This window comes from Ancylobacter sp. VNQ12 (genome assembly GCF_049445835.1).
Lineage (GTDB): Bacteria > Pseudomonadota > Alphaproteobacteria > Rhizobiales > Xanthobacteraceae > Ancylobacter.
Genome location: NZ_JBMSDU010000014.1, coordinates 57,419 through 113,458, shown reverse-complemented (window position 1 = coordinate 113,458; position 56,040 = coordinate 57,419). Strand labels below are relative to the sequence as shown.

Here is a 56,040-nt window from a genome sequence, read left to right as displayed (position 1 = left end):
CCTGGCAGCGCGGTCGCCAGCAGGAGGACGATGACGGCGAGCAGGCCGACGGCGACCGGCCATTGCCGGAGCACGCCGTCCGTCCGCTCGACCGCCGCGCCGAGCCGGGCAATGGCGGGCCGCGCCGCCTCGAGAACGACCACCACATCGCCCTCGGGGATGATGGGCAGCCTGTTGCCCCAGCGGCGCAGGACCAGGAACAGCAACCCGCCGAGCAGCAGCGGCCATGTCGCCTTCCACAGCGCCGCGGCGCCCAGCATGGTGGCCGGCGACAGGCCGGTGACGGGGGCGAACAGCGCCCAGGGCAGTGCGAGCGAGGCGAGGGCGATGCCGGCCCAAGGAAGCGTCAACCGCAGCACGAGCCCGGCCGGCGGCGTCTCGCCGGCCTTCGCCTCGGCGATGCGGGGCAGCAGGCGCAGGAAGTGCAGCATCAACAGCGCGCTGCCAGCCGCCGAGAGCGTCGCCAGCAGCGCCACCGTGCCGTCGCCCATCAGCTCCTTGGCGGCATATTTCGCCAGCATGCCGCTGGTGAAGGGCAGGCCGGCGAGGCTCAGCGCCAGCACGGCCATTACCATCATGACGCTGCGCATGCGCCGCCCCTCTGCCGCGACGATGCCGACGCCGAGGAACAGCGCGCCTTTCACCAGCATGTGGTGCAGCGCGTAGAAGGCGGCGACGGCCCCGGTCAGCGGCGCGGCGCTGGCAAGCCCGGCACCGATCAGCGCAGCGACCACGCCCATCTGGCTCACCGTGGAATAGGCCAGCACGGTCTTGGGGTGGGTCTGGGTGATGCCGACCAGCACCGCATAGAACGCCGTCACGAGGCCCAGTGCGACGAGCACGGTGCCGGCGCCCGGCAACCCGACCTCCAGCGGCAGGAAGCGGATGAGACCGATCACACCGGCCTTGACAATAACGCCGCTCAACACCGCCGAAGCCGGCATCGGCGCGACGGGATGCGCGAGCGGCATCCAGACGTGCAGCGGCACCAGCCCCATCTTCAGTCCGAAGCCGATGACCAGCAGCGTCACGGTGAGGCCGGCATGGGGCGAGGCGGCGAGCCGGGCCACCGCGTCGCGGATCAGCGGGTTGCCCTCCCCGCCCATGGCGATCAGCACGAAGCCGAGCAGCAGCACCGCCTCGGCGAGCATCGCCAGTGCCATGTACCAGAAGCCGGCGCGCTCGGCCCGCCGGGTTTTCTCATGCGCCACCAGTCCGAAGGCGGGCAGGCTCGCCAGCGCGAAGACGAGATAGAAGCTGGCGACATCGGCCACGATGAACACGCCGAGGCTCCCGGCGAGCGTCAGCAGCCACCAGATGGCGAAGCTGCCGGCCCTCGGATCCTCGCGCATATAGGTGCGCGCATAGAGCCCGGCGCCCAGCCACAGAAGCGAAGCCCCGCCGAGCAGCACCGTCCCCGGCGTGTCGAGGGCAAGCACCATGCGCATGGGATCGGGCGCCACGAGCAGCCGCTCGCCCGGCGCCAGCAGCGCCGCCAGCAGGCCCGGCAGCGGTGCAACGGGCAGGAGATCCAGCGCGCGGCGGCGGATGACGGGCTTCAGCGCGGCGCCCGCCAGCAGCAGCGGCAGAAACAGCGTCGCCGCGAGCAGCAGCCCGCCGCCGGTCAGCGTGCCGCCGAACGGCGCGTTCATGGCAGCACCCCGGTTTCGTGGCCGATGGCGAGGAAGGCGAAGGGTTGCAGCGGGATGAAGCCGAGCGCCAGCGCACACAAAGCGAGCAGCAGCGGGGCGATCTCGCGAAGGCCCGGCACGGGTGTCAGGACAGTGCCCTCCTCCTCATCCGCCATCGCCCGGCCGATGACCCGGAACACATAGCCGCCCGCCAGCACCCCACCGGCGAGGATGGTGAGCGCGATCCACCACTGCCCCGCTGCCACCGCGCTCGTCAGCAGCATCACCTTGGCGTTGAAGCCGCCGCTCGGCGGCAGGCCGACCAGCGACAGCCCGGCCAATGCGAAGGCGAAGACGCTGATCGGCGCCGCCTTCGCCGCCCCGTTGAGCCCGTCGATGCGGTCATGGCCGAGCGCCTCAGTGATGCGCCCGGCGGCGACAAACATTGCCGCCTTGGCGAAGGCATGCGCGGCGAGTTGCAGCAGGCCGCCGCTCCAGGCCAGCGTCTCCCACGGCGCCGGCCCGGCCGCCAGCGGGAAGACGAGGAAGAGGTAGCCGACCTGCGCCACCGTCGAATAGGCGATCATCAGCTTCAACCGCGCCTGGCGCAGCGCCATTACGGAGCAGAACAGGATGGAGGCGGCGCCGCAACCGGCGAGCAGCCCCGCCGCCGCGCCGGGCGCCGGCACCAGCTCGAACCATAGCCGCACGATGAGGACGAACGGTGCCTTGATGACGAGGGCGGACAGCACCGCGCTGGCTGGCGCCGGCGCTCCGGCATGGGCCGGCGGCAACCACAGATGCAGCGGGAACACCGCGGTCTTCGCCATAAGCCCGCCGGTCATCAGCGCGATGGCGATGAGAGTGGGCGCGTCCGGCTGCACGAGGTCGCGCAGCGTCGGGATGTCGAGCGCACCGTAGCGCGCATAGAGCAGCCCGGTGCCGAGCAGGTAGAACACCGAGCCGGTCAGCGCGAACAGGAGGTAGTGCAGCGCCGCCCGCAGCGTCTCGGCCGTGCCCGACAGGCTGACCAGCGGCACGGCGGCGAAGGTCAGGAGTTCCAGCGCCACGAACAGGGTGAACAGGTCCTGCGCCAGGAAGGCGAGGTTGAGCGCGCTCCACAGCGCCAGCAGCAGCGCCCAGAAGGCGAAGGACGTGCGCCCCGTCCCGAAGCTGCCCAGCGCCGAGAAGCCGACGAGCCCCAGCACGAGCGCCGTCATCACCATCAGCGCCGCCGCGGTGCCGTCGGCCCGCAAGGCGAGCCCGAGTGGCGGCTCCCAGCCGCCCAGCCCGTAGGTGAGCGCCTCGCCGCTGCCGACGACCGCATAGGCGGTGGCCAGAATGCTGACGAGGCCGAAGGGATAGACGAGATAGGCGAGACGTTCGGGCGCGCGCAGCGGCACGACGAACATCGCCACCAGCGCGATGGCCGGCAGCATCAGCGCCAGCACGAGGAGAAAGCCGGCCCCGCCGCTCATGGTTCGCGCTCATTCTCGGACATCTCGGCCAGCCGGCCGATCAGCGCCGCCGCCAGTGCCGAGGCGGCGAAGGCGACGACGAGGCCGGTGATGACCATGGCCTGCGGCACCGGATCGCCCGACAGCCCCACGGCCGCGCCGCGCTGCGCCGCCACGCCGAAGACGAGGAACACGCCGGCGCCGATGAGATTGAACGACAGCAGCCGGCGCAGGCCACCGCGATGGCGGATCAAGCCGAACAGGCCGATGCCGATCAGGCCGGCGGCGAGAACGGCGTAAATGAAAGCCGGGCTCATCGCGGCACCCTCGCGGCCCGGCCGGCGATCATCAAGCCGACGATGGCGGCGATGGAGAGTGCCAGCGCCAGCTCGACCACGACGATGATCGGCTTGGCGAAGCCTTCGGGATAGGCGAGGAACCCCTCGCCGACCAGGCATCCGGCGAAGCCGGCGAGCAGGAACAGGGCCGGCCCGGCGACCAGCGCGGCGCGCAGTCCGCGCGCGGCGAGCGGCGGCGGCGCGGCAAGCCCCGCCATCATCGGCAGCAGCCACATCGCCGCCAGTACCACGCCGCCGGGGAAGGTGCCGCCGGGATGGTCCGCCCCGGTCCAGACGAGGTAGATTCCGGCGAGCAGGCCGATCGGCGGCAGCACGCGGGCCAGCAATACGAGCGGCCCGTCGGGCGCCGGGGCGGCGAGAGGCGCCGGCGCGCCGCCCCACAGAGCATCCGGCGCCAGCGACCAGATCGCCAGCAGCCCGACCAGCAACACGATCTTTTCCAACAACGTGTCGAGCGCGCGGAACCCGAGCAGCACCGCCGTCACCGCATTGCCGAGACCGAGCGCCGGCATGTTCAGCACCGCCGCCGAAGCGAGGCTGGGCGGCGGCTCCGGCAGCGCATTCAGCGCGAGCACCAGCGCGCCGGCAAGCGCGCCGCCCGCCAGCGCCGGCAGCACGAGCGTGGCGGGCCGCCAGCCGTGGCGGCGCTCCCGCGCACCCAGCCGGGCGGACAGCTTCAGCAGCAGCACGCCCATGGCGCCCCCGCCGATCGCCGCCTCGGTCAGTGCGACATCGATGGCGCCGAGCCGCGCCCAGACCAGCGCCAGCGCAAGTCCCAGCGCCATGAAGCCGAACACCGCATCGCGCGCCTCCCGCGCGCCGACGACCAGCAGGCCCGCGCCCAGCACCATCACCACCAGCACGAGGTCGACGAGCACCATCATGAGGACCGCCCGCCGCGCGCGGCATCGCGCAGGGCCGCGCGGGCCAGCAGCCGGCCCGCCGAGGCGCTGGCGAACTGCACCAGCAGCCAGACGAGGATGAGCTTCAAGGCGCCGGCGACGCTGTCCGCCTGCGCCAGCAGGCCGAGCACGATCAGCCCCAGGCCCGGATTGTCCGCCTTGGTGAGGCCGTGCAGCCGGCTCAGCGCATCGGGAAAGCGCAGCAGCGCGACGCTGCCGGCGAGGAAGAAGAAGAGGCCGGCGGTGACCGTGAGAAGGGTGAAGGCGTCGAGCAGCATTCTCATGGCTCCTGCTCCTCCGCCCCGGCGACCGGCGGCACGGCGAAACAGCGCAGCGCCGCCGCCGCCAGCGCGGCGAGCAAGGCGAGGGTCAGCGCGATATCGGCCGTCGCGCCGCTGCTGCTGGCCGCGCCGAGCAGCAGCGCGACGCCGGCGCAGCCGGTGCCCGCGAGCTGGATCGCCATCATCCGGTCGACCGCGGCGGGACCACGCAGCAGCCGGAACAGGCCGAGAGCCACCACGGCGAGAAGGACAAGCGCAGCGAACCCGAGGAAATCAGCCATCCGCGCTGTCTCCACCAGTGCCCGGTCGCAGCGCCACGGCGAAGCGCCGCTGCTCCTGCGCGAAAGCGCCGGCAATGTCGTCGCGCGCGTCGATGACCTGCACCAGCGCCGTGCCGCCCTCCCTTTCCTCGACCGGGAGCGAGCCGGGTTGCAGGCTGGCGAGCGCCAGGAAGGTCTCGCGCGCCACGCCCGGCGGCAGCTCCAGCGGGCAGGCGACGATGCCCGCATGCTCCAGCCGGCCCGAGCCGAGCGCGAGGCGCGCCACCTTGATGCCGGCAATCAGCGAGCGGACGGGCAGGCCGAGCGAGAGCCGCAACAGCGCGCCCGGCGCCAGCCCGGCCATCCCCGGTGGAAGCAGCTTCAGGCTGACATAGGTAGCAAGCGCCGCCGCCGGCACGCCGATCGCCAGATCGGCCACTGCCGTGCCGGCCATGGCGACCCATACGAGGTAAAGCACCGCCGCGCGCCCGAGAATGGCGGCTCCGCGAAAGCGCGCGGGAGGCATTTCGGCGGAGTTCGGCGGCTGGACCGTCATGGCTTTCTCCCGGCGGTGCCGATCCATCGGCGACAGGTCCCCATGCGCGCGGACGGCCTTTCCCGTTTCTTATGCGGCGGCGCCCGGCGGCGCGCAACGCTGGCGACGATTGAAATGAACCAGTATCCTGCCGCCAGCCGTCAAGTTGTTGCAGCGATGGCCGCCGAATAACGCAGCGTTCCGCATAAGTATTTCGTCTATGTGGTCGACCTTCACCCCGTCCGCCGTAGCACCGGAGCGATAGTGCTGGCACGGAATGCACGAAGGTGGGATTTTATGCGGATAGCGACGCCGGTACGGCGTTATATACTGATAGGACGCTTCGGACGGGAAAGCGGGGTTTGCAGTCCCTATACCCCTGGGAATTGCAAATACCACCGGAACCGGCACCGTGCATTTCCGGCCGACGGCGTGTCGCGGTGATTCGCCCCCTCCTATGACAACGCGAGACATGAACCGGCATCCTGGCATGACACACATGGCTCCCCGCCTTTCCTCCCGTTCCATGACGGTCCGCATGGCGGGGCTGGCCTTCGCTCTCGGTGCCGCGCTGTTTACCGCGGGCTGTTCCGGCGAGGATGACGGCGACGAGCCGGCGCCGATCCGCCCCGTGCGGGCGGTGACGGTCGAGGCTGGCCAGTCCGGCCAGGTGGTGACGCTTACCGGCGACATCCAGGCCGAGGACGAGGTCTCGCTCGCCTTCCGCGTCAGCGGCCGCATGACCGAGCGTCTGGTCAATGTCGGCGACGCCGTGAAGGCAGGGCAGGTCATCGCCCGCCTCGACCCGCAGAACGCGCTGAACACGCTGCGCTCGGCACAGGCCGCGCTGGCGGCGGCGGAAGGCCGCCTGGTGCAGGCGCAGAACCATTATGAGCGGCAGGAACGCCTGCTCGGCAATGGCTTCACCACCCGCGCGCTCTATGACGACGCGCAGCAGGGCCTGCGCTCCGCGCAGTCCTCGGTGGACGATGCGCAGGCGCAGCTGAAGATCGCCGAAGACAATGTCAGCTATACCGAGCTGACCGCCGACGCGCCGGGCGTCGTGACCGCGCGCGGCGCCGAGCCGGGCGAGGTGGTGCAGGCCGGCCGCATGATCGTGCAACTCGCCCGCCAGGGCGGACGCGACGCGGTGTTCGACGTGCCGGCCCAGCTGCTGCGCTCCGTGCCGGCCAATCCGGTGATCGACATTTCACTTGTCGACGATTCTTCCGTCACCGCGCTGGGCCGGGTGCGCGAAGTGGCGCCGCAGGCCGATCCGGTGACCCGCACCTTCCGCGTCCGCATCGGGCTGGAGAATCCGCCCGCGGCCATGCGGCTCGGCTCCTCGGTGAATGGCAGCGTGCGGCTCGACAGCGCGGCGACCATCGAGATTCCGGCCTCGGCGCTGACCGCCTTCAACAGCCAGCCGGCGGTGTGGCTGGTCGACCCGGCAACGCTGACCGTGGCGCTGCGCAATATCGAGGTGGCCCGCTTCAACCCGGCGACGGTCGCGGTTTCCTCGGGTCTCGGCGTCGGCGACATCGTGGTAACGGCCGGGGTGCAGGCGCTGCATCCGGGCCAGGCGGTGCGTCTGCTCGGGTCGGGGTCGTGATGGGCTTCAATCTCTCCGCCTGGGCCATTCGCCAGCGCTCGCTCGTCATCTACTTCATGCTCATCGTGGTGGCGGCGGGGCTGTTCTCCTATTTCCGCCTCGGCCGCAGCGAGGACCCGTCCTTCATCATCAAGACCATGGTCGTGCAGGCCGCCTGGCCCGGCGCGAGCATGGAGGACACGCTCCAGCAAGTCACCGAGCGGCTGGAGCGCACGCTGCAGGAGACATCGCATCTCGACAATCTGCGCAGCTACACCCGCCCCGGCGTCACCACCATCTTCGTCGCGCTCGACGGCGCGAGCACGGCCGCCGAGGTGAAGGACACCTGGTACCAGGTGAGGAAGCGCGTCGCCGATATGCGCCACACCCTGCCGGCCGGCGTGGTCGGACCGGGCTTCAACGACGAATTCGGCGACACCTTCGGGCTGATCTACGGCTTCACTGCCGACGGCTTCAGTCATCGCGAGCTGCGCGACTATGTCGAGGCGGCGCGCTCGAAGCTGCTGCAGGTGCCCGACGTCTCGCAGATCCAGATCCTCGGCGCGCAGGACGAGCGCATCTTCGTCGAATTCTCCGTGCAGCAGCTCGCCGCGCTCGGCATCGACCGCTCCGCGCTGGTGAACGCCCTGCGCAGCCAGAACGTGGTGCAGCCTTCCGGCACCATCCAGACCGGCGACGAGAAGCTCGCCTTGCAGGTGTCCGGCGCCTTCGGCTCCGAGCAGGACATCGCCAACATCAATTTCGCGGTGAACGGGCGCATGCTGCGCCTTTCCGACATCGCCACGGTGCGGCGCGGCTTCGTCGATCCGCCCCAGCCCATGTTCCGGGTGAATGGCGAGCCGGCCATCGGCCTCGCCATCGCCATGAAGGAAGGCGGCGACATACTGGCGCTCGGCGCCAATATCGACCGGGCGATGAAGGCGATCACCGCCGAGCTGCCGATCGGCATCGAGGCCCAGCTGGTGGCCGACCAGGCGGTGACGGTGAAGAGTGCCATTGCCGAGTTCATGGAATCGCTCTGGCAGGCCATCGCCATCATCCTGGTGGTGAGCTTCCTCGCGCTCGGCGTGCGGCCCGGCCTCATCGTCGCGCTGTCGATCCCGCTCACGCTGGCGGCGGTGTTCGCCATCATGCAGCTCGCCGGCATCGACATGCAGCGCATCTCGCTCGGCGCGCTGATCATCGCGCTCGCGCTGATGGTCGACGACGCCATGACGACGACCGACGCCACCATCAACCGGCTGGCATTGGGCGAGCCGAAGGAAGTGGCGGCGGTCTTCGCTTTCAAGGCCTATGCCTTCGCCATGCTGGCGGGCACGCTGGTCACCATCGCCGGCTTCGTGCCGGTCGGCTTCGCCGCGAGTTCGGCGGGCGAGTACACCTTCTCGCTGTTCGCCGTCGTCACCATCGCGCTCCTGGTGTCGTGGGTGGTGGCGGTGCTGTTCGCACCGCTGATGGGGCTTGCCATCCTGAAAGCCCCCGCACCCGGCGCTTCCACCGAGCCCGGCCGCGTCATGAAGCTCTATCGCGGCTTCCTGTCCGCCGCGATCACCGCGCGCTGGATCACCATTCCCGCCACGCTCGCCATCTTCGTGGTGGCGCTGCTGCTGGTGCCGCTGATCCCCTCGCAGTTCTTCCCCTCCTCCGACCGGCCGGAACTGCTGGTCGACATCAGCCTGCCGCAGAACGCCTCGATCTACGCCACCGAGGACGCGGTGAAGCGCTTCGACGCGGCGCTGAAGGGCGACCCGGACGTCGAGCGCTGGAGCACCTATGTCGGCGAGGGCGCGATCCGCTTCTACCTGCCGCTGAACGCGCAGCTGCCCAACGACTTCTTCGCCCAGGCCGTGGTGGTGGCGAAGGACGTCGCGTCACGCGAAAGGCTGCAGGACCGGCTGGAGAAGCGCCTCGCCGAGGAGTTTCCCGGCGTCATCGGCCGCGTCTACCCGCTGGAACTCGGGCCCCCGGTCGGCTGGCCGATCCAGTACCGGGTGATCGGCCCCGATCTCGGCCAGGTGCGCGACATCGCCTACAAGCTCGCCGCCGTCATGGCGTCCGAGCCCACCGCCCGGCTGGTCAATTACGACTGGATCGAGCCCGCGCGCGAGATCCGCATCCGCGTCAACCAGGACGAGGCCCGCCGGCTGGGGCTCAGCACCGAGGCCATCGGCCAGGTGCTCAACACCATGATCTCCGGCGCGCCGGTGACGCAGGTGCGCGACGACATCTATCTCGTCGACGTGGTGCTGCGCGCCACAGATGAGCAGCGCGTCTCGCTGGAGACGCTGCGCACGGTGCAGGTGCCGATCGCCGGCGGACGCACCGTGCCGCTGTCCCAGTTCGCCACCTTCGACTATGAGCAGACCTACCCGCTGGTGTGGCGCCGCGACCGGGTGCCGAGCCTGACCGTGCAGGCCGACGTGGCCGAGGGCGTGTTGCCCGACGAGGTGGTGAGCGTGCTCCAGCCGAAGGTCGATGAACTGGCGAAGACGCTGCCCGCCGGCTACCGCATCGAGACCGGCGGCACGGTGGAGGAAAGCGCCAAGTCGCTCGCCTCCGTCATCGCCGTGGTGCCGGTGATGCTCCTGATCATGCTCACCGTGCTCATGTTCCAGCTCCGGCGCTTCACGCTGGTGGGCATGGTGCTCAGTGTCGCCCCGCTCGGGCTGATCGGCGTGGTGCTGGCGCTGCTGCTGTTCAACCGACCGCTGGGCTTCGTCGCCATCCTCGGCATCCTCGCGCTCATCGGCATGATCATCAAGAACGCGGTGATCCTGATCGGCCAGATCGAGGCCGAGCGGGCCGAGGGCCGCAACGTGCGCGAGGCGGTGATCGAGGCGAGCGCGGCGCGCTTCCGGCCTATCATGCTGACCGCGGTCTCCACCGTGCTCGGCATGATCCCGATCGCGCCGACCGTGTTCTGGGGCCCCATGGCCTTTGCCATCATGGGCGGCCTGCTGGTCGCCACCGTGCTGACACTTATTTTCCTGCCGGCGCTCTATGTTACCATCGTGCGCGATGCGCCGGGGCCGGCAAAGGCCTCGTCGTAAATGGATTTGTGATTCCATGGCCGGGAGAGGTTCCCGGCCATGCTGAAGGGGAGCATGACTATGTCGAAGTCCATCGCCGTCAAGATCGCCGCCTTTTCCGTCCTTGCGCTGGCGGTTGCCGGCTGCACCACGACCGAGAAGCGCGCCGGCACCGGCGCTCTGATCGGCGGCGGCGCCGGCGCCATCATCGGCGGCATTGCCGGCGGCGGCACCGGCGCGGCGATTGGTGCCGGCGTCGGCGCCGCGACGGGCGCCGTGGTCGGCGCGGCGACCTCGCCGAACTGACATTCGCGTCGCGAACGGCAAGAGGCCGCGCCGCCGAGGGGTAGCGCGGCCTTTCGCTTGTCCGGACGACGCGCCGCCGCTTCAGGCGGCGGCCGGCGCCGGGCTTCCTGAAAGTTCCTCTTCCTCGGCGGCCTGTGCCGCGCGCTGGCGCAGGGCCGCGGCCGCGTCGCTGCGGCGCTTCCACAGCTCATAGGCGATGGCGCCCAGGAGCGTGGCCGCGACGATGATCACCGCCAGCGCCGAGATGGCGGGCGTCGAGCCCTGCCGGACGCGGCCGGCAAGCACCGTGGTCAGCGTCTTGTCGGAGAGGATGGAGAAGGTGGTGGTGTTGTAGTTCTCGAAGGAGGACAGGAACGCCAGCACCCCGGCCGAAAACAGTGCGGGTTTGAGGAACGGCAGCAATATGTGGAAGAACACCTGGGGGTAGCTGGCCCCGAGGTCGAGCGCCGCTTCCTCCTGCGCCCGGTCGAAGCGTTGCAGCCGGGCCAGGATGATGAGCATGCAATAGGCCGAGATGAAGCTCGCCTGCCCGAGCACGGTGAGAATGACGCCGTCATACAGGAAGCGCGTGCCGGTCTGCCCGGTGAACTGGCGCCAGAACACCACGGTCGAGATGCCGATGATGATGCCCGGCGTGAGCACCGGCGAGACGACGACGAGGTAATAGGTCGAGCGGAGGCGCGGCTGGATCTGCGTCATCACGATCGCCCCGGCAAGGCCGATCGGCACCGAGATCGCCACCACCAAGAGGCCGATCCAGATACTCATCTGCAGGCCATACATCATGTCCTGGTCGGCAAAGAGCAGGCTGAACCAGTCGAGGGTGAAGCCCTCCAACGGCCAGACCTGCGGGTATTGCGGCGTGTTGAACGCGGTGACCCCCATCACCGCCAGCGGCCCGAGCAGATAGACGAAGAAGATCGCGATATAGACCGCGAACATCACGCGCTGGAACGGCCCCACGGTCATCGTGTGATCTCCATCATCGCGTGATCTCTCCGAGACTGAGCTTGAACGCCTTGAGCACCACGAGCACGAAGACGATGCAGGTCATCAGCAGGATGAAGGCATAGGCCGCGCCCTGCGGCCAGTTGAACGCCTGGTAGAAGCGGTCATAGACGATGGGCGTGAACCACAGCGTGCGCGGCCCGCCGAGCACCAGCGGCGCGGCCAGCGCGCCCGCCGTCAGCATGAACACCAGCGTGCAGCCCGAGGCGATGCCCGGCTTGGCATGCGGCATGACGATGAAGGCGTGGATGTGCCACCACGGCGCGCCGAGATCCCGCGCCGCCTCGACCTGATTCTTGTCGAGGCTCTCGATCGCGTTGTAGAGCGGGAAGATCATCATCAAGAGATAGGCGTAGCTCAGCCCCATATAGAGCCCGACATCGGCGCCGAGGAAATCTACCGGCTCCGAGGTGACGCCAATCCCCATCAGCAGCTGGTTGATGACGCCGCCGGAGGACAGCAGCACGCGGAAGGCGAAGGCGCGCAGGATCTCGTTGACCCAATAGGGGATGATGAGCAGCAGCAGCAGCACGCGCAGCCGCGCCATCGAGGCCGACTGCGCCATGTGGAACGCCAGCGGATAGCAGATGACGAAGTTCATCAGCGTGATCGCCACGCTGGCGCCGATGGTCAGGAAGAAGGCCTTGATGTGCAGCCAGTTCCAGCTCGCGGTCGAGGTGGTCGAGCCGAACAGGAAGTAGCGGTAGTTCTCCAGCGTGTAGAGATCCTTCGGCCCGCCCATCTGCGCCGGCGGCAGCTTCGGGCGGAACGACATGTCCACCATGGCGAGCTGCGGCAGCAGGATGATGAAGAAGGCCCAGAAGCCGACGGCGAGGACGAGATAGAGCCCGATCGCCAGCCCGTTGCGCTGGAAGAAGCCCGGCCCGTTTTGCAGGCCGGCGCGGCGCTCATAGGCGGCGAGCGCGAAGAAGACGAGGGTTACCGCGAGCGGCAGCCCGAAGACCAGGGTGAGGCCGCCGGCGCCGCTCATGGGCGCACCGGCCGCTTGAGCAGCAGGCCGTCCTCGGCATGGAAGCCGAGGCGCAGATGTTCGCCCGACGCCGGCAGCGCCGTGCCGGAGGCGCCGCTGACCGTGGCGATGACCTTCTGCCCGGTCTTCACCCGCAGCGTCACATGGGTAACGCTGCCCTCATAGGCGACGTCCAGCGTCTCGGCGTCGAAGCCGACCGTGGAGCCGTTGGCCCGCAGCTTCAGCGCCTCCGGCCGGACGAAGAGCAGCGCTTCCTCTCCGGCGGAAAGCCCGACGGGGTTGCGCCCCTTCAGCGTGCCGAGCGGCGTCTCCAGCGTGGCGGTGCCGTTCTCCACCGCGCTGATGCGGCCGCGGATCTGGTTGTTCTCGCCGACGAAGGAGGCCACGAAGGGCGTGCGCGGCTCGGCATAGACCGCCTTGCCGTCGCCCACCTGCTCGATCACCCCGGCATTCATCACCGCGATGCGGTCCGACATGGTCAGCGCCTCGCCCTGGTCGTGGGTGATGTAGATGAAGGTGATGCCGACCTTCTTCTGGATGGCGCGCAATTCGGTGCGCATGTGCTGCCTGAGCTTCAGGTCGAGCGCCGAGAGCGGCTCGTCCAGCAGCAGCACGGAGGGCTCCACCGCCAGCGCGCGGGCGATGGCGACGCGCTGCTTCTGGCCGCCCGAGAGTTCGGAGACGCGCTTGTGGCCGTGCTCGGTGAGCGCGACCTGGATCAGGAGGTTCTTCACCTTCTCGTCGCGCTCGTGGCGCGGCACGCCGCGCACCCGGAGGCCGTAGCCGATATTCTCGGCCACCGTCATCATCGGGAACAGCGCGAGGTTCTGGAAGATCAGCGCGGTCGGGCGCTTGTTGGGACCGATGCCCTTCATGTCCTGCCCGCCGATGCGCACGCTGCCCCGCGTCGGCTCGATGAAGCCGGAAATGGTGCGCAGGAGCGTGGTCTTGCCGCAGCCGGAGGGGCCGAGGAAGGAGAAGAACTCGCCCGGCTCGATGGTGAGGTTCGCCTCCTTCACGGCGACGAAATCCCCGAAGGTGACGTTCACGCCTTCAAGCTCAACGGCGGCAGCCATGCGGTCTCCTCGTTACGCGACACATTGATCCACGGCGGCGCGGCCAGGCGTGACCCGGCCGCGCCGATCTTGGAACGAGGCTCACGCCGCCTTGAACTTCTCGGCGTACTGGGTGCGCAGCTCGGCGTACCACGACGGCTCCGGCGGACGGCTCCACAGATTGTCCAGCGCATTGCCGGGATAGGCCTCGGCGAAGTTCTTCTTGGCGACCTCGGAGAGGAACTTGTCCGCGCCCTTCACCACCGGGTTGTAGCCCGAGCCGTCGGCCACCAGCGCGGAGGCTTCCGGGGTGTGGATGTAGTTGAGGAACTCGTAGGCCTGCGGAATGTTCTTGGCGCCCTTGGTCAGCGCCCAGCCGTCGAGCCAGGAGATCGCGCCTTCCTGCGGCGCCATGTAGGTGACGGGCTTGCCCTGCTTCTTCAGCGAGAGCGGCGGGCCATCCCAGGTCTGGCCGATGACGCAGCCATTCTCCATGAAGCCGGACTTGGTGTTGTCGGCCGAATCCCAGAACTGCTTGACCTGCGCCTTGTTCTCGATGGCGAAGGCGAGGATCGGGTCGTAGATCTTCTTCATCGACTCCTCGTCCTTGAACGCATCGAGCATGCGGTTGGACGGGAGCTTGCCGGTCTTGTCCCACCACAGGCCGATGCCGAGGAGCAGCGAGTGCGGGCGGCCCTGCATCTTGCCCTTGAACTCGGGCGCCCACAGCGTGCCGTAGCTCAGCTTGTCATAGGTCAGGCCGGGGGCGAGGTCGGTGCGCCAGGCGATGGCTTCCGAGCCCCAGCAGTGCGGCACATGGTAGAGCTTGCCGTCCCAGGTCCACACGCTGGTGGAGGCTTCCAGCATGGCCGGCAGCAGGTTGTCGAGCTTGAGCTTGGAGGTGTCGTAGGGCGCCAGCACGCCCAGCTCCTTGAACTGCGGGGCGCGGTCGCGCGTGGGGGCGCAGAGGTCGAAGCCCTCGCCGTCGGTCGCTTGCAACTTGTTGATCTGCTCCTCGTTCTGCGAGAACGGGGTGGTCTTCACCTTGATGCCGGTCTTCTTCTCGAAATTCGGGATCACCGGGGCCGGCAGTTCGTCGTCCCAGTTGAGCAGGCTCAGTTCGCCAGAAGAGGAGAAGGCGTCGCGCACCAGATAGGGGCCGGCCGCGGCCATGGTGCCGGCGGCGAGCGCGCCCTTGAACAGGACGCGGCGCGTGAAGGTGCGCGCCGCGAGCAGCGTTTCGATGGACGAGTTGGGAGCCTCTAGCTTCTTCGTCACGTCACATTTCCCCAAGAGAAGGCCGCCCCGGCGGTTCGAACTACGGGCGACCGGACCGGGAGACGTTCAGCACGAAGCGTGCCAGCGGCGCGTGCGCTGCACATAAGCGACGGACGGGTTGCACGAAGGCGACACGAAGAGCGCAACGCGCTGTGCTAGCAGGTCAATCACGCGCTCTGGTGCCATGCCCCCTACCATTCATGGCGCGGTTTTCATCACCCTGCCCCGCATTGCAGCATGCGCATCGAGCGCGGAATGCCGCCCGCGCGAAAGCGCGGGGCTTTCGTTTCAGCCCTGATCGCAAGCGATGTGAATCCGGCCGTCACTCCGGCGCGGCGTCAGGCGAGGCCGGAGGCGCGCCCTGTGCGAAGGAGCGGTGTGGGGTCAGCAGCAGGAGCGGAGCGGCAAGCAGGGAGCGGCGGTGCATGAAGGGGAGGATAGGGCGGGGGAATGTGTGCGTTGTGTAACTTCTCGTTGAGCCAGCATAATGCTCCGTTTGCATCCCAACCCACAATCATGGACACTTCAAGCTCAGGCAACCGATTCCAGTCCGATGACATTTCTCCTGCCACCCAAACTCGACGGACACTTGCGACGTCTTTCAATCGAATACAGATTGCGTGGTAGAACCCTCGATCTTTCAGTTGTTGAAAACGCTCGCATTCATGTCGAAGAGAACACATATTTCGACAATTGGGATGGCGGCACTTATAGCCATGACCTGATATTCTACCTTGATCTCGAATTTTTCAATGGTATTAGCCTTGCGGAGCAAGCAGAATCTGCCACACGCATTTGCGGCGACTTAAACAGCATGGCCGAAGGGGTAGATAGAGAGAATTGGAGACGTGTTAATATTGAGGTTAGCGATCCGTCGGACGTAAATTTCACTTTCTCCAGACCACCTCTACGCCGCCGCCCCACGGCAGTAACCTCAGAAACAATGTGGGAGAGCGGCAAAATACGGTTATTCATAAGCCACCGAGACCTTCACAAAAGAAAGGCGTCCGATCTGGCTAGATCATTGAACCATCTTGGTATATCGTCCTTCGTGGCGCACGATTCCATAGAGGCTACAAAGGAGTGGCGATCAGAAATTATTAGCGGCCTAGCTACGATGGATGCTTTGTTAGCATTTGTGACCGATGATTTTCATGAAAGCACCTTTACAAATCAAGAAATAGGCTACGCCCTTGGAAAGGGAATACCAATTATTTCGTTCAAACTGGGCGCAAAGGACCCGCCTGGGTTTATAAGCCATGAGCAGGCGGAGCGAGGGCAGCTTAATTCCGCTGAGAACGCAGCAATTAAGATAGCAAAACATGTATACCGAAAACTTGGCCGCGAAAACGAATTGAGCCGCACCGCTCTTGAGGCGCTTTGCCATTCACCAAATTTCAATGAAACTATAGAACGATTTAATACTTTTTCTGCTATATCAACTGTGCCACGCATTGATGATATCGAACTAATTGTGAGCGCCTTTAACCAAAATGATCAATTATATAGATGCGCTTACTTGACTAATTACAATAGAATTCTGACATACATAAACAAGAACGAATCCAGAAAATATTCATTTGATAGATCGAATAAGAATAAAATAGCTATTGTCGATGACAAAATACATGATGATATCGCATTTTAAGACTGAATAAGTCGACATATTTAAACATTACCACCCGCACACCTCGTCACGGCACACCGTCAACCCCCATGACGCTCGCGATCTCATCCGCCGCGCGCCCTGACGCGCACCCTCCCCTCGCCTCCCCATCAGCGCCCCGCTTGCGCTCACAATGCTGGTATCCAGCAAATTCACGCTGCCGGCGGGGTTCACCTTCTGGTCGGAGATCGGCTGGCCGGTGGCGAGTTGCTGGCCGATGAGGCGGATGACCTCCGGCCTCTCGGCGAACTTGCCATGGTTCATGCCGTCCTCGGTCTTCAGCCCGGTCATGTTCACCACATGGATGCGGTGCGCGTGCATGAAATCCATGTAGCGCCTGTCGGCCGGGTCGATGTCGCCGCGCCGGACCGCGGCGCGCGCGACCCCGGCCGTGTACAGACCGGATGGCCGCGATGACCAGGCGTCAGTGATGGGTCACCCACCCCCACCCGCGATCACCAGATCATCCCGGTGCACCATCGCGGCGCGGCCTTCGAAGCCGATGATCTCGGCGATCTCGTCGGACGACTTGCCCTTGATGCGGTCGGCGTAGTCGTGGTCATAGGCGACGAGGCCGCGCCCAATCTCGGCGCCGTCGGGCCCGCGCAGCACCACGGCGTCGCCGCGCTGGAATTCGCCTTCCACTCGGCTAACTCCCGCCGGTAGCAAGGACGAGCCCCGGCGCAGCGCCGCCACCGCGCCGGCGTCGAGATGCAGCACGCCGCGCGGCTCCAGCGAGCCGGCGATCCAGCGCTTGCGCGACGCCACCGGGTTGGCGGGGGCGAGGAACCAGGTGCAGCGCGCGCCATCCATAATCGCCCGCAGCGGGTTCTTCACCTTGCCGGAGGCGATCACCATATGCGCGCCCGCCGTGGTGGCGATCTTGCCGGCCTCGATCTTGGTCTTCATGCCACCGCGCGACAATTCCGTGCCCGCCCCGCCCGCCATCGCCTCGATCTCGGCGGTGATGCGCGGCACCACCGGGATGAGCGCGGCATTCGGGTCGTCATTGGGCGGGGCGGTGTAGAGGCCGTCAATGTCGGAGAGCAGCACCAGGAGGTCCGCGCTCGCCATGCCGGCGACGCGGGCGGCGAGGCGGTCATTGTCGCCGTAGCGGATCTCGGACGTGGCGACCGTGTCGTTCTCGTTGATGACCGGCACGACCTTGAGGTCGAGCAGTTTTGCCAGCGTCGAGCGGGCATTGAGGTAGCGGCGGCGCTCCTCGGTGTCGCCCAGCGTGATGAGGATCTGCCCGGCGTTGACCCCCTCATGCGCCAGCGCTTCCGACCAGGCCCGCGCCAGCGCGATCTGCCCGACGGCGGCGGCGGCCTGGCTTTCCTCCAGCTTCAGCGGCCTGCGGGGGAGTTTCAGCACATTGCGGCCGAGCGCGATGGCGCCGGAGGACACCACCAGCACCTCCTTGCCCTCGCGGTGGAGATGGGCGACATCCTCGGCCAGCGCCGCCAGCCAGGCATGGCGCAGCGCCCCGCGCGCGCTGTCGACCAGCAGCGCCGAGCCGACCTTCACCACGATGCGGCGGAAGGCGGCGAGCTGCGGCAGGCCGGCGCCGTTCGCAGGGGTGGCGGCGGAAAGGGGCGAGGCGGGACGGTTCATCGGCGGCGCTTCACGGCTGGTGAGGGTTCACCGCGTCATACCCCGATTTGCGCCGGCGGGCGCGGGGTTTTTCACGGCCGCCAGGGCGCCGCGACCTCCTTGGCCTTCACCTCGGCGCGGCCTTCGTCGATCACATAGGCCAGCGCCCGCAGCGCCTCGCGCACGCCCTGCCCCGACTGGGCGGAAAGCGCCAGCGGCTTCTTCTTCGCCGCGCGCTGCAACCGGGCGAGCTGGGTTTTCAGCGTCTCGGGATCGAGCGAATCGATCTTCGACAGCGCCACGATCTCCGGCTTGTCCTCCAGCCCGTTGCCATAGGCTTCCAGTTCGGCGCGCACGGTCTTGTAGGCCTTGCCGGCATGCTCGCAGGTGGCGTCGACCAGATGCAGCAGCACGCGGCAGCGCTCGATATGGGCGAGGAAGCGGTCGCCCAGCCCGACGCCCTCATGCGCGCCCTCGATCAGGCCGGGAATGTCGGCGAGCACGAATTCGCGGCCATCCACCTTCACCACGCCGAGCCCAGGATGCAGCGTGGTGAAGGGATAGTCCGCGACCTTCGGCTTCGCCGCCGTGGTGGCCGCGAGGAAGGTCGACTTGCCGGCATTGGGCAGGCCGACGAGACCGGCATCGGCGATCAGCTTCAGCCGCAGCCAGATCCAGCGCTCCTCGCCCTCCAGCCCCGGATTGGCGCGGCGCGGGGCCTGGTTGGTCGAGGTCTTGAACTGGGCGTTGCCGAAGCCGCCATTGCCGCCTTTCAGCAGCCGCACCTTCTGGCCGATTTCGGTGACGTCGAGCAGCACGGTCTCGCCGTCCTCGTCCAGCACCTCGGTGCCGGCGGGAACCCTCAGCACCACGTCGTCGCCCTTGGCGCCGGTGCGGTTGGCGCCCATGCCATAGCCGCCCTTCTTGGCCTTGAAGTGCTGCTGGTAGCGGTAGTCGATCAGCGTGTTGAGCCCGTCGACGCACTCGATCCACACATCGCCGCCGCGCCCGCCATCGCCGCCATCGGGCCCGCCGAACTCGATGAACTTCTCGCGCCGGAACGAGAGACAGCCCGCCCCGCCATCGCCGGAGCGGACATAGATCTTGGCCTGGTCGAGAAATTTCATCGGAAGGCTCAGCGTTGCGGGACCCCCGCCGCTGCGGGAGCCCTGTCAGGATAGCAAAATCGGCGGCTCAATGCCGCGTGTCGATGTCGTGCCGCGTGGGATGCGCCGAGGCCCCCCAGGCCCGCAGCGAACTCCACAGCCGGCGCTCCAGCCGGAAGCGGTCGACCGGCACCGAGGCGCCGAGCGCACGCACCCGCGTCAGGCCGACGCCGGTCCACTGGAAGCCGCACTTCTCCAGCACGCGCCGCGAGTCCGGATTGACCACCCGCGCCGAAGCGTTGAGCGCCGGCAGGCCACGGTCGCCGAACGCGTAGTCGATCAGCGCCCGCACCGCCTCGGTGGCGATGCCGCGATCCCAATAGGGCTCGCCGAGCCAGTAGCCAATCTCCGGCACGTCGTCGTCGCGGCGGTTGAACCCGCACATGCCGACCGGGATCGGCGGGCCGAAGGTCGCCGCCTCCTCGCCCCGCAGCGCCGCCTCATTCTTGAGGAAGATGGCGTAGGTCGCAGCCTCGCGGCCACCCGGCAGGTTGGCGACGAAGGCGGCGGCGTCCGCCATGCCGTAGGGATGGGGGATGTTCGCCGTCATCTCCGCAACCCTGCGGTTGTCGGCGAGTTCGGCGATCCATGCCATGTCCTCGATCCGCGGACCGCGCAGCAGCAGGCGGCCGGTCTCGAGGACGGGGGTACTGCTCTCGACGAGGGGGGAGCCGTCAGCGGCTTCGGCGAGTGTCATCACGAGGTCTCCTGGGGGCCTGAACGACGAAGGGGAGGCGGTCTCCTCGCCTCCCCTGTCGGGTACCCGGGATGTCCTCGAGGGACGTTCCTGGAAATCCTACCGGTCGGGCGAGACCGGTGGGATTTCTGGAAATCTCACCGGTATTATTCGGCGGCCTCAGCGGCCGGAATGACGCTTACGTAGGTTCGCGAATTGGCTTTAGCGCGGAATTCGACACGTCCATCAATAAGCGCAAACAGGGTATGGTCCTTGCCCATGCCGACATTGGTGCCGGGATGCCAGGTCGTACCGCGCTGACGCACGATGATGTTGCCGGCGATGACCGCCTCGCTGCCGAACTTCTTCACGCCGAGACGACGACCAGCCGAATCGCGACCGTTGCGGGAGGAACCGCCTGCCTTTTTATGAGCCATTGTTGCTCTCCTTCTTCTCTACTGGCGGTCTCAGCCGGCGATCGAGGTGACGCGCACGACGGTGAAGTCCTGGCGATGACCGATCTTGCGGCGGGAATTCTGACGACGACGCTTCTTGAACGCAATGATCTTGGCGCCGCGGGTGTGCTTGACCACCTCGATGGTGACGGAAGCGCCATCCACCAGGGGAGCGCCAACCTTCGGGCTGTCGCCGCCGAGCATGAGCACCGGCAGGGTCACGGAAGACCCGGCCTCGGCGTCGATCTTGCCGACGGTGACGAGCTGGTCGGGGGCAACGCGGTACTGCTTGCCACCCGTCTTGATGACCGCGAACATGTTATGTCCTTTCGTTCGAGCCCGACCTCCGCGCCTTTCGGCATGGGGTCGGCTTCTTCCGGTCGGTTGCGGGATGCGTGAGGATACATTGGCCCATCACGCGCATGCGGCGCTCTTAGCCGCCGGACCGCCCGCTGTCAAGGAAAGCCCGGCACTTCCCGCCGCGTTTTCGCACCCGTCGCTGCGGGTGAACCATAAGCGCGCGGCCGCGTTGATGGATGGAAGGCGCCGCCATGCGGGCGGCAGACAGCGTGTGAGGACATCATGGATACGGAACGCATCACCGGCGCGGCGCGCCATCTCGGCGGCAGGCTGCGCAAGGTCGCCGACGGCGCCGGCCACGAGGCGGCGCTGCGCGCGGAAAGCGCCTATGACGAAGCACGCGGCCTGGTCGGGCAGGCGCGCGGGCGCGCGGTGCATCTGGCCGACGACGCCTATGAAACCGGCCATGAGCTTTACGACCGCGGCCTGCGTGCGCTCTCGCGCCAGACCAGCGCGCACCCGCTGGCGGTGATCGTGGCCGCGGGCCTCGCCGGCGCGGCGGTGGCCTGGTTCCTCAGTAGCAGCAACAACCGCCGCTGATCGCCCATATCTTCCTGCATAGGCACGCGCTCGGCGCGAGGCGCTCCCTTGGGACCGCTCCAACGCGGCAGCTGGGGATGGCTCACGCAATGGCCTTGGAGAGGAAGCTGCGGGACAGGCGGCATCCTCCCTTGCGCGCGCGCCGCGCCTCGGCTATTGAGCGCCCCACTCCAAGGCGCGGTCCACCCGCGCCTCGCGCGCGGAGAGGTGCCGGAGTGGTCGATCGGGACGGTCTCGAAAACCGTTGTGCGTGCAAGCGTACCGTGGGTTCGAATCCCACCCTCTCCGCCATTTCGATCCCAAATTGGGCACGCCGAGTGCGGCTGATCTTCCTGCGAGAGGACGGTCCGCGCCCGAAAACGAGTCTCCCGTCGCTCCGGTGATGCCGGCGCCTATGGCTACGGCCGATGCGACCGCCCGGCGGCTCGGATCTGCACGAGCCACCGGGCGGGTACGTCACTTTGCCGGCTGCAGGTCGCCCATGCCGGTTTCGGCGATCTGCGCCATGCCGTCCGACTGGCGCTCGAACAGCCGCCGGTAGCGACCGCCCGGACGGGCGAGCAGTTCCTCGTGCCGGCCATCCTCGAGGATGCGGCCATGCTCGAAGACCAGGATGCGGTCCATCGCCCGCACCGTGGAAAGCCGGTGCGCGATGACGATCGCCGTGCGCCCCTGCATCAGCCGCTCCATCGCCTGCTGGATCGCGCCTTCCGATTCCGAATCGAGGCTGGAGGTCGCCTCGTCCAGAATGAGGATCGGCGCGTCGGCGAGGAAGGCGCGGGCGATCGCCACGCGCTGGCGCTCGCCGCCGGAGAGCTTCACTCCCCGCTCGCCGACCAGCGTGCGATAGCCCTTCGGCAGGCGCTCGATGAAGTCGTGCGCATTGGCCAGCCGTGCCGCGCGCTCGATCTCCGCCTCGCTGGCGCCGGGACGGGCATAGGCGATGTTCTCCGCCAGCGTGCGGTGGAACAGGATCGGTTCCTGCTGCACGATGGCGATCTGCTGGCGCAGAGAAGCCTGCGCCACCTCGCGCACATCGTGCCCGTCGATCAGCACCCGGCCGTCGCTGACGTCGTAGAGCCGCTGCAGCAGCTTCACGAAGGTGGTCTTGCCGGAGCCGGACGGCCCGACCAGGCCGACGCGCTGCCCGGCCGGGATCACCACGTCGAGCCGGTCGAACAGCGGCGCGGCATGGCGGCCATAGTGGAAGGTGACGTGTTCGAAGCGCACCTCGCCGCCGCGCACCGCCAGAGGCTGGGCTGCGTCGCGGTCGGCGACGCCGGCAGTGAGGCCGTGCAGGTCGACCATCTCCTCCATGTCGTTCACCGCGCGCTGGAGGTTGTGCACATGCTGGCCGATCTCGCGCAGATAGCCGTGCAGCACGAAATAGGTGGTCAGCACATAGGTGACGTCGCCCGGCGTGGCGCGCCCCTGCCACCACAGCCACAGCGCGGTGGCGGTGACCGCGGTGCGGATCACCCAGAGCAGCGCGAATTCGCCGCTGGCGCTGGTCGTCGCCAGCATCCAGGTGCGCCGCACCCGCCGCCGCCAGCGCGTCACCACCGCGGCGAGGCGCTCGTCCTCGCGCGCCTCCGCGCCGAACGCCTTCACCACCTGATTGGCGCCGAGCGTGTCGGAGAGGATGCCGCCGATGCGGGTGTCCCACGCATTGGACAGCCGCGCCGCCGGTGCCACGACGCGGGTGGCGAGCATGACGGTGAGCACGCCATAGGCGAGCGAGCCGACCGCCATGACCAGCCCCATCACCGGCCAGTGCAGCATGAGGAGCAGCACCGTGCCGGCCAGCACCACCACCGAGGGTAGCAGCGAGAGCAGCAGCACGTCGTTGATGACGTCGAGCGCCCACATGCCGCGGGTGATCTTGCGCACGGTGGAACCGGCGAAGCTGTTGGCGTGCCAGTCGCTGGAAAAGCGCTGCACGCGGTGGAACGCCTCGCGCACGACGTCCGACATGATGGCAAGGGTGAGCGGCACCACGCCCCACCAGGCGAGATGGCGCAGCACCACCATGACGAGGCCGAGGCCCGCCATCATGACGAAGGCGTCCAGTGCGGCGGGAGCCTCGCTCTTGCCGGCGGTGAGCGCGTCGATCAGCCGGCCGGCATAGAGCGGCACGAAGATCTCGGTCAGCGTCGCAGCAATGATGGCCGCGCCGATACCGACCGCCATCGGCCAGCGGCGCGCCCAGTGACGGAAAGTGAAGGCGAGAACGTTGCGCAGCGCGTCGCTGCCGCGTTTGGACGAAGGAAGCATGGGGAACACAGGCGCGAAAGGCGCGCCTCTCCTGCGAAGGAAGTCAGCTCAGCGTGGGGATATGAAGAGATGGAGGCGGGGGAGCGCGGCTCCGCGGCCTGCCGAACTAGCCGTGCCGGATCACAGCCGGGACGGGCTGACGAAACAGAATAGTCATTCGCGCCCCTCCCTGGTTCGCAGTGTTGATCTTCAATCTATACCACGGTCCGCCCGCACGGACAATCGCGCCGGACCATGGCGGAGACGATCGCCGCATGAGCCGAGCGCCGCGATGCGCGGGCGCGTAGGTCGGGGCTCAGGAAAACGAGGCTTCCACGGACCTCAGATAGCGCTGCGACACCGGCGCGCGCACTCCGTTGCTGAGGACGACCGCCCCGACACGCCCGACCCGCTCGAAGCCCTCGACCGCCTCGTCGCTGACCCACCAGGAGCGATGCACCTGCTGCCCCCGCGCCGGGCACACCTCGGCGATCGCATCGCTCAGCCGCAGCAGCACCAGCGCCGAACCGCGATCGGTATGCACACGCACATAATGGTCTTCCATCTCCAGGCAGACGATCCGTCCGCGCACCGCAGCCGGCAGTCGCGCAACCAGAGGACTGGGCACGGCCGGCGAATCGATGACCGCCGGCTCCGGACGCGTCATCTCTGCCGGACGCATCGCCTCTGCCTGCGGCACGGGTTCGGCGCCGTGCGGCAGCACCGCCTTCGCAAGCAGGGCAACGATGGAGCCGAGGACGACGATCTGCCCGTAGAGTTCGGTGACCTCGGAGACACTGGCCTGCCAACCCGTGAGCGCATGGGTCGCCGCCCCGGCGATGACGAGCATCGGCACGGCGGCCAGCCCGATCACCACTACAAGGCGCGCGGCCGGAGCGAGGCCCCGGAAGAAGCGCATATTGGCCAGCAGCGATTCCGCCACCGCCATCGCCATGAACCAGCACACCAGCACCCCTCCCCAATAGCCCAACCGGGCAAGGAAGGTCTGCTCGTCGACGCCGAAGGGGCGGACCCAGGCGAAAGCGGGACTGAGGGCAAGCGCCAGGCACGCTTCCATCGCGCGACGCTGCATCCAGCGCCCATCCGGCGCGATCGCTCCCAGCCGATCATCGGTTTGCAAACTGGCGAAATCACGCATCGCGAACGGCCCCCAAGCATCCGGGACGCACGTTCAGCGAAGAGTTTGGCGCAATTGCGAAGTCAAACTGGCCGTCAGAAGACAAGCATCGGACTTGTCGGCGGAACCCGAGGAATGTCCCGGGAAACGCTGCGGGCTAGTGAATGAGACAAAGCAGGGTGGCCGATATCGGCCTGCACTTCATCGCGCTTTTTATTCCGGTCTCACCGGCGTTCGGCGCCGACACTTCAGGCAGCACGCTCGACCGTCTTGCCTTCGTCAGTCAGAAATTGGCCGAATGGAAAGTGGTGCTCGGCGGCGGCGCGTTGATCGCGCCGAAATACGAAGGCTCGGACGAATTCGACATCCAACCCATACCGTTCGTCACCGCCACCTTCGGCGAGAGGGTGAAGATCGACCCGCGCGGCATATCAGTGAATGTCTACAGCCTCGGCAATTTGAACTTCAGCGGACAGATCGGCTACGACACCGGCCGCAACGAGGATGATTCCGCCCATCTGCGGGGTCTCGGCGACGTCGACATGGGGGCCGTGGTCGGCGGGATGGTGGCCTACGAGATGGGCCCTGCCGAGTTCTATGCCGCGTTCAGCCGCACGATCGGCGGCAGCGAGGGACTGGAGGCCAGGTTCGGCGTCGATCTCGCACACGATATCGATCAGTTCCGGTTCTCCGCCGGCGTGTCGGCGACATGGGCCGACGAGAACTACATGGCGACCTATTTCGGCGTCACCGCCGCCCAATCCGCCACATCGGGGCTACCGCAATACGACATCGGCGCCGGCTTCAAACGCGTCGATCTGGATCTCGCCGTCACCTATAGGGCAACCGACCACTGGCTGGTGCGTGGACAGGTCGGCATCGGCTATCTGCTGGGCGATGCCGCCGACAGCCCGATCGTGCAGGAGGCGTTTCAGCCGTCCGGCATGGTGACGCTCGGCTATCGGTTCTGAGGACGAGCAATGTCCTGGAATATCGAGCCACGCGCCGGCTATGTCAGCCAGATACGCCGCATCGCGATCATCAGGCTGGTTGCGCTGGCTATGATCGCGCTGATCCTTGTCTCGCACGATCCGTGGACGGCGCATTCGTTCGCCGGCGCCACCATCAGGGCTGCCGGCCTCTGCCTCATCATGGCGGCCATCATCGGGCGGTTATGGTCGACGCTCTATATAGGCGGGCGCAAGAACACCCGTCTGGTTACCACCGGCCCTTACTCCATCACCCGCAACCCGCTCTACTGCTTTTCGATCCTCGGCGCCGCCGGCATCGGCCTGATGTTCGGCAGCCTTGTCATCGCCGCGATTCTCGGTGGCTCGACCGCCTCCGTGCTGCATGCCGCCGCGCGCTCCGAGGCGGCCCTGCTCGGCAGACACTTCGGCGCCCGCTACGGAGCCTATGCGGCACGGGTACCGCTGCTGTGGCCGCGGCCCTCGCTCTATCAGGACGGCGACGCGCCGAGTTTCCAGCCGCAGGCATTGCGCCGCACCTTGCGCGACGGCCTGCTGTTCCTGCTCGCCGTGCCGGCCGCCGAGTTGGTGGGCCAGGCCAAGGAAGCGGGTCTGCTGCCGCAGTTCATCGCGCTGTTCTGAACGGCGCGGCAGTTTCCCGGCATGATCGAAACCTTTTGCCGGCGAAACAGTTGGGTGGCGGATCAGGCCAGCCGGCGGGTGAACGCCACCGCGATGACGGCCACCAGCAGCAGGGCGCCCAGCGCCGCGAAGGTGTCCGAGAACCCCATGATCAGGGATTGCTGCGCCACCTGCTTGCCGAGCAGGATCTCGGCCTGATGATAGGCACGCGCCGGATCGGGCACGCCGTGCTGCATGAAATAATGCTGCATCCGGCCGAGGAATTCGCGCACCGTCTCGCCATAGGGCGTGACAGACTGGCCGATGATGTTCGAGTGGAACTGCTCGCGCTTGGTGATCAGTGTCGCCAGCGCCGCCGTGCCGACGGCGCCGCCAAGGCTGCGCATCATGTTGAACAGCCCGGACGCCTGCCCCGACAGGGCGGGCGGCATGCCGATCATGGTGATGCTGGCCAGCGGCGACAGCACGATCGCCTGCCCCAGGGCGCGCACGATATTGGTCATCATCAGCTGGTCGCCGCCGACATTGAAACTGAGATGGGTGTTCAGGAAGCAGCTGAGCGCGAAGACGGCGAGGCCCGTGACGACCAGGATGCGCGCGTCGATGTGCTTCATCATCAGCGGCACGAACGGAATGACCAGAAGCTGCGGCAGGCCGACCCAGGCGAGCACCGAGCCGATCTGCTGCGCGTCATAGCCCTGCACCTCGGCGAGATAGGTCGGCAGCACATAGACCGAGCCGAACAGCGCGAAGCCGACAACCACATTGGCGAAGGTGCCGAGCGCGAAATTGCGCCGGCTGAACAGGCGCAGATTGACCGCCGGCTTATCCACCTTCAGCTCGATGGCGACGAAGACGGCGAGGCAGGCTGCCGCCACGACCGACAGCTTCACGATGAACGGCGAGCCGAACCAGTCGTCCTTGTTGCCCTCGTCGAGCACCGTCTGCAGGCAGGCGAGGCCGATGGCCATGAAGCCGATGCCCCACCAGTCCCCCTCCTTCAGAAGATGCAGATTCAGCGGGCTCTTCTCCAGCGTCGGGATAAGCATGCCCAGCATCACCGCGCCGGGGATCAGGTTGATGAAGAAGACATAGGGCCAGCCGAACTGGTCGGTGAGCCAGCCGCCTATGGTCGGGCCGATCGCCGGACCGAAGGTCGCGGTCATGGCGAAGATGGCGATGCCGATCGGCTGCTGGCGGCGCGGCAGCTTGGTCAGCACCATGGTGAAGGCCAGCGGGATGAGGCAGCCGCCGAAGAAGCCCTGCAGCCCGCGCGTCGCGATCATCTGCGTCAGGCTGGTGGCGAAGGCGCAGCCCATCGAGAAGACGAGGAACAGCACCACGGAGCTCAGAATGAAGCGGCGAAAGCCGAAGACGCGGCTGAGATAGTCCGTCAGCGGGATCATGATGATCTCGCCGATCAGGTAGGAGGTGGAAATCCAGGTGCCGTTGTCCGAGCCGGTGCCGATGCCGCCCTCGATATAAGGCAGCGAGGCATTGGTGATCTGGATGTCGAGCACGGCGATCAGCGCGCCGAGCATGCAGCCGATGACGGCAACCCAGGTGGTGAGGCTCGCCCCTGGCTCGGCTGCCGGGGAGAGCGTGCCCGAAGCGGTGGCCATGACACGCCTCACTCGCTCGGCGGGATGTAGGCGTTCTGCCTCACGCCATCGGCAATGGTGGCATCCGTGCGGATCGTCGTCTCCACCGACATGCCCGGCCGCAATTCGCCGGCAAGCGGATCGGTGCGGTCGATGTCGATGCGCACCGGGATGCGCTGGACGATCTTGGTGAAGTTGCCCGTCGCATTGTCGGGCGGCAGCAGCGCGAATTCCTGCCCGCTGGCGGGAGCGAGGCTGGAGACGAAACCGCGCACATTCATGCCGGGGAACGTATCGACCGAGATGGTCACCGGCTGGTTCGGCTTCACATCGGTGAGCTGGGTCTCCTTGTAATTGGCGACGACATAGGTCGCCTGCAGCGGCACCACGGCGAGCAGCGCCGTGCCGGGCTCGACATATTGGCCGACCCGCAAGGTCCGCGCGCCGACGACGCCGTCGACCGGCGCACGCAGCTGCGTATAGCCGAGGTTGAGCCTTGCGGTGTCGAGAGCGGCTTCGTTGTGTGCGAGCGTGGCCTTCGCCTCGGCCAGCTGGGCATTCAGGGTAGCGACCTGCTTCTGCGCGGCATCGAGCGCCGCCGTGTCGCGCGCCACCTGCGCGCGCGCCTGGGCGATCTGGGACGTCGCCTGTTCGGCGGTCTCCACCGGGCCGTAGCCGTCCTGCGCCAGCTTGGTGAAGCGCTGGCTGTTCTGCTCGGCGAAGGTCTCGGCGGCCCGGTCGGCGGTGATCTGCGCCTTGGCCTCGTCGATCAGCGCCTGCTGCTCGTCGAGCTGGGCCTGATGATCGTCGATCTGCGCCTTCGCCTCGGCGACATCCGCCTCGGCCTGGTCGACGGCCGCCCGATAGGGGCGCGGGTCGATGACGGCGAGCAGGTCGCCCTTGCTGACCGGCTGGTTGTCGGTGACGTTCACCGTGACGAGATAGCCGGCAACCTGCGGCGCGAGGGTGACGATGTCGGCCTGCACATAGGCGTCGTCGGTGCTCTCCTCGAAGCGCCACACGGTCCAGTATTCGAGACCGGCATAGCCGAGGCCCGCAATCGCCGCCAGCGAAGCCGCCAGCAGCAGTGCGATCCTCAGCCGGTGCCGCGACGGCGGAACGGCGGCGGCCTGAACCGTCTGGCTCGCCGGCCGGGAAATCGGCTCGATCTGTATCGGCTCGGACCGTAGCGCGTCGGGTTTCGTGGCCATGTTCATCGCGGCCTCCTGGGAGAATGACGGCCCGACGGTGCCACGATTCAGGTGCGGGATATTTCCGATACAAGCCCCGGTTGCCGATTGGCATGCCTGAGAGCGCAGGGCCCGATCGAGCCGGTGCGTCAGAGGCCGAGGTCGGAAAGACCGGGATGATCGGCCGGGCGCGGGCCGGAACGGTCCCAGTGGAACTTGCGCTCGCTCTCCTTGATCGGCAGATCGTTGATGCACGCGAAGCGCTGCGTCATCAGCCCGTTCTCGGCAAACACCCAGTTCTCGTTGCCGTAGGAACGGAACCAGTTGCCGGAATCGTCGTGCCATTCATAGGCGAAGCGCACGGCGATGTGGTTGTCCGTGAAAGCGAACAATTCCTTGATCAGCCGGTAGTCGAGTTCCTTTTCCCATTTGCGGGTGAGGAACGCGACGATCTCCTCCCGTCCGTTGACGAACTGCGAACGGTTGCGCCAGCGGCTGTCCGGCGAATAGGCGAGCGACACACGCTGCGGGTCGCGGGAATTCCAGCCATCCTCGGCGCCGCGCACCTTCTGGACGGCGGTCTCACGGCTGAACGGGGGAAACGGCGGACGGCTTTCTGTCATGGTCTGCTCCTGTGCGCGAGCGAGCCGCGGCTCCTCGGTCAGGTAGCAATGCGCCGGTCCGCCGGTCGCGTCTTGCATGTGCGGCGTCCGATTTCCGCTTCGAACGCCTGCGTCGGCGCTCAGTCGGATCTCAGAGCGTGCGAACGGGCGCGTCCATCCTGCGAACCGTGGCCACGAGGCAGTCGCGGGGACCGAGGCTGCACGCCATCTCGAAGGCATCGATAAGCGGGCTCTGACCTTCGATCGCCAGGTCGATGCGATCGTCCCGGCACGCGCCGAGCGTCAGCCGCAGATCGAGGCGCGCGGCACGATGGCGCGCGAAGCCGATGAAGCTGTCGCGATGGATCGCGCCTTCGAATACAAATGTCACGGCCTCGGTCGCGAGCATGGCGGCACTCTTTCACGATGGGGGAAGGAGAAGGCAGGTTTCGCACCGGGCGCTTCCCTCAATGTCGCCAGACTAGCGACGGGAAAGCGGCGAGTGCAAGCCCGCTCGCTCCGGTATGGGCTTGCCGGCGTGCTACAGTGAACCATCAGGTTGCCCCTCTCTTGCATCCAGACCCCCATCATGACGCGCGTGCCCGCAGTCCCCCTCGGCTATTCCTTCGGCAGCATGCTGTATCCGAACGGCGGCTATTACGGTCCGCTGAAGGCGGCCTATGCGACACTTCTGGTGCTGCATGAGGGCGATGCATCGATCGAGCTGGATGGCGGCGAGCGCCAGCCGCTCGGCGCGGGGCAGGTCGGCTGCTATTTCAGCCAGCGCGAATTCGGCATTCACTATCCGCGCGGGCGGCCGACCCGCGTGTCCTGGTGCGAGATGCCGCTGCCCGCCGGCAAGCGTCCTCTCGGCCTCGCCGGCATACCCGCCTCGACCGTGACGGGGCTGACCCGGCGGGTCGAGCAGCTGATCGGCTTCGGCCTCGACCTCGGCTTCGGCGAGACGGCGCTGGCCAACCAGCTGCGCAACGCGCTGGGCGAGGCGCTGTTCTATGCCCATGCGATCGAGGCCGGTCTCGGGGAGAAGTCCACGCTCTCGGCCAGTGTGCTGAAGGCGCGCAACCATGCGGAGCGCCATTATGTCGGCCCGTGCGACCTGGCCGATCTCGCCTCTGCCGCCGGGGTGACGCCGGAATATCTGGTGACGGCGTTTCGCCGCCAGCTCGGCATCACGCCGATGCGCTATGTCTGGGAGCTGCGCACCCGCAAGGCGATCGACCTCGTTCAGCGCTCCAGCCTGGGGCTGGCGGAGGTGGCCGACCAGTGCGGCTACAAGTCCGCCTACCACCTGTCGCGGGCGATCAAGGAACTCAGCGGGCTCACCCCGCGCGAATTGCGCAAGGCGCGCGGCTTCCTGCAATCCACGCTCGAGTCGGGGTTGGCCGAGGACGTGCAATTTTAGGCACATTCGCGAATGGTCGCTGAAATAATGACTACACGCCGGCGCCCCACCTCCCTTCAGCTAATGCAACGCATTGATTTTCCGTGCGTCACCCGCCTTGGAGTGCCTCCAAAGACGGCAGATTAATTTCAGATATGTTTTTCCCATTCGCGAGCATTCCGGTCCATGCGGATTTGATTAATGTCAAACAACAGGCCGGCTGAAGCGGCCGCATGGACGCAAACATCATGTTCCTCGCGACTGATAGTTCGAGGGCAGCCTCCCCGCTGCCCCGTGGCTGCACGTTCCGGGAAAGCGACTGGCACATTCTCGCCGGCTTCTGGCATCCCGTGGCGTTCCTCCACGAAGTCACCCCCGACAAGCCGCACGCCGCGCGCCTGCTGGACGTCGATCTGGTGCTCTATCGCACCGGCGACGGCATCACCGTGGCACGCGACCTATGCCCGCATCGCGGCACGCGGCTGTCGCGCGGATTCATCAAGGGCGACGAGATCGTCTGCCCGATGCATGGCCTGTCGTTCAATGGCGAAGGCCGCTGCACCCGCATTCCCTCGGTCGCCAACCCCGTTGCGCCCATCCCGCCGCGCCTGAAGCTGCAGACCGTGCTCTCGCAGGAGCGCTACGGGCTGATCTGGGTCTGCCTCTCCGGCGAGCCGATCTGGCCGCTGCCGGAATGGCCGGGAATCGGCAATCCGGCCTTCTCCAAGCTGTTCATGCCGGTCGACACCTGGATGGCGGCGGCCAGCCGGCATGTCGAGAATTTCAACGACATCGCCCATTTTCCCTGGGTGCACACGCAGAGCTTCGGCGGCGACACCGACTGGGCCGCGCCGCATTACGAGGTGACGCACACCGCCCACGGCCTGTCCTTCTGGATTCCCTATCTCGAAGGCGGCAACCGCTTCCCGGACGGGATCGAGGCGGAGCGGCGGCAGGTGGTCTATCGCTACGATCTGACCTTTCCGTTCTCCACCATCATCGCGGTCGAGCCGCAGGATTCCGACTTCGTGCACTATTTCGCCGACACGGTCTGTCCGGTCTCGGCGCACGAGACGCGGATCTTCCAGGTGGTGACGGACACCAGCGGCAATCCCGATCCGGAGCTGTGGACGCGCGACGCGCACATCATCAATGCCGAAGACAAACCGATGGTGGAGGAGCAGCGACCGGAAGACCTGCCGCTCGACCTGCGCGACGAGATCCATATCCCGGCCGATCGCCTGTCGATCGAATATCGCCGTGCGCTGGTCGGCAAGTTCGGCCTCGGCGCGCCGCTGACGAGCTGAGCGATGACGGCGCGCGATTTCCTTTCCGTCCGCGTGGAGCGGCGCCATGACGTCGCCGAGCGCGTGGCGAGCTTCGATCTCGTCGCGCTCGACGGCGCCGCCCTGCCCGGCTTCACCGCCGGCGCGCATGTCGAACTGGAAGTGGAGCCGGGCAAGACGCGCTGCTACTCGCTCTTTGGCGACCCGGCGGACCGGGCGCGCTACCGCATCGCGGTGCTGCGCGAAGAGGCCGGACGCGGCGGCTCGCGCGCCGTGCACGATACGCTTCACCCCGGCGCCATCGCGCGGATCGGCCTGCCGCGCAACGCCTTCGCGCTGGACGAGGACGCCCCGCACAGCCTGCTCCTCGCCGGCGGCATCGGCGTGACGCCGCTCTTGTCGATGGCGGCGCGGCTCAAAGCGCTCGGCCGTTCCTTCGAACTGCATCTGTGCTGCCGCACGCGCGCCGCCGCGCCCTTGCTGGCGGAGATCGAGGCGGCGGCGGGAGACCGCGCACGGCTTCACCTCGACGACGGACCGGCCGATCAGCGGCTCGATTTCACGGCCCTGGCCGCCGGCCTTCCCGCCGGCACGCATGCCTATGTCTGCGGACCGGCGGGCTTCATGAATGCGGCCACCGGCGCGCTCGCGGCCGGCCTGCCGCCCGCGGCCATCCACACGGAGAGCTTCGCGCCGGCCGCGGCCCGCAGCGGTGACGACGCTTTCACCGTCCGCCTCGCCCGCAGCGGGCTCGACGTCGAGGTCCCGGCCGGCGCCTCCCTGCTCGACGCCCTCGCGCAGGTAGGTGTGGTCCCCGAGACCTCCTGCGAACAGGGCATGTGCGGCGTCTGCCTCACACGCGTGCTCGGCGGCGTTCCCGATCATCGCGACAGCTATCTGTCGCCGCAGGAACGCCAGCGCGGCGACCTTATGACACCCTGCTGCTCCCGCTCGCTTTCCGACCTGCTCGTCCTGGACCTCTGACGCCCCTCTTTCACCCCCAAGGAGAAGACGCATGCCGAAGACGCTTCCCGCGATCACGCGTCGCGATTTCACGCTCGGTGCCAGCATGATCGCTGCGTCCCTCATCGCCGGCATGCCGGCCGCCCGCGCGGCCGACCCGACCCAGCTGCGGATCAGCCTGATCCTCGTCTCGGGCGTGGAAAATGGGTGGGAGGCGACGCTCATCGCCGCGCTTGAGCGCCTGAAGGCGGAAAAGCCGCACGGGCTCGAGGTGAGCTGGAAGGCCAGCGATCCGCTATGGGGCGACGAGGCTGGCGAGGCGATGCGGCTCTATGCCGAAAGCGGTGCCTTCGACGTCATCTGGGCGCACTCCACCTATTCCGACCAGGTGAAGAAGCTGAAGGACGCCTATCCCGAAATCCTCTTCGTCGTCTCCGGCTCCGGCAATGAGGGTCTCGGCGGCAACCAGTACTGGGCCTATAAGCGCGTTCATGAATCGGCATATCTGCTCGGCGTCATCGCCGGCCTGTCCAGCAAGACCGGCGTGATCGGCGCGGTCGGCACCTTTCCCGCCGACGACGTCAATGACAGCCTGAACGCCTATTTCGCCGGCGCCCGCTCGGTGCGCCCGGACATCAAGACCAAGGTCGCCTTCGTGCAGTCCTGGTACGACCCGCCGAAGGCGGCCCAGCTGGCCAATGCGCAGATGGCGGAGGGCGCCGATTTCATCTACCAGCTCGCCGCCAACTTCCAGCCCTGCGTCGAGAAGAACATTCTTTGCTTCGGCAACTTCTCTGACGAGAACGCGGCAGCGCCGGAAGTCGTGGTCAGCTCCTCCGTCGCGGTGTGGGACCCCGACGTGCGCCGCATCGTGAACGCCTGGTGGGCGCACAAGGCGGAAGGCAAGCCCTATGACGGCAACAAGGAGCCGGTATGGTTCCCGCTCGCCCAGGGAGGCACCGCCCTCGCGCCCTATCACGGCCTTGACGCCCGCCTGCCGCCCGGCACGGCGCAGAAGATCGAGGAACTGAAGGCGAAGATCATCGACGGCAGCCTCAAGGTGCCGCTCGACGTTTCCGAGCCGAAGGCAGGCTGAACCGCGGAAGGCCGCTCCATGAAGCTCCTCGAAGTCTGCCAGCTGTCGAAGAGATTCGGCGCGACGGTGGCCAACGACCAGCTGACGTTCGACGTCCGCGCGGGCGAGCTTCACTGCCTGTTCGGCGAGAACGGGGCGGGCAAGTCGACCTTGTCCGCCTGCCTCACCGGCTTTCACCGGCCTGATTCCGGCGCCATCGTCTTCGATGGCCGCGAGGTGGAGTTCGCCACGCCCGCCGATGCGCTCGACGCCGGCATCGGCATCTGCCGCCAGCATTTCTCGCTGGTCGAGCGCTTCACCGTGCTGGAAAACCTGCTGCTCGGCACCGAGCGCGGCGCGCTGCGCTTCGACATGGGCAAGGCTCGCGCGCGCTTCGACGAGCTCTGTCGCCGGCTGGGATTGTCCATCGGCGCGGACACGCCCGTCGCCCAGCTGGCGATCGGCGAGCGGCAATGGGTGGAGATCCTCAAGGCGCTGTATCGCGACGTCCGGCTGCTCATCCTCGACGAGCCGACCGCCGTGCTCACGCCGGCTGAATCGCAGCGCCTCTTCACCGCGATCGATCGCCTGCGCGGCGACGGGCTGACGGTGATCCTGATCTCGCACAAGCTCAGCGAAGTCATGGCCGCCGACCGCATCACCGTGCTGCGCCGCGGCCGGGCGGTGGCGACGGTGCGGCCGGACGAGGTCACACCGACCCGGTTGACCGCGCTGATGATGGGAGCCGAGCCGCCCCCGCCTCCCGCCCGCGCGGCCCGCCGGAAGGGCGAGGTGATGCTGGAGGTCGAGGGGCTGGCCGTGCCCGGCCCCCGACACGATTTCCGGCTCGAAGGGCCGCCGCTGCGCGTGCAGGCCGGCGAGGTGCTGGGCATTGCCGGGGTGGCCGGCAACGGGCAGCGTGAATTCCTCGATTCCCTGGTCGGTCTTGCCCGGCCGATGGCCGGCCGGGTGATGATCGCCGGCGCCGACATGACCCATGCCTCGCCCGCCGCGCGCATGCGCGCCGGTGTCGGCTCCATCCCCGAGGATCGCTATGGGGATGCGCTGGTGGGCGACTTCTCCATCGCCGAGAACATGGCGCTCGGCTGGCACCGCACCGGTCGGCTGGGGCGCGGCCCGCTGCTGTCGCGCCGGCGCATGGCGGCCTTCGCCCGCAGCGCGATCGAGCACTTCGCCATCCGGCAGGCCGGGCCCGACACGCCGGCGCGGGCGCTGTCCGGCGGCAATGCGCAGCGCGTCGTCGCCGCGCGGGAGATCGAGCGTGGGCGCTGCCTGCTCATCGCCAACCAGCCGGCGCGCGGGCTCGACGTCGGCGCCGTCGCCTTCCTCTATGAGCGGCTGACCGAGGCGGCCGAGCGCGGCGCCGCCGTCATCCTCGCCTCGGAGGAGGCGGAGGACCTCATCGGCCTGTGCGACCGCATCGCCGTGTTCTTCAAGGGCCGTGTCGTCGGTGTGGTCGAGGCTTCCACGACCAGCCTTGCCGAGGTCGGGGCGATGATGGCGGGGAAACCCGCATGAAGCTCACTCCCCGCAATGAACGCGCCGCCCTGTGGACGCTTGCCTGCTACGCCGCGGCCGTGCTGGCCTTTCTCGGCCTGAGCGGCCTGCTCGTGCTCTCGGTCGGCGGCTCGCCACAGGCCGCTTTCGCGGCGCTGCTGACCGGCGCGCTCGGGAGCAAGGCCGCCATCGGCAACACGCTCGCCAAGGCGACCCCGCTCGTCTTCACCGGGCTCGCCGCGGCCATCGCCTTCCGCGCCCGCATCTGGAGCATCGGCCAGGAAGGCCAGATGGTGTCCGGCGCCATTGCCGGCTATGGCGCGGTGCTGTGGTTCGGCCTGTCGGGACCTGCGGGCATCCTCGTCGCGCTGCTGGCCGGCATGGCCGGCGGGGCGCTGCTCGGGCTGATCTCCGGCGTGCTCGACGTGCGCTTCCGCGTCAACGTCATCATCTCGACGGTGCTGCTCAATTACTGCGTCGGTTACCTGCTGTCCTGGCTGTTGCAGCCAGGGATATGGGGCGATGTCGGACAGACCGTCTCCTACCAGCAATCCACCACGCTCGCCGACGGCCTGTTCCTGCCGCTGCTGCCGGGCTTGACCAAGGTGCATATGGGCGCTGTGCTCGCGCTCATCCTCACCATCCTCATCGGCATCACGCTGCGCTGGACCCGCCTCGGCTTCGAGATCCGCGGCTTCGGCCTCAATCCCCGCGCCATGGTGGCGCGCGGGGTGGATGCGGGGCGGCTGGTGCTGGTGGTGATGGCGGGAAGCGGCGCGCTGGCAGGGCTTGCCGGCATCGGCCAGATTCTCGGCGAAGCCCACCGGCTGCGGCCCGATGCGCTGGCGGGCCTCGGCTATACCGGCATCGTCATCGCCCTGATCGGCCGCAATTCGGCGCCCGGCACGCTGGTCGCGGCGCTGTTCTTCGGCGGGCTGGCCGCCGGCGGGCTGACGATGCGCGTGGTCGCCGACATCCCCTCCTCCCTCGTCACGGCGATGCAGGGCATCGCGCTGATCGCCTTCCTGCTCGCCGAGATCGCCAGCGGCTACCAACTGGTCCGCGCCCGCCGCGAAAAGGAGATGCCGGCATGAGCGACCTCCTCAGCGGGACGATCCTCCTCGCCATGCTGATCGCGGCGCTGAAGATGGCGACGCCGCTGCTGATTTCCGCCATGGGCGAGCTGGTGGCCCAGCGCGCCGGCATCTGGAACATGGCGGTCGAGGGCACCATGCTGATCGCCGCCTATATCGCCTATGTCGTGATGGTGCTGACCCAGTCGCCGGGGCTGGCGTTGGCGGCCGCCGTCGCGGCGGCGCTGCTGACGGGGGCGCTCAACGGCGTGCTCTGCGTGCTGTTCCGGCTCGACCAGTTCGTCACCGGGCTGGCGCTCAACCTGCTCGCCTCCGGCGTCACGCTGTTCTGGTTCCGCGCCGGCCTGCAGGGCAAGGGCGTGCCGACCTTCCGCAGCCTGCCGGCTATCACCGAAGGTCCGTTTGCCGGCCTCCACTGGATGACGTTCCTCGCCTTCCTGGCCGTCCCGCTGGTCTGGTGGTTCCTCGAGCGGACCCGGCCGGGGCTGGAACTGCGCTGCCTCGGGGAGAACCCGGAAGCGCTGGATCTGCGCGGAGTCAATGTGCAGCGCGGGCAGATCGGCGCGTTGCTGTTCGCCAGCGCGATGACCGGGCTAGCCGGCGGCTTCCTCATGCTCGCCTTCTCCGACCGCTTCGTGCCCGACTTCACCGGCGGGCGCGGCTGGCTGGTGGTGGTGGCGCTGATCGCCGGCAATTGGCGGCCCGGCCGGGTGCTGATCGCCGTGCTGTTCTTCGCCGCCCTGGAGGCGCTCGCCATCCAGAGTCGCGTCAGCGGCAGCTTCCTGCCCGAGCAATTGCTGCTGGCCGCCCCCTATCTCGTCTCCCTCGCCCTGATGGCGGCGTTCCGCTCCACCTCACTGGAACCCGCCGCTCTCGGCATTGCCTATCGCCGCCGCTGATGGAACCGCGTCATGACGACAGAAACCTATAGCGATCACCCCGTAACGCCGCTGCGCGAAGGCTGGCATGCGGTCGCGCTGTCGCGCGACGTGCCGGTCGGGCAGCCCCTGCCCGTCATCCTCGGCGGCCGCGAGATCGTGGTCTGGCGCGGGGAAAGCGGCGCCGTGCGGGCCTGGGTCGACCGTTGCCCGCATCGCGGCATGCGGCTTTCCTTCGGCTTCGTGCGCGGCGACACGCTGTCGTGCCTGTATCATGGCTGGCGCTACCGGCTGGACGGCGGCTGCGAGCATATTCCCGCCCATCCCGACCTCGTGCCGCCCAAGACCATCACCACGGATGCCTACCCGACCGCGGAAGCGGCCGGTCTTGTCTGGCTGCGGATCGGTGCCGGCACGGAGACGCCCGAAGCCCCGGCGGGCGACTGGCAGGGCGCCGCGAGCGTCACCATCGACGTCGCCGCCGACGCCCTCTGCGCCGGGCTGGCGCTGCCGACCGGCTTCCATGCCGAGGTGCAGCCGGTGGTCGAGAACCGCTGCCGGGTGCATGTGATCGCCCCCTATGGCCGACTGAAGGAAGCCGCCGCCTTCGCCGCGCAGCTGCGCCATCAGGTCGAAACCCAATCCCTTCTCGCTGCGGAGTGACGCTCGTGACCCTGACGACCGACCAAGCCGCCCTCAATGACTGGTACGTCGTCGGCATCGGTGCCGACGTGACGCCGCAGGCCCCCCGTGCGACGCGCCTGCTCGGGCAGGATATCGCGATCACGCGGGCGCCGGACGGAACCGCCCTCGTGAAGATGGTCGGCGGCGCCGATGACGGGCGCCTCTGCCGCGTCCGCGAGTGCTACGGCTTCATCTGGACCAGTTTCGGCGCCCCCAACCGCGACATCTTCCCGCTCGACGAGGCGCTGGAGCCGGATCGCCGCCTCGTCACCTGCGGCATGGTGGAAGTCGCCGCCTCCGGCCTGCGGCTGGTCGAGAACTTCCTCGACATGGCGCATTTTCCCTTCGTCCATACCGACATTCTCGGCGCGCTCGACAAGCCCGAGGTCGAACAGTACCAGGCCGAGATCCGCACCGAGGTGGACGAGGTGTGGGCGACCAACTGCCGATTCTGGCAGCCGCTCGCGGCCGCCACCTCCACCGGCGGGCAGACCAGCCATTACGTCTACCGCGTGGTGACGCCGTTCAACGTGCTGCTCTACAAGACCTGCCCCGAAGCGCCGGAGCGGTTCGACGCCATCGCGCTGTTCATCCAGCCGGTCGAGGCCGACCGCTCCATCGCCTATCCGCTGATGGTGGTGATCGACCAGGTGAACACCGACAAGGACATCATCATGTTCCAGCAGAAGATCTTCCTGCAGGACCGGATGATCCTGGAGAACCAGCGCCCCCGGAAGCTGCCGCTCGATCCCCGCGCGGAAATCCCCACCCGCGCCGACCTCTCTTCCGTCGCCTATCGACGCTGGCTGAAGGCCAAGTCGCTGCGTTACGGCTCCTATGAATATGCGGAGGCGTGAAGGCGATGAGCCTCGTCCTGTACAATCACGACCTGCTGGCGGACGCCTACAAGGTGCGTCTCTTCCTCAGCCTTCTCGGCCTGCGCTATGAGCGGCCGACCGTCGCCATCCTGCCGGGAAACGGCAATGACGCGCCCGCCTACCGGGAACTGAACCCGGCCGGCACCGTGCCGACCCTGGTAGATGGCGCCGTCGTCCTGACCCGGCCGGAGGCGATGCTGGTGCATCTCGCCGAGCGCCATGACACCAGCGGCACATGGCTTCCGGCGGATCCGGCGACCCGGGCGGCGGTGTTCGACACGCTCGCCTTCGCGGCGGGAGACCTCAAGGCCGCCGAGGAGGCCCGGCTCGAATCGATGCTCGGCCTGGTGCCGGGCCACAGGGATGCCTTCAAGGCCGCCCGGCAGGCGTTTCGGCTGCTGGAAGGGCAGTTGATCCGGCGCCACCTCGACGGTGAGGCGTTCCTCACTGGCGCGAACCCGACGATCGCCGATGTCGCCGTCTTCCCGGCGGTAGCGCTCTCCGCGGATTTCGGCCTCGGCATGGAGGAGTTTCCGCGCCTGCTGATATGGGCGCGCCGGATCCACAAGCTCGACGGTTTCATCACCGCGCCGGGCGTTCGCGAAGTCGTATGATAGGGCGCGTAAGGTGTGTTGCGGGTGCCGATGCAACCACGCAGCGGCCGCATCAGCCCTTTGGACGACAGGAATGTCACTATAGTACCGTGTACCGGGACGAGTCGGGTGTCGGGCGGGGCTTGGCGGACATCCGCCAGAGGACGCGGCTGCGAAAGGATCCGGCCTAGATGATTCAGAGATCCGGTCCTTCGCGCCGGCACGCCGCTGGCGCCTCCCTGCTCGGCGCCGTCGCCGGCGCCCTCCTGCTCGCAGGCTGCAATGAACAAAACACCTTCGCCGCGCCCCCGCCGGCCAAGGTCACAGTCGCCACGCCGATCCAGGCCCCGGTGACGCTCTATGCCGAATTCACCGGCAAGACCGCCCCCTCGCAGGAGGTGAATCTCGAAGCGCGCGTGCAGGGCTATCTCACCCTCATCGGCTATCGCGACGGCGAGGCGATACGCAAGGACCGGGTGCTGTTCGAGATCGAGAAGGATCAGTACCGCGACCAGGTCGCGCTGCAACAGGCGGAGCTGGCCATTGCGCAGGCCAAGGCGGCCAATGCGCAGACCGAATTCGACCGGCAGGCCGACCTCGGCCAGAAGCAGGTGTCGAGCCAGCGCAGCGTCGACGACGCCCGCGCCACGCTCGACGCCGCCAAGGGGCAGGTGGCGGCCAACGAGGCCAGCCTCGCCCTGGCCCAGCTCTCCTATGACTACACCACTATCCGCGCGCCCTTCGACGGGGTAGTGACGCGCCACCTCGTCGATGTCGGATCGCTCGTCGGCTCCTCGGGCCCGACCAAGCTCGCCACCATCCTTCGGGTCGATCCGCTCCACGTCTATTTCAACATGAGCGAGCAGCAGCAGATCGCCATGCGCGATGCCCTGGCGGCGCAGGGCAAGACGCTGCGCGATGTCCGCGAGAGCCGGGTCGAGCCGCCGGTCGAGATCGCCCTCGCCGGGGAGGCGACCTACAAATATGCCGGTAGGATCGACTACATCGCCCCGCAGCTCGACGGCGCCACCGGCACGCTGCAAATGCGCGCCGCGCTGCCCAACAAGGACGTCGAGCTGATCCCCGGCCAGTTCGTGCGGGTGCGCGTGCCGATCGGCAGGATCGACAACGCGCTGCTCGTCGACGACACCGCAGTGCAGGCCAACCAGACCGGCAGCTATGTGATGGTGGTCGGCACCGACAATCTGGTGGAACAGCGCTCCGTCACCACCGGCCCGGTCGAGGGACAGCTGCGCGTCATCACCAAGGGCCTGAACGCCGACGACAAGGTGGTCATCGGTTCGCTCCAGCGCGCGGTCGCCGGCAAGAGCGTCACACCCGTCGCCGGCGCCATGGCCACGCTCCCGCAGGCATCTCCCGCTTCGACACCCGCGAGTGTGCCCAAGACCCCCTGACATCCGGCCAGTTCCGAGGCGGACCCATGCTTTCGCGCTTCTTCATCGAACGGCCGGTGCTCTCCAACACGCTGGCCCTGCTGATCGTGCTGCTGGGCGCGCTGTCGCTCACCAGCCTGCCGGTGTCGCAATATCCCGATGTGGTGCCGCCCACCGTCTCGGTGACCGCGACCTATCCCGGCGCCAGCGCCCGCACCGTGATGGACACGGTGGCGCTGCCGATCGAGCAGCAGGTCAACGGCGTCGAGGGCATGATCTACATGCAGTCGACCAGCGGCAATGACGGCAGCTATTCGCTGGTGATCACCTTCGACATCGGCACCGACCCTGATATGGCGCAGGTGCTGGTGCAGAACCGCGTGTCGCTCGCCACCGCACAACTGCCGAGCGCGGTCTCGACGCAGGGGCTGAATGTCCAGAAGAAGTCGACCTCGATCCTGCAATTCGTGAACCTCACCTCGCAGGACGGGCGCTACGACAATCTGTTCCTCGCCAACTACGCGACCATCAGTCTCGAGAACGAGCTGGCGCGACTGCCCGGCGTGGGCTCGGTCACGGTGCTCGGCTCCGGCAGCTACGCCATGCGGATCTGGCTCGACCCGGACCGGTTGCAAACCTACGGCCTGACGCCGGCCGACGTCACCGCCGCCATCCAGCAACAGAGCACGCAGGTCACCGCCGGCATGGTCGGCGCACCGCCGACGCCGTCCACAGTGAACTTCCAGTACGTCATCAACGTCACCGGGCGGTTCAACGAGGCGAAGGACTTCGAGAACATCGTCGTCAAGGTGGCCGACGAGGGCGGCGGCCGGATCGTGCGCATCGGCGACATCGGGCGTGTCGAGCTCGGCGCGGCCACCTATGGCCATACGGCGACGCTGGACGGCAAGCCCTCCGCCGCCATCGCCATCTCCCAGCTCACCGGCGCCAATGCGCTCAGCGTCGCCGAAGAGGTGAACGCCAAGATGAAGGAGCTCGGCGCCTTGTTCCCGGCGGGGCTCGACTACAAGGTCTCGTTCGACAGCACCAAATTCGTCAGTGCCTCGGTGGATGAGGTCTATGAGACGCTGATCATCGCGGCGGTGCTGGTGCTCGCGGTCATCCTCGTCTTCCTCCAGGACTGGCGGGCCATGCTGGTGCCGGCGACCACCGTGCCGGTGACCATCATCGGCGCCTTCGCCGCCATGGCCCTGCTCGGCTACACCATCAACACCACCAGCCTGTTCGCCCTGGTGCTGGCGATCGGCATCGTGGTGGACGACGCCATCGTCATCGTCGAGGGCGTGGCGCGCCACATGGACGGCGGCATGTCGAGCCGCGAGGCCGCCATCAAGGCGATGTCGGAACTCACCGGCCCGATCATCGGCATCACGCTGGTGCTGATGGCGGTGTTCCTGCCGGCTTCGATGATGTCCGGCCTCACCGGCAAGATGTACCAGCAGTTCGCGCTGGTCATCGCCGCCACGGCGGTCATCTCGGCGGTCAACGCGATGACGCTGAAGCCGACCCAGTGCGCGCTGTGGCTGCGCCCCTCCACGCCGCCGGAGCAGCGCAACATCCTCTACCGCGCCTTCAACGCCGCCTATGGCTGCACCGAGGCGCTCTATGTCGCGCTGGTGCGCCGCCTGGTGCGCGTCGCCGTCCTCACCAGCCTCACCGGCCTCGTCCTCATCGCCCTCGCCCTCTACAGCCTGTCACAGGTGCCGACCGCCTTCCTGCCGAGCGAAGACCAGGGCTATTTCATCGTCAGTCTGAACCTGCCGGACTCGGCCTCTGCCCAGCGCACGGAGGCGGTGGTGGCCACTGCGGTCGCGAAGATCCGGCCGCTCGAGGGCATAGACAGCGTGATCGGCGTCTCCGGCATCTCGCCGCTGGACAACAATACCGCGCTCTACAACACCGGCATGCTCTATGTCGTGCTGAAGGACTGGAGCGAGCGCAAGACGAGCGCGCTTAGCGCCGCCAGCATCGGCGGCAAGGTGCGCGCCATGCTGGACGATCTCGGCACCGCCGAGGCGATGGTGATGATGCCGCCGCCGATACAGGGCATCGGCAACTCCTCCGGCTTCGCCATGATGGTGGAGATGAAGGATGGCAGCTCGGATTTCTCCGCCCTGCAGAACGCCGCCAATGATGTCGTCGAGGCCGCCGCCACCCAGACCAGCCTCTCCCATGTCGGGACCAATTTCCGCGGCAAGGTCAAGCAGCTGCGGCTGGAAGTGGACCGGGTGAAAGCGGAGACCTACGGCCTGACGGTCGGCCAGGTGTTCTCGGCGCTGGAGGCCTATGTCGGCTCGTCCTATGTCAACCAGTTCACCCGCTTCAATTATGTCTTCCAGGTCTATGTGCAGGCCGACGCGCCGTTCCGCCTTCAGCCCGGCGACATCCTCAATCTCAAGGTGAAGGGCGCCAATGGCGAGATGGTCGCGCTCGGCCAGGTTGCGCATTTCGTCGACGAAGTCGGCCCCCCGCTGATCACCCTGTACAATCTCTACCCGGCGGCGCAGATCACCGGCAGCCCGGCGACGGGCTTCAGTTCCGGCCAGGCGATGACGCTGATGAGCCAGGTCGCCGCCTATTCCCTGCCTTCGTCCATGGGCACGGCGTGGACCGGCATGTCCTATCAGGAGAAGCTGGTCGGCAACCAGATCTACTATGTCTTCGGCATCGCGCTGGTGCTGGTCTATTTCGTGCTGTCCGGCCAGTACGAGAGCTGGCTGCAGCCGCTGGCGGTCATCCTCGCCGTGCCGCTCACTCTGCTCGGCACGGTGGCGGCGCTGGGGATCACCGGCCTGCCGAACGACCTCTATACGCAGATCGGCATCGTGCTGCTCATCGCGCTGGCGGCCAAGAACGCCATTCTCATCGTCGAGTACGCCCGCGAGAAGCGCATGGAAGGGATGGACATCGCGGAAGCCGCCATCGAGGCGTCGCGCCTGCGGTTCCGCCCCATCCTGATGACCTCCTTCGCCTTCATCTTCGGCATGCTGCCGCTGGTGTTCGCCTCGGGGGCGGGCGCCGGCGCCCGCGTATCGCTCGGCATCGCCGTGGTGAGCGGCATGCTGGCCTCCACGGGGCTCGCGGTGCTGTTCGTCCCGGCCTTCTTCACCGTGCTGGAACAGTTGCGGGGCACGCCCGCCACTTCCTCGAAGACCCGTCTCGCAACGGAATGATCCCGAGGAAAATGGCGGCCCGTCCATCGACGCTGGCGCGGCCCCTTCCGGGCCGAACGCTCAGACCAGCTCGAAGCGGATGTCCTGCTGGCCTTCCAGAAGCGTCTTGCGGCCGAGCGTGTAGAGGTTCTCCAGCCCTTCCGTGAGGGTGAGGAAGTGGTTGCCGGACAGAGGACCGGCCTTGGAGGCGAAGGCCACATTGCCATAGGCCAGCAACAGCTCGGTCTCCGACACGCCGCCGGGATAAAGCACGACCTGCCCCGGCGAGGGATAGCAGGTATTGTTCTCGAAGCTGACGCCGAAATCGAGATCGCCGAGCGGCACCCACACGCCTTCCCCGCTCCAGCGCACATGGATGATCTTGCTGACGAACGGCATGCGCGCCTTGAAGGCGGCGACCGTCTTCGGGGCCGCCTTTTCCTCGAGGTGGCCGAAGAAGGTGTAGGGGCCGGCCGTCACTTTCACGCGGGTCATTCTGTTCTCTCCGATGCAATCAGGTGTCGAGGTGGTCGATGAAATCGGCGAGCACGCGCGCGCCGGTCTCGATGTCCTTCGGCGCGGCATACTCCGCGGGGTTGTGGCTGATGCCGTCGCGGCAGCGCACGAACAGCATCGCGAACGGAAGGCGGCCCGAGAAGGCCATGGCGTCGTGCCCCGCCCCGCTCGGCATGCGCCGCAGCGGCAGCCCCAGCCGCGCCAGCGCGTCGGCAAGCCCGACCTGGAGCCGCGCGTCGCACGGCGCCGCCGGCGCCTCGTAGCCGATATCAACGCGCGCGGCTACGCCTCGCCGCTCGGCGATGGCCGCGATCGACCGGCTGAGCGCTGTGACCGCCGCATGGCGCACGCCATCGTCGGGGCTGCGGATGTCGAGCGTGAAGGAAACCGCGCCCGGCACGGTGTTCGGCGCCGCGTCCTCGCCCTCCAGCCGCCCCACGGTGGCTACGAGATCCGGCGTTGTGGCACCGAGGCGCTCCACTTCAAGCACCATTTCGGCGCTGGCAGCCAGCGCGTCGTGGCGCAACGCCATCGGCACCGTGCCGGCATGGCCGCTCTCCCCACTCACACGCACGCGGCCCCGGCTGGCGCCGTTGATCGCCGTCACCACCGCGACCACGAGGCCCTCGCGCTCGAGAACCGGCCCCTGCTCGATATGCATCTCGACATAGCCGAGCACATTGGCGGGATTGCGCGCCTCCAGCGCAATGCGTGCGGGGTCGCAGCCGAAGGCGACCAGCGCCTCGCGGCGCGAGACGCCGTTCTCGTCGCGCTCGTCCAGCAGGGCCGGATCGAACCGGCCCGCCAGCGCCCGCGAGCCGCCGAGCGCGCTCGCAAAGCGTACGCCCTCCTCATCGCCGAACGCCACCACCTCTATAGCGAAGGGCCGCCGGCGCCCTTGCGCGGCGAGCCGGCCGACCAGCTCGATGGCGGCGACGACGCCGAGCATGCCGTCGAAGCGCCCGGCATTGCGCACCGTGTCTATATGCGAGCCGATGAGCAGCGTCTTCGCCGCTGGGTCCGTCCCCTCATAGCGGCCGACCACATTGCCGACAGCGTCGATCCGCGCGCGCATGCCGGCCTCCTCCATCCAGGAGGCGACGAGGTCGGCGGCGCGGCGATGAGCGGGGGAGAGATAGAGCCGGGTCAGGCGGCCGGGCTCGTCGGTGATCGCGGCGAGCGCCTCCAGCCGAGCGGCAATGGCCGTACCTATGCCCATGCTCACGGCAGGAGCGCCCACTGGGCGAGCGCGTGGCGCTCCTCGGGCGTGATCTCGGAGACGTTGTTGGGCGGCATGGCGTTGGTGCGCCCGGCATAGAGGCCGATGACCGGCTTCCACCGCTCGATCTCCTCGGCCGTATCGAAGCGCACGTCCTTCGGCGCGACGGTGAGGCCCGGCCAGGCCGGGGTCGCGGCATGGCACATGGCGCAGCGGCCCTGCACGATACCGACGATCTCTTCCGGCGCCGGCGGCAGCCCCGCCACCTCGATGGGATCGGGCAGCGCATCGAGGCTCAGCGCCTCGCGCGCGGCGGGGGCCGAGAGGGCGGAGATGGCGATCGCGGCGGCGATGCACAGGCCGGCGACACCCCACGTCCACCAGGGATCGCTCTTGCCGGCGTGACGGATATTGTAGAACACGCGCACCAGCGCGCCCGCCACCAGCACCAGCCCGACGATGACGAAGGCGTAGGGTGAGGTGAAGACCAGCGCGAAATGGCTCGACAGCATCAGGAACAGCACCGGCAAGGTCAGGTAGTTGTTGTGCGTCGAGCGCGTCTTGGCCTGCTTGCCATAGGCAGGGTTCGGCAGGCGCCCGGCCACCAGATCGGCGATCACCTTGCGCTGGTTCGGCATGATGTTGAGGAACACATTGCCGACCATCATCGTGCCGATCAGCGCGCCGGTATGAATCAGCGCACCGCGGCCGGAGAACATTTGCTGGTAGAACCACGCCATGAACACGATGAACACGAAGCCGACGGCGGCCAGCGCCATCTCGTGCTTCGCCAGCTTTGAGCGCACCAGCCCGTCATAGACCAGCCAGCCCACCAGCAGCGAGCCGAAGCCGATCCCCGCCGCCGTCAGCGGCGTCAGCACCCGCACCGAGGGGTCGATGAGATAGAGCTCGGCGCCAAGATAATAGATCCAGCCCAGCAGGAAGATGCCGCTCAGCCAGGTGCTGTAGGCCTGCCATTTGTGCCAGATCAGATGGTCCGGCAGGCGGTCGGGCGCGACAAGATATTTGCGCACCTGGTAGAAGCCGCCGCCATGCACCTCCCAGGCCTCGCCGCCCTTGCCGGCTGGAATCTCCGGAATGCCGCGCAGCGCCGCGTCGAGATGCATGAAATAGAAGGACGAGCCGATCCAGGCGATGCCGGCCGTTATGTGGGTCCAGCGCGTGATCAGCGACACCCATTCGACGACGACGCTTTCCATGCGGACATTCCTCCCCGGCTGATGGATTAGGAATAGCGCAAGCGCGGCCTTGCGATAGCGTCGGAAAGCAGGGAGGACTTTCAACCGAACGGGAAAAATCGCTCCGCCGCTGGGTGGGAGTCGCGGCGGGCCGGAGGCCGGAAAGACTTTCCCGAATTGATTGAAAGTGCCGGCGCACGGGAAGGCTATTCTCCCAGCCGGGGACGACAGGCAGGGAAGCGCCAGATGGGACGACTGACGACACATGTGCTCGACACGACGCGCGGCACGCCCGCGCGGGGCGTGCGCATCGAGCTCCAGCGCGCCGTGGGCGCCGGCTTCGAGACCATCGCCGAGGCTCGCACCAATGAGGACGGGCGCTGCGACCGGCCGCTGCTGGAAGGCGACGCGCTGGTGCCCGGCACCTATCAGCTACTGTTCCACATCGGCGACTATTTCCGTGCCGGCGCCGGCACGGAGGCTTCGCCCTTCCTGGACATCGTGCCGATCCGCTTCGCCATCGCGGCGGGACAGGCGCACTACCACGTTCCGCTGGTGGCGACGCCCTGGAGCTATTCGACCTATCGCGGGAGCTGAACCGATGACGCCTTCCGACTACCCCCGCGACATGGTCGGCTATGGCCGCACCCCGCCCTTCGCCGACTGGCCGGGCGGTGCCCGTGTCGCGGTACAGTTCGTGATCAATTACGAGGAAGGCGGCGAGAACAACATCCTGCACGGGGATGCCGCCTCCGAAGCCTTCCTGTCCGAAATCGTCGGCGCCCAGCCCTGGCCCGGCGAGCGGCACATGAACATGGAGTCGATCTACGAGTTCGGCTCCCGCGCTGGCTTCTGGCGGCTGCACCGCCTGTTCGCCGAACGGAATATTCCCGTCACGGTCTACGGCGTCGCCACCGCGCTGATGCGCAACCCGGACGCGGTCGCGGCGATGGGCGAGGCCGGATGGGAGATCGCCAGCCACGGGCTGAAATGGATCGACTACCGCGCCATTCCCGCCGCCGCCGAGGCCGCCGACATCACCGAGGCGATCCGCCTCCACACTGAGGTCACCGGCACGCGTCCGCTCGGTTTCTATCAGGGCCGCACCTCGGTCAACACGCTGCGGCTGGGCATGGAGGAAGGCGGCTTTCTCTATCTCGCCGATTCCTATGCCGACGAACTTCCCTATTGGCTGGAAGGACTGCGCGGCCCGCAGCTCGTGGTGCCCTACACGCTCGACGCCAACGACATGCGCTTTGCCACCCCGCAGGGCTTCAATTCCGGCGACCAGTTCTTCACCTATCTCAAGGACAGTTTCGACCTGCTCTACGCCGAAGGCGAGCGAGCGCCGAAGATGCTGTCGGTGGGCCTGCACTGCCGGCTGGTCGGGCGGCCCGGCCGCGCCGCGGCACTGGCGCGCTTCCTCGACTATGTGCAGGGGCACGAGAAGGTGTGGCTGGCGACGCGGCTCGATATCGCCCGTCACTGGATCCGCCGGCACCCGCCGCACGGCGGCTGGAAGCCGAGCCGGCTGGCCCGCGCCCTCTTCGTCGAACGCTTCGGCGGCGTCTACGAGCATTCGCCGTGGATCGCTGAACTCGCCTATGATTCCGGGCTGTCATCGGCCACCGACACGGCCGAGGGTCTCGCAGCAGTGATGGCGGCGGCGGCCGCGCGTGGCAGCCCCGCGCAGAAGCATGCGCTGATCCTCGCCCATCCCGATCTCGCGGGAAAGCTGGCGCTGGCCGGGGAGCTCACCGCCGAATCGACCGGCGAACAGGCCGGCGCCGGGCTCGACCGGCTCTCGCACGAGGAACTCGCCCGCTTCACCGCGCTGAACGAGGCCTACCGCGCGCAGTTCGGCTTCCCCTTCATCATGGCGGTGAAGGGCAGGACCAAGGCCGACATCCTCACCGCCTTCGAGCGCCGGTTGGACAATTCGCCGGCGCAGGAAGAGGAAACCGCCCTCACCGAGATCGACCGCATCGCCCGGCTTCGGCTCGCCGACCTGCTCGCCTGAGAGCGAGGGGGCTCCGCGCCTCAGCCGGCAATCGCCCGCTTCATCGGCCGGCCGGCGATGTAGGTCTCGGCCACCGCGCGGTCGTCGCCGAGGATCTGTAGCAGGAACAGTTCCTCCGCCAGCGTCTCGATTCGCTCGGCACGCAGCCGCATCGCCGGCGTGGCGCGACAATCGAGCACCACGAGATCGGCGTCGCGGCCGGGTGCGATCGTACCGATCCGCTCCTCGAGGCCGAGCGCGATCGCATTGCCACGCGTCGCCCAGTAAAAGGCCGCGAGCGGATGCATATTCTGCCCGCGCAGTTGCAGCACCTTGTAGCCCTCGTTCAGGGTTTGCAGCAGCGAATAGGAGGTGCCGCCGCCGACATCGGTCGCCACGCCGGACACCACCCCGGCGGCGCGCAGCCCCTGCGCATCGAACAGGCCGGAGCCGAGGAAGAGATTGGAGGTCGGGCAGAAGATCGCCCGCGTGCCGGTCTCCGCCATGCGCGCGATCTCGCGCGGCTCCAGATGCAGGCAGTGCCCCATCAGCGTGCGGGGGCCAAGCAGGCCGACGCCCTCATAGACGTCGAGATAGTCGCGGGCTCCCGGAAACAGCTCCAGTGTATAGGCGATCTCGGCGAGGTTCTCGCTCAGATGGGTCTGGACATGCAGATCCGGGTGCTCGCCGGCCAGAGCGCCGGCCAGCTTCAGCTGCTCGGGCGAGGAGGTGATGGCGAAGCGCGGGGTAATGGCGTAGCGCAACCGTCCCTTGCCGTGCCAGCGCGCGATCAGCGCCTTGCTCTCGTCATAGCCGGACTGCGCGGTGTCGCGCGCGCCCTCGGGGGCGTTGCGGTCCATCATCACCTTGCCGGCGATCAGCGCCATGTCGCGGGTAGCGGCGGCAGCAAACAGCGCCTCCGCACTTGCCGCATGCGCCGAGGCGAAGGCGCAGGCGGTCGTGGTGCCGTGCGCGACCAGCTGGTCGAGAAAGGCGCCGGCCATCCGCTCGGCATGACCGATATCGCTGTAGCGGCTTTCCTCGGGGAAAGTGTAGCGGTTCAACCAGTCGAGCAGCTGCGTGCCCCAGCTCGCGATCACCTGCACCTGCGGGAAATGGATGTGCGGATCGATGAAGCCCGGCAGGATCAGGTTCGGCCGATGGTCGATCTCTGCCACACCCTCCACGCGCAGGCCGGCATAGGGGCCGACGGCGAGGATGAGGCCATCATCGATGAGGATCGCACCGTCCTCGATATAGCGATGATTGTCCTCGCTCTCGGCCGGATCAGCGTGGAAGGTGAGAATGCGGCCGCGCAGCAGGGTCCTGGTCATCGTGCCTCGGATCTCAATCGACAAGGAAGACGGAAGGGGTCGGGGCGGCAATCGCCTCGACGGGGGTGGCCGGCCGCGCCAGCAGGCACGACAGGAGCTCGGCGGCGGCGAAGGCGGCGATCACCTCCGGCCGTTTGTCGCGCGGAGACTCCGCCGCGATCGGGCACACCAACGCGCCTGCGTCGATACCCTCGCGGGCGGCGTGGTTGAGGAAGGTCGCCTTCTTGGTGCGGCTGCCGATCATTCCGACATACCCGGCATCGCCACGCTTCAGCGCCTCGACCGCGAGCATGAAATCCAGCGCGTGATCATGGGTGAGGATGACATAGGCGGCACCCGGCGGGGCGGCGCGGATTTCCACTTCCGGAAGCGCGGAAAGCGTGGTCGCCACATGGGCCGGCGCCAGGGAAAGCTCGGCGGCGCGGGTATCGATGAGGCGTGGCGACAGCGGCAGCGGCGCCAGCGCCACTGCCAGCGCGCGCCCGACGTGACCGGCGCCGAAAATCAGTACCGGCGGGCCGGGCTCGGCGGGCGCCGGCCGGGCACGGTCAAAGGCGAGTTCCACCCGCCCGCCGCAGCACTGGCCGATCTCCGGGCCGAGCGCCACGTCCATGCTGGCGGTGGCCTCGCCGCGCTCCAACATCTGCCGGGCGCGATCGATGGCCATATATTCGAGATGGCCGCCGCCGATGGTGCCGCTCGCTGCGTCCCGGCCGACGAACATCTCGGCTCCTTCCTCGCGCGGGGTCGAACCACGCGCCCGCACGACCCTGACCCGGATCATGACGTCCCCCCTCGCCGCAGGCGCTCGACAGCCATCAGCACGCGCTCGGGCGTCGCCGGGGCATCGAGCCGGGGGGCCTCCCGGTAGTTCGCGATCGAGGCGACCGCCATGCCCAGCGCCTCGAACACGCTGATGCCGAGCATGAAGGGTGGCTCGCCCACCGCTTTGGAGCGCTTGATGGTCCGCTCGCGATTGACCGACCATTCGGCGAGGCGGACGTTGAATATCTTCGGCCGGTCGGAGGCGAGCGGGATCTTGTAGGTCGACGGCGCGTGGGTGCGCAGCCGCCCCTTGTCGTCCCACCACAATTCCTCGCTGGTCAACCAGCCAACGCCCTGTATGAGGGCGCCCTCCACCTGCCCCTTGTCGATGGCCGGGTTGAGCGAGCGGCCGACATCGTGCAGCACGTCGACCCGCTCGATGGTGTATTCGCCGGTCAGCGTGTCGACCGACACCTCGGCGCAGGCCGCACCATAGGCGAAGTAGTAGAACGGCCGCCCCTGCCCCTCGGCCCGGTTCCAGTGGATCTTCGGCGTCGCGTAGAAGCCGGCGGCGGAAAGCTGCACCCGCGCGAAATAGGCCTCACGCACCACCTGCTCGAAGGCGATCGCCTCGCCGCGCACCACCACGCGGTTGCGGGCGAACACCACCTCGTCCGGCGTCGCGTCGCGGCTTTCGCACAGGAACCGCACCAGCCGCTCGCGGATCTGCCGGCAGGCGTCGAGTGCGGCCATGCCGTTGAGGTCGGTACCAGAGGAAGCCGCGGTGGCGGAGGTGTTGGGCACCTTCTCCGTGGTGGTCTTCGTCACCTTGATACGATCCATGTCGATCTGGAAAGCCTCGGCCACCACCTGCGCGACCTTGGTGTTGAGGCCCTGCCCCATCTCGCAGCCACCGTGATTGAGATGGACCGAGCCGTCGGAATAGACATGCACCAGCGCGCCGGCCTGGTTGTAATGGGTGGCGGTGAAGCTGATGCCGAACTTCACTGGCGTCAGCGCGATGCCGCGACGGATGACGCCACCCCGCGCATTGAAGGCCAGCACCTCCTGCCGGCGCCGGGCATAGTCGGCGCTCGCTTCCAATTCCTCGAACAGACGCGGCAGGATCTGGTCCTCGACCGGCTGATGATAGGGCGTGAGCTGGCCGTCGCGGTAGAGATTGGCCTTGCGTACGGCAAGCGTGTCCTGCCCCGTGGCGTAGGCGATCTCCTCGATGATCCGCTCGGCGACGATGACGCCCTGCGGCCCACCGAAGCCGCGAAAGGCGGTGTTGCTCACCGTGTGCGTGCGCCAGGGATGCGAGCGCAATTCGACATCGGGGTAGAAATAGGCGTTGTCAGCATGGAACAGCGCACGGTCCGTCACGGGGCCGGAGAGGTCGGCGGAGAAGCCGCAGCGCGCGTGCCAGTCACCGGTGACGGCGAGAATGCGGCCGGCCTCGTCGAAGCCGACTTCATAGTCGACCACGAAATCGTGCCGCTTGCCGGTGGCGATCATGTCCTCGTCACGGTCGGGGCGGAGCTTCACGGCGCGGCCGAGCCGGCGTGCCGCGAGGGCGGCGACACAGGCGAACAGGTTCATCTGCGTCTCCTTGCCGCCGAACCCGCCGCCCATCCGCCGCACATTGACCACCACCGCATTGGCGCGCACGCCGAGGGCATGCGCCACCATGTGCTGCACCTCGCTGGGGTGCTGGGTGGAGACGAAGATCGTCATCTCGTCGTCCTCGCCGGGGATGGCGAGCGCGATCTGGCCTTCGAGATAGAAATGGTCCTGCCCGCCGATTTCAAAGCGGCCGGCACAGCGGAGCGGCGCCTTCGCCATCGCGCTCTCCGGGTCGCCCCGGCGCAGGCGGAGCGGCTCGGTCACATAGTCCATGCCGGCATCGCGGGCGGCGAGCGGGGCGAGATGATGCGGCAGCGCCTCGTAGTCGATCTCGGCGCGCGCCGCCGCGTGGCGGGCCTGCAGCCGGGTTTCGGCGATCACGGCGAAGAGCGGCTGACCGTGGAACATCACCTCGTCGGCGACGAGGATTGGGTCGTCATGCTTGCCGGTCGGGCTGATGTCGTTAGGACCGGGAATGTCGGCAGCGGTCAGCACCATGACCACGCCGGGCGCGGCACGCACCTTGTCGAGATTCATCGAACGGATGCGGCCATGGGCGATCGTCGACAGGCCGAGGGCGGCGTGCAGCGTGCCTTCCGGGACGACCAGGTCGTCGGTGTAGTCGGCCTGTCCGGTGACATGCTTGGTCGCCGATTCATGCGCCACGCTCTGGTGGGCGGCACCCATGACGACATCCATATCGAGGGTTTCGTGCTTCATGTCGTCCCTCCCGTGTTTCATGCCTTCACCAGACGATCGATACCCACCGGCTCGCTCGCGCCAGACTGCTCCAGCCAGAAGCGCCGGAACAGATTGGACGCGACGGTCTGGCGGTAGTCGGCGCTGGCCCGCCAGTCGGTGAGCGGGGAGAAATCGCTCCTCACCGCCCGCGCGGCGGCCTCGAAACTCTTGCCGGCAAAGGGCTGGCCGATCAGCGCCGCCTCGGCGCCGCGCGCGCGCTGGGGGATGCCCGCCATGCCGCCGAAGGCGATGCGGGCCTCGCGGATCACCCCGCCGCTCTCCCGCACCATGAAACCCGCTGATACCGCGGAGATGTCGGCATGGGCGCGCTTGGACACCTTGTAGGCGGCAACCCGTGCGCCTTTGGAGCGGGGAATGAGGATGGTCTCGACGAACTCACCCGGCGCGCGGTCCTGCTTTCCGTAGGCGATGAAGAACTCCTCCAGCGGCAGCGTGCGCCGCGCTGCGCCCTTGCGCAGCACCAGCCGGGCGCCGAGGGAGATCAGCAGCGGCGGCATCTCGCCGATCGGCGAGCCATTGGCGATGTTGCCGCCGATCGTGCCGGCATTGCGCACCTGCCAGCCGCCGATGCGCAGCAGATAGGCCTCCGCTTCCGGCAGATGGTTGCGCGCGAGGGAAAGGAACTCGGAATAGGTCACGCCGGCGCCGATGCGGATCTCCTCGTCATCCGCCGCCATGTCCTTCATCAGATGGCCGATGAAGATGCCAGGGCTGATGCGGCGCAGATGCTTGGTGACCCACAGTCCGACATCGGTGGCGCCGGCGACGATGGTGGCCTCGGGATGGGCCATCAGCACCTCGGCCAGCGCGTCGACATCTACCGGCACGATGGCGCGTTCCTCGCCGCGGCTCACATCCGCCCCGGTGCCGGCCAGCGCCGCGAGCCTTTCCATCACCGCCGCACGCTCGACATTCAGCGCGTCGCGCGCCTGTCCGCCGGCGCGGGTGACGGCCAGCGCCGCCTGCACGATCGGCTCATAGCCGGTGCAGCGGCAGAGATTGCCTTGGAGGGCGGTCTCGATGTCGATGACGCTCGGGTCGGGATTGCTCATCCACAGTCCATACAGCGCCATGACGAAACCGGGCGTGCAGAAGCCGCACTGGCTGGCGTGGTGCTCCACCATCGCCCGCTGGACCGGATGCAGCCCGCTCGCGCCGGAGAGGTGCTCCACCGTGACGACATGGCAGCCATGGCAGGAGGCGATGAGGCGGATGCAGGCATTGATCGGCTCATAAACCAGCGCGCCCGCCTGCAGCCGGCCGACCAGCACGGTGCAGGCGCCACAATCACCTTCCGCACAGCCCTCCTTGGTGCCGGTGAGTCGGCGCTCCAGCCGCAGGAAATCCAGCAGCGTGTCGCCCGGGCCGGCAGCCGCAATGCTCACCTCGCCGGCATTGAGCAGGAAGCGGATTTCGCCGGCCATTGCATCTCTCCTTCTTTCTGGGATTAGAATGCTCAAAAAAATGCGGCCGGCAGAAGCCATTTCCGACATGGAACAGTTTCAACGGTTTCATTAGAAATCGAGGTCGACGTGTCTTATCTCGAAAGCCTGCGTGTGTTCGCCCGCGTGGTGGCGCGCGGATCGATCTCGGCGGGCGGACGGGACCTGCGCATCACCCCGGCGGTAGCGTCCAATCGGATCAAGGAACTTGAGGCCCATTTCGGCGTGCGGCTGCTGAACCGCACCACGCGCCGGCTCGCCCCCACCGAGATCGGCGCGGTCCTCTACGAGCAGGCCCGCAAGGTGATCGCCGCGCTTGACGAGGCGGAAGCGATGCTCGCCTCGTTTTCGGGAACGCCGCAAGGCGTGCTGCGCGCCGTGGCACCGCTTGGCCTCGGCCGACGGCTGATCGCCCCGCTGGTGCCGCGCTTCTGCGATGAACACCCGGAAATCCAGGTGAGGCTGCGCCTTTCCGACCGGGTGGTGAACATCGTCGAGGAAGGTGTCGATGTCGCCTTCTTCCTCGGCCAGCCGGAGGATTCCTCGCTCAGCTGGCGCAAGATCGCCGAGTGCGGCCGCGTGTTGGTCGCCTCCCCCGATTATCTCGCCCGCCACGGCACGCCGAGCGTTCCCGACGACCTGATGGACCACAACTGCCTGCTGCTGCGCTTCCCGCGCTCGCCGGA

Annotated in this window: 52 protein-coding genes and 1 tRNA gene (2 of these 53 only partly in view); 23 read left to right on the top strand and 30 right to left on the bottom strand. The window is 67.7% G+C overall.

Features of this window, described 5'->3' with window-relative positions; all coding sequences use genetic code 11:
* The 7 genes in view from ACO2RV_RS17745 to ACO2RV_RS17715 are tightly spaced (each overlapping or abutting the next) and all read right to left on the bottom strand, a layout consistent with a single transcriptional unit that may run on beyond the window.
* Positions 1-1,652, bottom strand: the 5' portion of a protein-coding gene (locus ACO2RV_RS17745) for a complex I subunit 5 family protein (protein ID WP_423295385.1). 4 nt of this gene lie to the left of the window's left edge; the window shows 1,652 of its 1,656 coding nt (coding positions 1-1,652); it begins with the start codon at positions 1,650-1,652; its stop codon lies beyond the left edge, outside the window.
* Positions 1,649-3,109 (bottom strand): complex I subunit 5 family protein, encoded by a 1,461-nt coding sequence (locus ACO2RV_RS17740; protein ID WP_423295383.1) that lies wholly within the window; start codon positions 3,107-3,109, stop codon positions 1,649-1,651. Before ACO2RV_RS17740 ends, ACO2RV_RS17745 begins: the two co-directional genes overlap by 4 nt.
* Positions 3,106-3,405: an NADH-quinone oxidoreductase subunit K gene (locus ACO2RV_RS17735; protein ID WP_423295381.1), complete on the bottom strand. Its 300-nt coding sequence runs from the start codon at positions 3,403-3,405 to the stop codon at positions 3,106-3,108. The genes ACO2RV_RS17740 and ACO2RV_RS17735 overlap by 4 nt, the downstream gene beginning before the upstream one ends.
* Positions 3,402-4,331 carry an MnhB domain-containing protein gene (locus ACO2RV_RS17730; RefSeq protein ID WP_423295379.1) on the bottom strand — a complete coding sequence of 310 codons (930 nt, stop codon included), beginning with the start codon at positions 4,329-4,331 and terminating at the stop codon, positions 3,402-3,404. The genes ACO2RV_RS17735 and ACO2RV_RS17730 overlap by 4 nt, the downstream gene beginning before the upstream one ends.
* A complete protein-coding gene (locus ACO2RV_RS17725; protein WP_423295377.1) occupies positions 4,328-4,633 on the bottom strand; it encodes a monovalent cation/H(+) antiporter subunit G in 306 nt (101 codons plus the stop codon). The genes ACO2RV_RS17730 and ACO2RV_RS17725 overlap by 4 nt, the downstream gene beginning before the upstream one ends.
* A complete protein-coding gene (locus ACO2RV_RS17720; protein WP_423295375.1) occupies positions 4,630-4,911 on the bottom strand; it encodes a monovalent cation/H+ antiporter complex subunit F in 282 nt (93 codons plus the stop codon). The genes ACO2RV_RS17725 and ACO2RV_RS17720 overlap by 4 nt, the downstream gene beginning before the upstream one ends.
* Positions 4,904-5,446, bottom strand: a complete 543-nt coding sequence (locus tag ACO2RV_RS17715; protein WP_423295373.1) for a Na+/H+ antiporter subunit E — start codon at positions 5,444-5,446, stop codon at positions 4,904-4,906. Before ACO2RV_RS17715 ends, ACO2RV_RS17720 begins: the two co-directional genes overlap by 8 nt.
* Before the next feature lie 478 nt (positions 5,447-5,924).
* Here ACO2RV_RS17715 and ACO2RV_RS17710 point away from each other — a divergent pair, with 478 nt between their 5' ends.
* Genes ACO2RV_RS17710 through ACO2RV_RS17700 form a run of 3 tightly spaced genes read left to right on the top strand, consistent with a single transcriptional unit; the run spans position 5,925 to position 10,372 of the window.
* Positions 5,925-7,037, top strand: a complete 1,113-nt coding sequence (locus tag ACO2RV_RS17710; RefSeq protein ID WP_423295371.1) for an efflux RND transporter periplasmic adaptor subunit — start codon at positions 5,925-5,927, stop codon at positions 7,035-7,037.
* Positions 7,037-10,087, top strand: coding sequence for an efflux RND transporter permease subunit (locus ACO2RV_RS17705; protein WP_423295444.1), 3,051 nt, complete (start codon positions 7,037-7,039; stop codon positions 10,085-10,087). Before ACO2RV_RS17710 ends, ACO2RV_RS17705 begins: the two co-directional genes overlap by 1 nt.
* Before the next feature lie 60 nt (positions 10,088-10,147).
* Positions 10,148-10,372 carry a glycine zipper domain-containing protein gene (locus ACO2RV_RS17700; RefSeq protein WP_423295369.1) on the top strand — a complete coding sequence of 75 codons (225 nt, stop codon included), beginning with the start codon at positions 10,148-10,150 and terminating at the stop codon, positions 10,370-10,372.
* An 81-nt stretch (positions 10,373-10,453) separates the two neighbouring features.
* On the opposite strand, the gene ACO2RV_RS17695 is transcribed toward ACO2RV_RS17700, so the two are convergent.
* From ACO2RV_RS17695 to ACO2RV_RS17680, 4 genes are all read right to left on the bottom strand, one after another.
* Positions 10,454-11,341, bottom strand: coding sequence for an ABC transporter permease (locus ACO2RV_RS17695; protein ID WP_423295367.1), 888 nt, complete (start codon positions 11,339-11,341; stop codon positions 10,454-10,456).
* Between the two features lie 13 nt (positions 11,342-11,354).
* Entirely contained in the window at positions 11,355-12,371 is a 1,017-nt protein-coding gene (locus ACO2RV_RS17690; protein ID WP_423295365.1) for an ABC transporter permease, read from the bottom strand.
* Complete coding sequence (locus ACO2RV_RS17685) at positions 12,368-13,447, bottom strand: ABC transporter ATP-binding protein (protein WP_423295363.1); 1,080 nt, start codon at positions 13,445-13,447, stop codon at positions 12,368-12,370. The genes ACO2RV_RS17690 and ACO2RV_RS17685 overlap by 4 nt, the downstream gene beginning before the upstream one ends.
* Positions 13,448-13,528: 81 nt before the next feature.
* Positions 13,529-14,704 carry an extracellular solute-binding protein gene (locus tag ACO2RV_RS17680; RefSeq protein ID WP_423295361.1) on the bottom strand — a complete coding sequence of 392 codons (1,176 nt, stop codon included), beginning with the start codon at positions 14,702-14,704 and terminating at the stop codon, positions 13,529-13,531.
* 553 nt (positions 14,705-15,257) lie between these two features.
* On the opposite strand from ACO2RV_RS17680, the gene ACO2RV_RS17675 reads away from it, so the two are divergent.
* The gene (locus ACO2RV_RS17675; RefSeq protein WP_423295359.1) at positions 15,258-16,352 is read left to right on the top strand and encodes a toll/interleukin-1 receptor domain-containing protein; all 1,095 of its coding nucleotides are present in this window, start codon (positions 15,258-15,260) and stop codon (positions 16,350-16,352) included.
* 27 nt (positions 16,353-16,379) lie between these two features.
* Here the strand turns inward: ACO2RV_RS17675 and ACO2RV_RS17670 are convergent, their stop codons facing one another.
* The 6 genes from ACO2RV_RS17670 to rplU all read right to left on the bottom strand — a co-directional run bounded on the left by ACO2RV_RS17670 (position 16,380) and on the right by rplU (position 20,578).
* Positions 16,380-16,769 carry an alpha/beta hydrolase gene (locus tag ACO2RV_RS17670; protein ID WP_423295442.1) on the bottom strand — a complete coding sequence of 130 codons (390 nt, stop codon included), beginning with the start codon at positions 16,767-16,769 and terminating at the stop codon, positions 16,380-16,382.
* A 36-nt stretch (positions 16,770-16,805) separates the two neighbouring features.
* Positions 16,806-17,984 carry a glutamate 5-kinase gene (gene proB / locus ACO2RV_RS17665; RefSeq protein ID WP_423295357.1) on the bottom strand — a complete coding sequence of 393 codons (1,179 nt, stop codon included), beginning with the start codon at positions 17,982-17,984 and terminating at the stop codon, positions 16,806-16,808.
* A gap of 71 nt (positions 17,985-18,055) precedes the next feature.
* The gene (gene obgE, locus ACO2RV_RS17660; protein WP_423295354.1) at positions 18,056-19,090 is read right to left on the bottom strand and encodes a GTPase ObgE; all 1,035 of its coding nucleotides are present in this window, start codon (positions 19,088-19,090) and stop codon (positions 18,056-18,058) included.
* Between the two features lie 67 nt (positions 19,091-19,157).
* Entirely contained in the window at positions 19,158-19,826 is a 669-nt protein-coding gene (locus ACO2RV_RS17655) for a GNAT family N-acetyltransferase (RefSeq protein WP_423295352.1), read from the bottom strand.
* 146 nt (positions 19,827-19,972) lie between these two features.
* Positions 19,973-20,242 (bottom strand): 50S ribosomal protein L27, encoded by a 270-nt coding sequence (rpmA, locus tag ACO2RV_RS17650; RefSeq protein WP_423295350.1) that lies wholly within the window; start codon positions 20,240-20,242, stop codon positions 19,973-19,975.
* Between the two features lie 30 nt (positions 20,243-20,272).
* Positions 20,273-20,578, bottom strand: coding sequence for a 50S ribosomal protein L21 (rplU, locus tag ACO2RV_RS17645; RefSeq protein WP_423295348.1), 306 nt, complete (start codon positions 20,576-20,578; stop codon positions 20,273-20,275).
* Between the two features lie 264 nt (positions 20,579-20,842).
* Between rplU and ACO2RV_RS17640 the strand changes: the two genes are divergently transcribed.
* Positions 20,843-21,160, top strand: coding sequence for a hypothetical protein (locus tag ACO2RV_RS17640; RefSeq protein WP_423295346.1), 318 nt, complete (start codon positions 20,843-20,845; stop codon positions 21,158-21,160).
* Between the two features lie 201 nt (positions 21,161-21,361).
* Positions 21,362-21,451 (top strand) — tRNA-Ser (locus ACO2RV_RS17635).
* Between the two features lie 165 nt (positions 21,452-21,616).
* On the opposite strand, the gene ACO2RV_RS17630 is transcribed toward ACO2RV_RS17635, so the two are convergent.
* Together ACO2RV_RS17630 and ACO2RV_RS17625 are read right to left on the bottom strand one after the other, a co-directional pair.
* Complete coding sequence (locus ACO2RV_RS17630; protein ID WP_423295343.1) at positions 21,617-23,434, bottom strand: ABC transporter ATP-binding protein; 1,818 nt, start codon at positions 23,432-23,434, stop codon at positions 21,617-21,619.
* A 295-nt stretch (positions 23,435-23,729) separates the two neighbouring features.
* Positions 23,730-24,506, bottom strand: a complete 777-nt coding sequence (locus tag ACO2RV_RS17625) for a LytTR family DNA-binding domain-containing protein (protein ID WP_423295340.1) — start codon at positions 24,504-24,506, stop codon at positions 23,730-23,732.
* Positions 24,507-24,730: 224 nt separating this feature from the next.
* Between ACO2RV_RS17625 and ACO2RV_RS17620 the strand changes: the two genes are divergently transcribed.
* Positions 24,731-25,522 carry a MipA/OmpV family protein gene (locus ACO2RV_RS17620; RefSeq protein ID WP_423295337.1) on the top strand — a complete coding sequence of 264 codons (792 nt, stop codon included), beginning with the start codon at positions 24,731-24,733 and terminating at the stop codon, positions 25,520-25,522.
* A 9-nt stretch (positions 25,523-25,531) separates the two neighbouring features.
* Complete coding sequence (locus ACO2RV_RS17615; protein WP_423295335.1) at positions 25,532-26,161, top strand: methyltransferase family protein; 630 nt, start codon at positions 25,532-25,534, stop codon at positions 26,159-26,161.
* 62 nt (positions 26,162-26,223) lie between these two features.
* Here ACO2RV_RS17615 and ACO2RV_RS17610 read toward each other — a convergent pair whose 3' ends face one another.
* The 4 genes from ACO2RV_RS17610 to ACO2RV_RS17595 all read right to left on the bottom strand — a co-directional run bounded on the left by ACO2RV_RS17610 (position 26,224) and on the right by ACO2RV_RS17595 (position 29,963).
* Positions 26,224-27,783 (bottom strand): DHA2 family efflux MFS transporter permease subunit, encoded by a 1,560-nt coding sequence (locus ACO2RV_RS17610; RefSeq protein WP_423295333.1) that lies wholly within the window; start codon positions 27,781-27,783, stop codon positions 26,224-26,226.
* Positions 27,784-27,791: 8 nt separating this feature from the next.
* On the bottom strand, positions 27,792-28,973 hold the full coding sequence (locus tag ACO2RV_RS17605) for an HlyD family secretion protein (protein ID WP_423295441.1): 1,182 nt from the start codon (positions 28,971-28,973) through the stop codon (positions 27,792-27,794).
* Between the two features lie 128 nt (positions 28,974-29,101).
* Positions 29,102-29,575 (bottom strand): DUF1348 family protein, encoded by a 474-nt coding sequence (locus tag ACO2RV_RS17600; protein ID WP_423295331.1) that lies wholly within the window; start codon positions 29,573-29,575, stop codon positions 29,102-29,104.
* A gap of 130 nt (positions 29,576-29,705) precedes the next feature.
* Positions 29,706-29,963, bottom strand: coding sequence for a hypothetical protein (locus ACO2RV_RS17595; protein ID WP_423295329.1), 258 nt, complete (start codon positions 29,961-29,963; stop codon positions 29,706-29,708).
* 189 nt (positions 29,964-30,152) lie between these two features.
* Between ACO2RV_RS17595 and ACO2RV_RS17590 the strand changes: the two genes are divergently transcribed.
* From ACO2RV_RS17590 to ACO2RV_RS17535, 12 genes are all read left to right on the top strand, one after another.
* Positions 30,153-30,977 carry a helix-turn-helix transcriptional regulator gene (locus tag ACO2RV_RS17590; protein WP_423295327.1) on the top strand — a complete coding sequence of 275 codons (825 nt, stop codon included), beginning with the start codon at positions 30,153-30,155 and terminating at the stop codon, positions 30,975-30,977.
* 212 nt (positions 30,978-31,189) lie between these two features.
* Positions 31,190-32,263, top strand: coding sequence for an aromatic ring-hydroxylating oxygenase subunit alpha (locus tag ACO2RV_RS17585; protein WP_423295323.1), 1,074 nt, complete (start codon positions 31,190-31,192; stop codon positions 32,261-32,263).
* A gap of 3 nt (positions 32,264-32,266) precedes the next feature.
* Positions 32,267-33,226 carry a PDR/VanB family oxidoreductase gene (locus tag ACO2RV_RS17580; RefSeq protein WP_423295321.1) on the top strand — a complete coding sequence of 320 codons (960 nt, stop codon included), beginning with the start codon at positions 32,267-32,269 and terminating at the stop codon, positions 33,224-33,226.
* Positions 33,227-33,257: 31 nt separating this feature from the next.
* Positions 33,258-34,301 carry a BMP family lipoprotein gene (locus ACO2RV_RS17575; RefSeq protein ID WP_423295319.1) on the top strand — a complete coding sequence of 348 codons (1,044 nt, stop codon included), beginning with the start codon at positions 33,258-33,260 and terminating at the stop codon, positions 34,299-34,301.
* 18 nt (positions 34,302-34,319) lie between these two features.
* Entirely contained in the window at positions 34,320-35,819 is a 1,500-nt protein-coding gene (locus ACO2RV_RS17570; protein WP_423295317.1) for an ABC transporter ATP-binding protein, read from the top strand.
* Positions 35,816-36,892, top strand: coding sequence for an ABC transporter permease (locus ACO2RV_RS17565; protein WP_423295315.1), 1,077 nt, complete (start codon positions 35,816-35,818; stop codon positions 36,890-36,892). The genes ACO2RV_RS17570 and ACO2RV_RS17565 overlap by 4 nt, the downstream gene beginning before the upstream one ends.
* Positions 36,889-37,791: an ABC transporter permease gene (locus tag ACO2RV_RS17560; RefSeq protein WP_423295313.1), complete on the top strand. Its 903-nt coding sequence runs from the start codon at positions 36,889-36,891 to the stop codon at positions 37,789-37,791. The genes ACO2RV_RS17565 and ACO2RV_RS17560 overlap by 4 nt, the downstream gene beginning before the upstream one ends.
* A gap of 12 nt (positions 37,792-37,803) precedes the next feature.
* The gene (locus tag ACO2RV_RS17555) at positions 37,804-38,433 is read left to right on the top strand and encodes a Rieske 2Fe-2S domain-containing protein (RefSeq protein ID WP_423295311.1); all 630 of its coding nucleotides are present in this window, start codon (positions 37,804-37,806) and stop codon (positions 38,431-38,433) included.
* A 5-nt stretch (positions 38,434-38,438) separates the two neighbouring features.
* Positions 38,439-39,311 (top strand): aromatic ring-hydroxylating dioxygenase subunit alpha, encoded by an 873-nt coding sequence (locus ACO2RV_RS17550; RefSeq protein WP_423295309.1) that lies wholly within the window; start codon positions 38,439-38,441, stop codon positions 39,309-39,311.
* A 5-nt stretch (positions 39,312-39,316) separates the two neighbouring features.
* A complete protein-coding gene (locus tag ACO2RV_RS17545; RefSeq protein ID WP_423295307.1) occupies positions 39,317-39,946 on the top strand; it encodes a glutathione S-transferase family protein in 630 nt (209 codons plus the stop codon).
* Positions 39,947-40,116: 170 nt separating this feature from the next.
* Positions 40,117-41,340 (top strand): efflux RND transporter periplasmic adaptor subunit, encoded by a 1,224-nt coding sequence (locus ACO2RV_RS17540; RefSeq protein WP_423295306.1) that lies wholly within the window; start codon positions 40,117-40,119, stop codon positions 41,338-41,340.
* A 26-nt stretch (positions 41,341-41,366) separates the two neighbouring features.
* Positions 41,367-44,513 carry an efflux RND transporter permease subunit gene (locus tag ACO2RV_RS17535; protein WP_423295305.1) on the top strand — a complete coding sequence of 1,049 codons (3,147 nt, stop codon included), beginning with the start codon at positions 41,367-41,369 and terminating at the stop codon, positions 44,511-44,513.
* Between the two features lie 60 nt (positions 44,514-44,573).
* Here the strand turns inward: ACO2RV_RS17535 and ACO2RV_RS17530 are convergent, their stop codons facing one another.
* Genes ACO2RV_RS17530 through ACO2RV_RS17520 form a run of 3 tightly spaced genes read right to left on the bottom strand, consistent with a single transcriptional unit; the run spans position 44,574 to position 47,447 of the window.
* Positions 44,574-44,987, bottom strand: a complete 414-nt coding sequence (locus ACO2RV_RS17530) for a DUF3830 family protein (RefSeq protein ID WP_423295304.1) — start codon at positions 44,985-44,987, stop codon at positions 44,574-44,576.
* Positions 44,988-45,006: 19 nt separating this feature from the next.
* A complete protein-coding gene (locus tag ACO2RV_RS17525) occupies positions 45,007-46,227 on the bottom strand; it encodes an allantoate amidohydrolase (protein ID WP_423295439.1) in 1,221 nt (406 codons plus the stop codon).
* Between the two features lie 2 nt (positions 46,228-46,229).
* Positions 46,230-47,447, bottom strand: a complete 1,218-nt coding sequence (locus ACO2RV_RS17520; RefSeq protein WP_423295302.1) for a urate hydroxylase PuuD — start codon at positions 47,445-47,447, stop codon at positions 46,230-46,232.
* Between the two features lie 225 nt (positions 47,448-47,672).
* Between ACO2RV_RS17520 and uraH the strand changes: the two genes are divergently transcribed.
* Together uraH and puuE are read left to right on the top strand one after the other, a co-directional pair.
* Entirely contained in the window at positions 47,673-48,023 is a 351-nt protein-coding gene (gene uraH / locus ACO2RV_RS17515) for a hydroxyisourate hydrolase (RefSeq protein ID WP_423295300.1), read from the top strand.
* Positions 48,024-48,027: 4 nt separating this feature from the next.
* Positions 48,028-49,446 carry an allantoinase PuuE gene (gene puuE / locus ACO2RV_RS17510; protein ID WP_423295298.1) on the top strand — a complete coding sequence of 473 codons (1,419 nt, stop codon included), beginning with the start codon at positions 48,028-48,030 and terminating at the stop codon, positions 49,444-49,446.
* Positions 49,447-49,466: 20 nt separating this feature from the next.
* On the opposite strand, the gene guaD is transcribed toward puuE, so the two are convergent.
* From guaD to xdhA, 4 genes are read right to left on the bottom strand one after another with little or no spacing between them, the layout of a single operon-like run.
* Positions 49,467-50,759 (bottom strand): guanine deaminase, encoded by a 1,293-nt coding sequence (guaD, locus tag ACO2RV_RS17505; protein ID WP_423295296.1) that lies wholly within the window; start codon positions 50,757-50,759, stop codon positions 49,467-49,469.
* A 13-nt stretch (positions 50,760-50,772) separates the two neighbouring features.
* Entirely contained in the window at positions 50,773-51,543 is a 771-nt protein-coding gene (gene xdhC, locus ACO2RV_RS17500) for a xanthine dehydrogenase accessory protein XdhC (RefSeq protein ID WP_423295293.1), read from the bottom strand.
* Positions 51,540-53,870 (bottom strand): xanthine dehydrogenase molybdopterin binding subunit, encoded by a 2,331-nt coding sequence (gene xdhB / locus ACO2RV_RS17495; RefSeq protein WP_423295291.1) that lies wholly within the window; start codon positions 53,868-53,870, stop codon positions 51,540-51,542. Before xdhB ends, xdhC begins: the two co-directional genes overlap by 4 nt.
* 17 nt (positions 53,871-53,887) lie before the next feature.
* Positions 53,888-55,336 (bottom strand): xanthine dehydrogenase small subunit, encoded by a 1,449-nt coding sequence (gene xdhA / locus ACO2RV_RS17490; RefSeq protein ID WP_423295289.1) that lies wholly within the window; start codon positions 55,334-55,336, stop codon positions 53,888-53,890.
* A 108-nt stretch (positions 55,337-55,444) separates the two neighbouring features.
* On the opposite strand from xdhA, the gene ACO2RV_RS17485 reads away from it, so the two are divergent.
* Positions 55,445-56,040 carry the 5' portion of a LysR family transcriptional regulator gene (locus ACO2RV_RS17485; RefSeq protein ID WP_423295287.1) on the top strand. 298 nt of this gene lie beyond the right edge of the window, so 596 of the gene's 894 nt are visible here — the first part of the coding sequence; its start codon is at positions 55,445-55,447; the stop codon falls past the right edge of the window.

Bases quoted from the DNA above. Each gene is read 5' to 3' on its own strand.
- ACO2RV_RS17740 (WP_423295383.1), bottom strand. From the start codon at position 3,109: ATGAGCGGCGGGGCCGGCTTTCTCCTCGTGCTGGCGCTGATGCTGCCG.
- ACO2RV_RS17735 (WP_423295381.1), bottom strand. From the start codon at position 3,405: ATGAGCCCGGCTTTCATTTACGCCGTTCTCGCCGCCGGCCTGATCGGC.
- ACO2RV_RS17730 (WP_423295379.1), bottom strand. From the start codon at position 4,331: ATGATGGTGCTCGTCGACCTCGTGCTGGTGGTGATGGTGCTGGGCGCG.
- ACO2RV_RS17725 (WP_423295377.1), bottom strand. From the start codon at position 4,633: ATGAGAATGCTGCTCGACGCCTTCACCCTTCTCACGGTCACCGCCGGC.
- ACO2RV_RS17720 (WP_423295375.1), bottom strand. From the start codon at position 4,911: ATGGCTGATTTCCTCGGGTTCGCTGCGCTTGTCCTTCTCGCCGTGGTG.
- ACO2RV_RS17715 (WP_423295373.1), bottom strand. From the start codon at position 5,446: ATGACGGTCCAGCCGCCGAACTCCGCCGAAATGCCTCCCGCGCGCTTT.
- ACO2RV_RS17710 (WP_423295371.1), top strand. From the start codon at position 5,925: ATGGCTCCCCGCCTTTCCTCCCGTTCCATGACGGTCCGCATGGCGGGG.
- ACO2RV_RS17705 (WP_423295444.1), top strand. From the start codon at position 7,037: ATGGGCTTCAATCTCTCCGCCTGGGCCATTCGCCAGCGCTCGCTCGTC.
- ACO2RV_RS17700 (WP_423295369.1), top strand. From the start codon at position 10,148: ATGTCGAAGTCCATCGCCGTCAAGATCGCCGCCTTTTCCGTCCTTGCG.
- ACO2RV_RS17695 (WP_423295367.1), bottom strand. From the start codon at position 11,341: ATGACCGTGGGGCCGTTCCAGCGCGTGATGTTCGCGGTCTATATCGCG.
- ACO2RV_RS17690 (WP_423295365.1), bottom strand. From the start codon at position 12,371: ATGAGCGGCGCCGGCGGCCTCACCCTGGTCTTCGGGCTGCCGCTCGCG.
- ACO2RV_RS17685 (WP_423295363.1), bottom strand. From the start codon at position 13,447: ATGGCTGCCGCCGTTGAGCTTGAAGGCGTGAACGTCACCTTCGGGGAT.
- ACO2RV_RS17675 (WP_423295359.1), top strand. From the start codon at position 15,258: ATGACATTTCTCCTGCCACCCAAACTCGACGGACACTTGCGACGTCTT.
- proB (WP_423295357.1), bottom strand. From the start codon at position 17,984: ATGAACCGTCCCGCCTCGCCCCTTTCCGCCGCCACCCCTGCGAACGGC.
- obgE (WP_423295354.1), bottom strand. From the start codon at position 19,090: ATGAAATTTCTCGACCAGGCCAAGATCTATGTCCGCTCCGGCGATGGC.
- ACO2RV_RS17655 (WP_423295352.1), bottom strand. From the start codon at position 19,826: ATGACACTCGCCGAAGCCGCTGACGGCTCCCCCCTCGTCGAGAGCAGT.
- rpmA (WP_423295350.1), bottom strand. From the start codon at position 20,242: ATGGCTCATAAAAAGGCAGGCGGTTCCTCCCGCAACGGTCGCGATTCG.
- rplU (WP_423295348.1), bottom strand. From the start codon at position 20,578: ATGTTCGCGGTCATCAAGACGGGTGGCAAGCAGTACCGCGTTGCCCCC.
- ACO2RV_RS17640 (WP_423295346.1), top strand. From the start codon at position 20,843: ATGGATACGGAACGCATCACCGGCGCGGCGCGCCATCTCGGCGGCAGG.
- ACO2RV_RS17630 (WP_423295343.1), bottom strand. From the start codon at position 23,434: ATGCTTCCTTCGTCCAAACGCGGCAGCGACGCGCTGCGCAACGTTCTC.
- ACO2RV_RS17625 (WP_423295340.1), bottom strand. From the start codon at position 24,506: ATGCAGCGTCGCGCGATGGAAGCGTGCCTGGCGCTTGCCCTCAGTCCC.
- ACO2RV_RS17615 (WP_423295335.1), top strand. From the start codon at position 25,532: ATGTCCTGGAATATCGAGCCACGCGCCGGCTATGTCAGCCAGATACGC.
- ACO2RV_RS17610 (WP_423295333.1), bottom strand. From the start codon at position 27,783: ATGGCCACCGCTTCGGGCACGCTCTCCCCGGCAGCCGAGCCAGGGGCG.
- ACO2RV_RS17605 (WP_423295441.1), bottom strand. From the start codon at position 28,973: ATGGCCACGAAACCCGACGCGCTACGGTCCGAGCCGATACAGATCGAG.
- ACO2RV_RS17600 (WP_423295331.1), bottom strand. From the start codon at position 29,575: ATGACAGAAAGCCGTCCGCCGTTTCCCCCGTTCAGCCGTGAGACCGCC.
- ACO2RV_RS17595 (WP_423295329.1), bottom strand. From the start codon at position 29,963: ATGCTCGCGACCGAGGCCGTGACATTTGTATTCGAAGGCGCGATCCAT.
- ACO2RV_RS17585 (WP_423295323.1), top strand. From the start codon at position 31,190: ATGGACGCAAACATCATGTTCCTCGCGACTGATAGTTCGAGGGCAGCC.
- ACO2RV_RS17580 (WP_423295321.1), top strand. From the start codon at position 32,267: ATGACGGCGCGCGATTTCCTTTCCGTCCGCGTGGAGCGGCGCCATGAC.
- ACO2RV_RS17575 (WP_423295319.1), top strand. From the start codon at position 33,258: ATGCCGAAGACGCTTCCCGCGATCACGCGTCGCGATTTCACGCTCGGT.
- ACO2RV_RS17570 (WP_423295317.1), top strand. From the start codon at position 34,320: ATGAAGCTCCTCGAAGTCTGCCAGCTGTCGAAGAGATTCGGCGCGACG.
- ACO2RV_RS17565 (WP_423295315.1), top strand. From the start codon at position 35,816: ATGAAGCTCACTCCCCGCAATGAACGCGCCGCCCTGTGGACGCTTGCC.
- ACO2RV_RS17560 (WP_423295313.1), top strand. From the start codon at position 36,889: ATGAGCGACCTCCTCAGCGGGACGATCCTCCTCGCCATGCTGATCGCG.
- ACO2RV_RS17555 (WP_423295311.1), top strand. From the start codon at position 37,804: ATGACGACAGAAACCTATAGCGATCACCCCGTAACGCCGCTGCGCGAA.
- ACO2RV_RS17545 (WP_423295307.1), top strand. From the start codon at position 39,317: ATGAGCCTCGTCCTGTACAATCACGACCTGCTGGCGGACGCCTACAAG.
- ACO2RV_RS17540 (WP_423295306.1), top strand. From the start codon at position 40,117: ATGATTCAGAGATCCGGTCCTTCGCGCCGGCACGCCGCTGGCGCCTCC.
- ACO2RV_RS17535 (WP_423295305.1), top strand. From the start codon at position 41,367: ATGCTTTCGCGCTTCTTCATCGAACGGCCGGTGCTCTCCAACACGCTG.
- ACO2RV_RS17530 (WP_423295304.1), bottom strand. From the start codon at position 44,987: ATGACCCGCGTGAAAGTGACGGCCGGCCCCTACACCTTCTTCGGCCAC.
- ACO2RV_RS17525 (WP_423295439.1), bottom strand. From the start codon at position 46,227: ATGGGCATAGGTACGGCCATTGCCGCTCGGCTGGAGGCGCTCGCCGCG.
- ACO2RV_RS17520 (WP_423295302.1), bottom strand. From the start codon at position 47,447: ATGGAAAGCGTCGTCGTCGAATGGGTGTCGCTGATCACGCGCTGGACC.
- uraH (WP_423295300.1), top strand. From the start codon at position 47,673: ATGGGACGACTGACGACACATGTGCTCGACACGACGCGCGGCACGCCC.
- puuE (WP_423295298.1), top strand. From the start codon at position 48,028: ATGACGCCTTCCGACTACCCCCGCGACATGGTCGGCTATGGCCGCACC.
- guaD (WP_423295296.1), bottom strand. From the start codon at position 50,759: ATGACCAGGACCCTGCTGCGCGGCCGCATTCTCACCTTCCACGCTGAT.
- xdhC (WP_423295293.1), bottom strand. From the start codon at position 51,543: ATGATCCGGGTCAGGGTCGTGCGGGCGCGTGGTTCGACCCCGCGCGAG.
- xdhB (WP_423295291.1), bottom strand. From the start codon at position 53,870: ATGAAGCACGAAACCCTCGATATGGATGTCGTCATGGGTGCCGCCCAC.
- xdhA (WP_423295289.1), bottom strand. From the start codon at position 55,336: ATGGCCGGCGAAATCCGCTTCCTGCTCAATGCCGGCGAGGTGAGCATT.